Source organism: Virgibacillus kimchii (assembly GCF_055379185.1).
Genome location: NZ_AP043951.1, coordinates 1266806 through 1324476, shown reverse-complemented (window position 1 = coordinate 1324476; position 57671 = coordinate 1266806). Strand labels below are relative to the sequence as shown.

The 57671-nt window shown below is 40.4% G+C and carries 57 protein-coding genes, 2 tRNA genes, 2 pseudogenes and 1 other annotated feature (2 of these 62 running past the window's edge); of the genes and pseudogenes, 48 read left to right on the top strand and 13 right to left on the bottom strand.

Going from position 1 to position 57671, the window contains the following annotated elements; all coding sequences use genetic code 11:
- From polA to ACZ42C_RS06720, 18 genes and pseudogenes are all read left to right on the top strand, one after another.
- Positions 1 to 439, top strand: partial view of a DNA polymerase I gene (polA, locus tag ACZ42C_RS06805; RefSeq protein ID WP_461183543.1) — the 3' end only. It extends 2201 nt beyond the left edge of the window; only the last 439 of its 2640 coding nucleotides appear in the window; its start codon lies beyond the left edge, outside the window; the stop codon is at positions 437 to 439.
- Positions 440 to 453: 14 nt separating this feature from the next.
- Positions 454 to 906 (top strand): annotated as a pseudogene (locus ACZ42C_RS06800) (DNA-formamidopyrimidine glycosylase family protein); the annotation flags it as partial.
- Between the two features lie 157 nt (positions 907 to 1063).
- Positions 1064 to 2293: an IS4 family transposase gene (locus tag ACZ42C_RS06795; RefSeq protein WP_461183821.1), complete on the top strand. Its 1230-nt coding sequence runs from the start codon at positions 1064 to 1066 to the stop codon at positions 2291 to 2293.
- 166 nt (positions 2294 to 2459) lie between these two features.
- Positions 2460 to 2852 (top strand): annotated as a pseudogene (locus ACZ42C_RS06790) (zinc finger domain-containing protein); the annotation flags it as partial.
- Positions 2849 to 3448: a dephospho-CoA kinase gene (coaE, locus tag ACZ42C_RS06785; protein ID WP_461183073.1), complete on the top strand. Its 600-nt coding sequence runs from the start codon at positions 2849 to 2851 to the stop codon at positions 3446 to 3448. The pseudogene ACZ42C_RS06790 and the gene coaE, both read left to right, overlap by 4 nt.
- Positions 3449 to 3619: 171 nt before the next feature.
- Positions 3620 to 4651: a glyceraldehyde-3-phosphate dehydrogenase gene (locus tag ACZ42C_RS06780; RefSeq protein WP_461183072.1), complete on the top strand. Its 1032-nt coding sequence runs from the start codon at positions 3620 to 3622 to the stop codon at positions 4649 to 4651.
- Positions 4652 to 4963: 312 nt separating this feature from the next.
- Positions 4964 to 5344 (top strand): cytosolic protein, encoded by a 381-nt coding sequence (locus tag ACZ42C_RS06775; protein WP_461183071.1) that lies wholly within the window; start codon positions 4964 to 4966, stop codon positions 5342 to 5344.
- Positions 5345 to 5373: 29 nt separating this feature from the next.
- On the top strand, positions 5374 to 5844 hold the full coding sequence (gene nrdR, locus ACZ42C_RS06770; RefSeq protein WP_461183070.1) for a transcriptional regulator NrdR: 471 nt from the start codon (positions 5374 to 5376) through the stop codon (positions 5842 to 5844).
- Between the two features lie 27 nt (positions 5845 to 5871).
- Complete coding sequence (locus tag ACZ42C_RS06765) at positions 5872 to 7215, top strand: replication initiation and membrane attachment family protein (protein ID WP_461183069.1); 1344 nt, start codon at positions 5872 to 5874, stop codon at positions 7213 to 7215.
- Between the two features lie 21 nt (positions 7216 to 7236).
- The gene (dnaI, locus tag ACZ42C_RS06760) at positions 7237 to 8166 is read left to right on the top strand and encodes a primosomal protein DnaI (RefSeq protein ID WP_461183068.1); all 930 of its coding nucleotides are present in this window, start codon (positions 7237 to 7239) and stop codon (positions 8164 to 8166) included.
- A gap of 569 nt (positions 8167 to 8735) precedes the next feature.
- Positions 8736 to 9593 carry a sporulation protein YtxC gene (gene ytxC, locus ACZ42C_RS06755; protein WP_461183067.1) on the top strand — a complete coding sequence of 286 codons (858 nt, stop codon included), beginning with the start codon at positions 8736 to 8738 and terminating at the stop codon, positions 9591 to 9593.
- A 490-nt stretch (positions 9594 to 10083) separates the two neighbouring features.
- A complete protein-coding gene (gene thrS / locus ACZ42C_RS06750; protein WP_461183066.1) occupies positions 10084 to 12027 on the top strand; it encodes a threonine--tRNA ligase in 1944 nt (647 codons plus the stop codon).
- A 91-nt stretch (positions 12028 to 12118) separates the two neighbouring features.
- Positions 12119 to 12248 (top strand) — a sequence feature (ribosomal protein L20 leader region).
- A 62-nt stretch (positions 12249 to 12310) separates the two neighbouring features.
- Positions 12311 to 12820, top strand: coding sequence for a translation initiation factor IF-3 (infC, locus tag ACZ42C_RS06745; protein ID WP_461183074.1), 510 nt, complete (start codon positions 12311 to 12313; stop codon positions 12818 to 12820).
- A gap of 123 nt (positions 12821 to 12943) precedes the next feature.
- A complete protein-coding gene (rpmI, locus tag ACZ42C_RS06740; RefSeq protein WP_461183065.1) occupies positions 12944 to 13141 on the top strand; it encodes a 50S ribosomal protein L35 in 198 nt (65 codons plus the stop codon).
- A gap of 48 nt (positions 13142 to 13189) precedes the next feature.
- Complete coding sequence (gene rplT / locus ACZ42C_RS06735) at positions 13190 to 13546, top strand: 50S ribosomal protein L20 (protein WP_461183064.1); 357 nt, start codon at positions 13190 to 13192, stop codon at positions 13544 to 13546.
- Positions 13547 to 13779: 233 nt separating this feature from the next.
- Positions 13780 to 14400: a hypothetical protein gene (locus ACZ42C_RS06730; RefSeq protein WP_461183063.1), complete on the top strand. Its 621-nt coding sequence runs from the start codon at positions 13780 to 13782 to the stop codon at positions 14398 to 14400.
- Positions 14401 to 14437: 37 nt separating this feature from the next.
- Entirely contained in the window at positions 14438 to 14716 is a 279-nt protein-coding gene (locus ACZ42C_RS06725) for a DUF1294 domain-containing protein (RefSeq protein ID WP_461183062.1), read from the top strand.
- A gap of 64 nt (positions 14717 to 14780) precedes the next feature.
- Complete coding sequence (locus ACZ42C_RS06720; RefSeq protein ID WP_461183061.1) at positions 14781 to 15353, top strand: TVP38/TMEM64 family protein; 573 nt, start codon at positions 14781 to 14783, stop codon at positions 15351 to 15353.
- A 36-nt stretch (positions 15354 to 15389) separates the two neighbouring features.
- Here ACZ42C_RS06720 and ACZ42C_RS06715 read toward each other — a convergent pair whose 3' ends face one another.
- The gene (locus ACZ42C_RS06715; RefSeq protein WP_461183060.1) at positions 15390 to 15782 is read right to left on the bottom strand and encodes a sigma-w pathway protein ysdB; all 393 of its coding nucleotides are present in this window, start codon (positions 15780 to 15782) and stop codon (positions 15390 to 15392) included.
- A 224-nt stretch (positions 15783 to 16006) separates the two neighbouring features.
- Between ACZ42C_RS06715 and ACZ42C_RS06710 the strand changes: the two genes are divergently transcribed.
- The 5 genes from ACZ42C_RS06710 (at position 16007) to ACZ42C_RS06690 (ending at position 19940) form a co-directional block, all read left to right on the top strand.
- On the top strand, positions 16007 to 16492 hold the full coding sequence (locus tag ACZ42C_RS06710; RefSeq protein ID WP_461183059.1) for a dUTP diphosphatase: 486 nt from the start codon (positions 16007 to 16009) through the stop codon (positions 16490 to 16492).
- A gap of 73 nt (positions 16493 to 16565) precedes the next feature.
- Entirely contained in the window at positions 16566 to 17651 is a 1086-nt protein-coding gene (locus ACZ42C_RS06705; protein WP_461183058.1) for a M42 family metallopeptidase, read from the top strand.
- Positions 17652 to 17807: 156 nt separating this feature from the next.
- The gene (locus tag ACZ42C_RS06700; RefSeq protein WP_461183057.1) at positions 17808 to 18347 is read left to right on the top strand and encodes a GbsR/MarR family transcriptional regulator; all 540 of its coding nucleotides are present in this window, start codon (positions 17808 to 17810) and stop codon (positions 18345 to 18347) included.
- Between the two features lie 21 nt (positions 18348 to 18368).
- Entirely contained in the window at positions 18369 to 19049 is a 681-nt protein-coding gene (locus ACZ42C_RS06695; protein WP_461183056.1) for a cysteine hydrolase family protein, read from the top strand.
- Complete coding sequence (locus ACZ42C_RS06690; protein WP_461183055.1) at positions 19050 to 19940, top strand: glycine betaine ABC transporter substrate-binding protein; 891 nt, start codon at positions 19050 to 19052, stop codon at positions 19938 to 19940.
- A 39-nt stretch (positions 19941 to 19979) separates the two neighbouring features.
- Here the strand turns inward: ACZ42C_RS06690 and ACZ42C_RS06685 are convergent, their stop codons facing one another.
- From ACZ42C_RS06685 to sspI, 6 genes are all read right to left on the bottom strand, one after another.
- On the bottom strand, positions 19980 to 20609 hold the full coding sequence (locus ACZ42C_RS06685) for a lytic transglycosylase domain-containing protein (protein ID WP_461183054.1): 630 nt from the start codon (positions 20607 to 20609) through the stop codon (positions 19980 to 19982).
- Between the two features lie 481 nt (positions 20610 to 21090).
- Entirely contained in the window at positions 21091 to 21762 is a 672-nt protein-coding gene (locus tag ACZ42C_RS06680; RefSeq protein ID WP_461183053.1) for an ABC transporter ATP-binding protein, read from the bottom strand.
- Complete coding sequence (locus ACZ42C_RS06675; protein WP_461183052.1) at positions 21755 to 22888, bottom strand: ABC transporter permease; 1134 nt, start codon at positions 22886 to 22888, stop codon at positions 21755 to 21757. Before ACZ42C_RS06675 ends, ACZ42C_RS06680 begins: the two co-directional genes overlap by 8 nt.
- Entirely contained in the window at positions 22885 to 24108 is a 1224-nt protein-coding gene (locus ACZ42C_RS06670) for an ABC transporter permease (protein ID WP_461183051.1), read from the bottom strand. Before ACZ42C_RS06670 ends, ACZ42C_RS06675 begins: the two co-directional genes overlap by 4 nt.
- Before the next feature lie 35 nt (positions 24109 to 24143).
- Entirely contained in the window at positions 24144 to 25718 is a 1575-nt protein-coding gene (locus ACZ42C_RS06665; RefSeq protein ID WP_461183050.1) for a hypothetical protein, read from the bottom strand.
- A gap of 391 nt (positions 25719 to 26109) precedes the next feature.
- On the bottom strand, positions 26110 to 26331 hold the full coding sequence (gene sspI, locus ACZ42C_RS06660) for a small acid-soluble spore protein SspI (RefSeq protein WP_461183049.1): 222 nt from the start codon (positions 26329 to 26331) through the stop codon (positions 26110 to 26112).
- 198 nt (positions 26332 to 26529) lie between these two features.
- On the opposite strand from sspI, the gene ACZ42C_RS06655 reads away from it, so the two are divergent.
- From ACZ42C_RS06655 to uvrC, 15 genes are all read left to right on the top strand, one after another.
- Positions 26530 to 27267, top strand: a complete 738-nt coding sequence (locus ACZ42C_RS06655; RefSeq protein WP_461183048.1) for a TrmH family RNA methyltransferase — start codon at positions 26530 to 26532, stop codon at positions 27265 to 27267.
- A 359-nt stretch (positions 27268 to 27626) separates the two neighbouring features.
- Entirely contained in the window at positions 27627 to 28661 is a 1035-nt protein-coding gene (gene pheS, locus ACZ42C_RS06650) for a phenylalanine--tRNA ligase subunit alpha (RefSeq protein WP_461183047.1), read from the top strand.
- Between the two features lie 23 nt (positions 28662 to 28684).
- Positions 28685 to 31114: a phenylalanine--tRNA ligase subunit beta gene (pheT, locus tag ACZ42C_RS06645; protein ID WP_461183046.1), complete on the top strand. Its 2430-nt coding sequence runs from the start codon at positions 28685 to 28687 to the stop codon at positions 31112 to 31114.
- Between the two features lie 228 nt (positions 31115 to 31342).
- Positions 31343 to 31603 (top strand): cell division protein ZapA, encoded by a 261-nt coding sequence (gene zapA / locus ACZ42C_RS06640; RefSeq protein WP_461183045.1) that lies wholly within the window; start codon positions 31343 to 31345, stop codon positions 31601 to 31603.
- A 6-nt stretch (positions 31604 to 31609) separates the two neighbouring features.
- Complete coding sequence (locus tag ACZ42C_RS06635) at positions 31610 to 32164, top strand: CvpA family protein (protein ID WP_461183044.1); 555 nt, start codon at positions 31610 to 31612, stop codon at positions 32162 to 32164.
- Between the two features lie 84 nt (positions 32165 to 32248).
- Positions 32249 to 33967 carry a DNA polymerase/3'-5' exonuclease PolX gene (gene polX / locus ACZ42C_RS06630; RefSeq protein WP_461183043.1) on the top strand — a complete coding sequence of 573 codons (1719 nt, stop codon included), beginning with the start codon at positions 32249 to 32251 and terminating at the stop codon, positions 33965 to 33967.
- Between the two features lie 34 nt (positions 33968 to 34001).
- The gene (locus ACZ42C_RS06625; protein WP_461183042.1) at positions 34002 to 36344 is read left to right on the top strand and encodes an endonuclease MutS2; all 2343 of its coding nucleotides are present in this window, start codon (positions 34002 to 34004) and stop codon (positions 36342 to 36344) included.
- Between the two features lie 93 nt (positions 36345 to 36437).
- The gene (locus ACZ42C_RS06620; protein ID WP_461183041.1) at positions 36438 to 36842 is read left to right on the top strand and encodes a DUF350 domain-containing protein; all 405 of its coding nucleotides are present in this window, start codon (positions 36438 to 36440) and stop codon (positions 36840 to 36842) included.
- Positions 36843 to 37122: 280 nt separating this feature from the next.
- Positions 37123 to 38823: a long-chain-fatty-acid--CoA ligase gene (locus tag ACZ42C_RS06615; protein WP_461183040.1), complete on the top strand. Its 1701-nt coding sequence runs from the start codon at positions 37123 to 37125 to the stop codon at positions 38821 to 38823.
- Between the two features lie 130 nt (positions 38824 to 38953).
- Positions 38954 to 39535 (top strand): TetR/AcrR family transcriptional regulator, encoded by a 582-nt coding sequence (locus ACZ42C_RS06610; protein ID WP_461183039.1) that lies wholly within the window; start codon positions 38954 to 38956, stop codon positions 39533 to 39535.
- Positions 39536 to 39586: 51 nt separating this feature from the next.
- Positions 39587 to 40360 carry an enoyl-CoA hydratase gene (locus ACZ42C_RS06605; protein WP_461183038.1) on the top strand — a complete coding sequence of 258 codons (774 nt, stop codon included), beginning with the start codon at positions 39587 to 39589 and terminating at the stop codon, positions 40358 to 40360.
- A gap of 18 nt (positions 40361 to 40378) precedes the next feature.
- On the top strand, positions 40379 to 41152 hold the full coding sequence (locus tag ACZ42C_RS06600) for an electron transfer flavoprotein subunit beta/FixA family protein (protein WP_461183815.1): 774 nt from the start codon (positions 40379 to 40381) through the stop codon (positions 41150 to 41152).
- A 158-nt stretch (positions 41153 to 41310) separates the two neighbouring features.
- The gene (locus ACZ42C_RS06595) at positions 41311 to 42282 is read left to right on the top strand and encodes an electron transfer flavoprotein subunit alpha/FixB family protein (protein WP_464891339.1); all 972 of its coding nucleotides are present in this window, start codon (positions 41311 to 41313) and stop codon (positions 42280 to 42282) included.
- Positions 42283 to 42527: 245 nt separating this feature from the next.
- Positions 42528 to 42842, top strand: coding sequence for a thioredoxin (gene trxA, locus ACZ42C_RS06590; RefSeq protein ID WP_461181750.1), 315 nt, complete (start codon positions 42528 to 42530; stop codon positions 42840 to 42842).
- Positions 42843 to 42930: 88 nt separating this feature from the next.
- A complete protein-coding gene (gene uvrC / locus ACZ42C_RS06585) occupies positions 42931 to 44721 on the top strand; it encodes an excinuclease ABC subunit UvrC (protein WP_461181826.1) in 1791 nt (596 codons plus the stop codon).
- A 35-nt stretch (positions 44722 to 44756) separates the two neighbouring features.
- On the opposite strand, the gene ACZ42C_RS06580 is transcribed toward uvrC, so the two are convergent.
- Positions 44757 to 45194, bottom strand: a complete 438-nt coding sequence (locus ACZ42C_RS06580; protein ID WP_461181751.1) for a YslB family protein — start codon at positions 45192 to 45194, stop codon at positions 44757 to 44759.
- A gap of 539 nt (positions 45195 to 45733) precedes the next feature.
- On the opposite strand from ACZ42C_RS06580, the gene ACZ42C_RS06575 reads away from it, so the two are divergent.
- The 4 genes from ACZ42C_RS06575 (at position 45734) to ACZ42C_RS06560 (ending at position 49540) form a co-directional block, all read left to right on the top strand.
- Positions 45734 to 46354 (top strand): succinate dehydrogenase cytochrome b558 subunit, encoded by a 621-nt coding sequence (locus ACZ42C_RS06575; RefSeq protein ID WP_461181752.1) that lies wholly within the window; start codon positions 45734 to 45736, stop codon positions 46352 to 46354.
- A gap of 29 nt (positions 46355 to 46383) precedes the next feature.
- Positions 46384 to 48147, top strand: a complete 1764-nt coding sequence (sdhA, locus tag ACZ42C_RS06570; RefSeq protein WP_461181753.1) for a succinate dehydrogenase flavoprotein subunit — start codon at positions 46384 to 46386, stop codon at positions 48145 to 48147.
- 2 nt (positions 48148 to 48149) lie between these two features.
- A complete protein-coding gene (gene sdhB, locus ACZ42C_RS06565; protein ID WP_461181754.1) occupies positions 48150 to 48917 on the top strand; it encodes a succinate dehydrogenase iron-sulfur subunit in 768 nt (255 codons plus the stop codon).
- A gap of 167 nt (positions 48918 to 49084) precedes the next feature.
- Positions 49085 to 49540 carry an acyl-CoA thioesterase gene (locus tag ACZ42C_RS06560; RefSeq protein WP_461181755.1) on the top strand — a complete coding sequence of 152 codons (456 nt, stop codon included), beginning with the start codon at positions 49085 to 49087 and terminating at the stop codon, positions 49538 to 49540.
- 84 nt (positions 49541 to 49624) lie between these two features.
- Here ACZ42C_RS06560 and ACZ42C_RS06555 read toward each other — a convergent pair whose 3' ends face one another.
- On the bottom strand, positions 49625 to 49849 hold the full coding sequence (locus ACZ42C_RS06555) for a helix-turn-helix domain-containing protein (RefSeq protein ID WP_269412049.1): 225 nt from the start codon (positions 49847 to 49849) through the stop codon (positions 49625 to 49627).
- Positions 49850 to 50152: 303 nt separating this feature from the next.
- Here ACZ42C_RS06555 and ACZ42C_RS06550 point away from each other — a divergent pair, with 303 nt between their 5' ends.
- The 6 genes from ACZ42C_RS06550 to ACZ42C_RS06525 all read left to right on the top strand — a co-directional run bounded on the left by ACZ42C_RS06550 (position 50153) and on the right by ACZ42C_RS06525 (position 54807).
- The gene (locus tag ACZ42C_RS06550) at positions 50153 to 50602 is read left to right on the top strand and encodes a MarR family winged helix-turn-helix transcriptional regulator (protein ID WP_461181756.1); all 450 of its coding nucleotides are present in this window, start codon (positions 50153 to 50155) and stop codon (positions 50600 to 50602) included.
- Positions 50603 to 50625: 23 nt separating this feature from the next.
- Positions 50626 to 51465 (top strand): glutamate racemase, encoded by an 840-nt coding sequence (gene racE / locus ACZ42C_RS06545; RefSeq protein WP_461181757.1) that lies wholly within the window; start codon positions 50626 to 50628, stop codon positions 51463 to 51465.
- Between the two features lie 252 nt (positions 51466 to 51717).
- Positions 51718 to 52710 (top strand): GerMN domain-containing protein, encoded by a 993-nt coding sequence (locus tag ACZ42C_RS06540; RefSeq protein WP_461181758.1) that lies wholly within the window; start codon positions 51718 to 51720, stop codon positions 52708 to 52710.
- A gap of 206 nt (positions 52711 to 52916) precedes the next feature.
- Entirely contained in the window at positions 52917 to 53666 is a 750-nt protein-coding gene (gene rph, locus ACZ42C_RS06535) for a ribonuclease PH (RefSeq protein WP_461181759.1), read from the top strand.
- Between the two features lie 8 nt (positions 53667 to 53674).
- Positions 53675 to 54286: an XTP/dITP diphosphatase gene (locus tag ACZ42C_RS06530; protein ID WP_461181760.1), complete on the top strand. Its 612-nt coding sequence runs from the start codon at positions 53675 to 53677 to the stop codon at positions 54284 to 54286.
- Between the two features lie 8 nt (positions 54287 to 54294).
- A complete protein-coding gene (locus ACZ42C_RS06525; RefSeq protein WP_461181761.1) occupies positions 54295 to 54807 on the top strand; it encodes a metallophosphoesterase family protein in 513 nt (170 codons plus the stop codon).
- Positions 54808 to 54881: 74 nt separating this feature from the next.
- Here the strand turns inward: ACZ42C_RS06525 and ACZ42C_RS06520 are convergent.
- From ACZ42C_RS06520 to ACZ42C_RS06505, 4 genes are all read right to left on the bottom strand, one after another.
- Positions 54882 to 54955, bottom strand: a tRNA-Arg gene (locus ACZ42C_RS06520).
- Between the two features lie 8 nt (positions 54956 to 54963).
- A tRNA-Gly gene (locus ACZ42C_RS06515) sits at positions 54964 to 55037 on the bottom strand.
- A 517-nt stretch (positions 55038 to 55554) separates the two neighbouring features.
- Positions 55555 to 56922 carry an aspartate aminotransferase family protein gene (locus tag ACZ42C_RS06510; RefSeq protein ID WP_461181762.1) on the bottom strand — a complete coding sequence of 456 codons (1368 nt, stop codon included), beginning with the start codon at positions 56920 to 56922 and terminating at the stop codon, positions 55555 to 55557.
- 104 nt (positions 56923 to 57026) lie between these two features.
- Positions 57027 to 57671: the 3' portion of a MurR/RpiR family transcriptional regulator gene (locus tag ACZ42C_RS06505; RefSeq protein WP_464891338.1), read on the bottom strand. 222 nt of this gene lie beyond the right edge of the window; the window shows 645 of its 867 coding nt (coding positions 223-867); the start codon falls outside the window, past its right edge — the gene reads right to left on this strand; the stop codon is at positions 57027 to 57029.

The window sequence follows — 57671 nt, the reverse complement described above, 5'->3', positions numbered from 1 at the left end:
AGCCAAACAGTTTATTGAACGTTATTTTGAGAGCTATCCCGGTGTGAAAGCATATATGGATGATATAGTACAGGAGGCAAAACTAAACGGTTATGTGAGCACATTGATGAAAAGAAGAAGGTATCTTCCTGAAATTACAAGCCGCAACTTTAACGTGAGAAGTTTTGGTGAAAGAACCGCGATGAATACACCAATTCAGGGAAGTGCCGCCGATATCATTAAAAAGGCAATGATCGATCTATACGAAAAATTAAAAGATGATAAGCTTCAAGCCCGGCTTTTATTGCAGGTTCATGATGAACTGATCATTGAGGCGCCAAAGCAGGAATTGGATAATCTGATTAAAATAGTGCCGGAAATGATGGAGCAGACTGTTCAGCTGAATGTCCCTTTAAAGGTGGACTATGCTTACGGGGAAAGCTGGTTTGACGCTAAGTAAGGAGTTTGAGGGGAATGCCGGAATTACCGGAAGTAGAGACGATTAAAGAAACATTAAAGCAATTAACTTTAAATAAAACAATGAAAGAAGTCATCGTACATTGGCCAAAAATAATAAAACAGCCGGATGATATAGAACAATTTAAACTTTTGTTAACGAATCAGACAATACAGGATATCACCAGGAAAGGGAAATTTCTATTGTTCCAGCTTGATGATTATGTACTCATTTCCCATTTGCGGATGGAAGGAAAGTATAGTGTACATGACTCAAATGAACCGGTGAAAAAGCATACCCATGTTATTTTCAAATATACGGATGGAGAAGAACTCCGCTATAATGATGTCCGCAAATTTGGCACGATGCATGTTTATCCAAAAGGACAGGAGCTTTTAAATAAGCCGTTAAATACGCTCGGTCCGGATCCATTTGATGAAGCCTTTACACTTACCTACTTTACAAATAAATTCACTAGCGTTGCAGGAAAATAATATTAAAAAATCAAGTAAAATATTTTATTTGAAAGTTGGTAATATTAGATCTTTTCACTTTAAAATCCATTAAAAAAACCTTATAATTAGGGTATGGTAGTCCTGTCCAAATCCCTAACTATAAGGAGAAACCATGGACAATAATACCATAAAAACTGTATTCAAGGAATACATTCATCCATTAGATTCAAAGGTAATACAAAAAATGATTGATCATGCCGAAGTTGACAAATACGTCAAAAAGCTTGATGTACTTACGTTTACGAATGCTTTTATCTATGCCCAGTTAAAAAACTTAGATAGTCTGAAGCGGATAAGTGATACGATTAAACGAAAGAAAACGGTGCAAAGACTTGTTGGTATAGAGAGCATTAGTAAATCACAACTCTCTCGAAAAAATGGAGATATTCCACCCGAGATTTTTCAGGCGATCCTGCATCATTTAATTCAAAAGCTGCACCAAATACTTGGCCCAACAATGACAGACAAATCACTTGGAAAGCTTCATCTGATTGATTCATCGACCATTTCCATGTGTCTCAGCCAATATGAATGGGCAGATTTTCGGGAGACAAAAGCGGGAGTGAAGATGCATACTTCCATCGTCTTTTGTGATGATATCTCTTATCCAAATGATATGATACTTACCCCTGCAAGACCTGCTGATGAAACTCAGTTGGATTCATTAATTGTGCCGGATAAAGGGGTCCTTCATGTCTTCGATCGAGGTTATTTCAACTTTGCTAAGTTTGATTATTATTGTGAAAAAGGTATCCGGTTTGCCACAAGAATTAAATCGAATACTGTTGTAAATGTCATCGAGGAATTGCCGGTAGATGAGGATTCTTCAATCTCCAGGCATGCGATCGTGAAGATTGGAAACATGAAGAATCCGCTGCAGTTAATAGAAACTGTAGACAGCGAAGGGAACCAGATCCGAATTGTGTGTAACGATGCAACCGTCGGTGCACAGGAAATCAGTGATATTTACCGGCATCGCTGGCAAATTGAATTGTTTTTCAAATGGATAAAGCAACATCTGGTTATCAAAAAACTGTATGGAAAGAGTGAAAACGCTGTATACAATCAAATACTAATAGCTATGATTACTTTCTGCCTAACCCTGTTAATGAAAAACAAGTTGGGCTATGAAGGAACTTTAGTCGAAATGTTGCGTTGGACCCGTGATTTCTGGTCACAATCCATGACATTTTTTATTTCCGAATTATTCAGGAAACCAGAACGATCATCCAATGGACGACGAAGGCTGGACCACGAAAAGGTTTTTAATGAAACCTTGGCACAATACGAATCAGAGGAGGTTTTGCACTTAGATGATCTAAGCTACGATCCAGTTAACTAATAAATATATAAAATTCTAAAAATGGATGAAGGGCTACCTTTAAAGCCTATTAACTTTTTTTCTCGAATAAAACTAGGTATTTATCAGAAAATTGAACTAAATAACTGAAGCTACCAAATTTATTGATTGACATTGTTTTTACTTTTTAATGCAACGCTAGTGAAATAAATTAAAGAAAACGGATCGGGTTATAAAGTCAGTATTACTGGACCAGACAGTTGTTGCCGGACTTGGAAATATCTATGTAGATGAAACATTATTTAAAGCAGGTGTTCATCCATTAAAACAAGCAAAAAAACTGACACAAAAAGAAATTAAGAAAATCAGAAAGCATGCCATTGAGACTTTGGACGGTGCAGTAAAGCAAGGCGGAACGACAATACGCTCCTATGTTAACTCACAAGGAGATATGGGGATGTTCCAGCAGGAGCTTTTTGTCTATGGTCAGGAAAATAAAGGGTGTAAAGTCTGCGGCCAACATATCGTCAAAATGAAAGTGGGCGGAAGGGGCACCCATGTTTGCAATAAATGCCAGAAGCTGAAAGAGGTGAGAAAATGACCCTTGTAATTGGTTTAACCGGCAGTATAGCTACTGGAAAAAGCACTGTTTCCCTCATGTTTGATGATTTTAACATACCAGTTATTGATGCGGATAAACTTTCCAGAGAGGTAGTAAAACCCGGTGAAAAAGCGTATAAAGAAATTATTGATGCGTTCGGAGAAGAAATTTTGAGAGAAGATAAGACGTTGGACAGGGAAACGTTGGGGCAAATCGTGTTCGCGGATGAGTCAAAGCGAAATATATTAAATCAGATTGTACATCCGGCAGTCAGAGAAAGAATGCTGGAAAAACGGGATGATTATATTAAAAATGAAGAAAAGTGCATTGTTCTTGATATACCTCTGTTATTTGAAAGTAAATTGACCCAGTTTGTCGATAAAACGCTTGTTGTCTATGCAGATGAATCAGTCCAGCTGCAACGGCTGATGGAGAGGAATGGCTATTCGGAAGATGAAGCCATGCAACGGATCAAGACCCAGATTCCTGCGAAGGAGAAAGCGGAACTGGCGGATAAAGTAATTAATAATAATGGAAGCAAGTTTGATTCCTTCCGGCAGCTGGAGTCGATTTTAAAAGACTGGGAGATTATATAAAAAAGGAAATCCGTCTGTACAGGCGGATTTTTAATACCATCTTATGTCTTTTTATTCAAAAAATATAAACATATATAAACCTGGCAATAAAACGTACATTTTCCGCTAAATATGTTATACTAATTACAGGAAAAACAGAAAATGAGTGTAACATATATGGGAGGATTTGCGATGAATAAGACCCGGATTGCTATTAATGGATTTGGCCGCATCGGACGAATGGTGTTTCGCCAGGCTGTAGTGGATGAAAAATTTGAAGTGGTAGCGATAAATGCAAGTTATCCTGCAGAAACGCTGGCCCATTTAATCAAATATGACAGTGTCCATGGCCGCTTTCAGGGGGAAGTGAAAGCGCTTGAGGACGGACTGGAAATTAATCATAAAAAGATATCGATTGTAAATTCCAGACAACCGGAAAAACTGCCCTGGAAAGAACTTGATATCGATGTTGTTATTGAAGCGACCGGCAAGTTTAAGACGAAGGAAAGTGCCGGACTCCATATGGAAGCCGGGGCGAAAAAAGTTGTTATTACCGCACCTGGAAAACAGGTGGATAAAACCATCGTAATGGGAGTAAATGAGGAGACTTTCGACCCCGCTCAGGATGATGTTATTTCCAATGCATCCTGTACAACCAACTGTCTGGCACCAGTTGTAAAAGTACTGGATGACAATTTTTCTATTGAAAACGGTTTGATGACCACCGTCCATTCATTTACCAATGACCAGAAGAACTTGGATAATCCCCATAAGGATTTGCGCAGAGGAAGAGGGATGACGCAATCAATCATCCCTACATCGACCGGTGCAGCAAAGGCGCTTGGGGAGGTGCTGCCGCATTTAAACGGCAAACTTCATGGAATGGCGCTGCGTGTCCCGACACCTAATGTGTCATTGGTTGATCTGGTTGTTGATGTAAAAGAAACAGTAACACCTGAAAAAATTAACGAAGTCTTTAAGCAGGTATCCAAAAATGAATTAAATGGTATCATTGATTACAGTGATGAGCCACTCGTTTCTGTTGATTACACGACCAGCGAATACTCAGCTGTCATCGATGGATTGTCAACGATGGTAATGGAAGGTACGAAAGTAAAAGTATTGGCATGGTATGATAATGAGTGGGGATACTCCAGACGTGTACTGGATTTAACCAGGTATGTCGGCAGTTATATGCATCAGAAACACGCAAAAATTTCATAACTCTTTATCGTTTAAAAGATGAGGTACATCAATTACTGGTGTACCTTTTTTATACGTTAAAAATACAAAATCCCGGTAAGTGTTTATGGTGGGACGAGGAACTGTTGAACCGTAGCACTTAAAAGCTTTACAAGTGCGAGATTTTCCAAAGCATTAGAGAATAGAATGTAATGCTGTGTAACCAAGGTTTCAGCCAATAAATAATATAGTGGGTTATATGATGATAAAACAGACTTTATATTTTACGGATAGAGGATTCATTGGAATCGTGGTAAAATAGATAAAAGAGAATGGAAATAGGGTGCTGAAAATATGTCTTTTCGTCATTTTTTGCTTAAGTATCTCAGCAATAACCATGAAACCAAGGATCGACATTGGGATCCTATGCTGAGAACAAGGTATTATAAAATAACAAAGGAACAAGGTTTTGATCTCCTGGAAGATATGGTGGAGAATAGTACGGAATATAAATTAAATGCCATTTCAAAAGAACATGGAGAAATGAGTTTTTATATTACAGGAGGAAAAAAAACTTTTATTGTAGCTACCGTCATTATGGTACGGCCTTTCCGGACAGCCATTGATTTTTCAGCAACTGCCGAGGGTGTGATGCCTTTTGATTTCGGGCACAATAGAAGGGTGATCAGCCATTTATACGAACGATTGGACAAAGAATTACCCCCGGCTGATTAAAGGGGTAGAAAATAATAGGGGTGGAACAAGTGAGATGTTCAAATTGCCATAATAAAAGTACAAAAGTTCTCGATTCCCGGCCAATTGAAGAAGGACAGGCTATCCGCAGAAGGCGGGAATGCGAAGAGTGCGGGTTTCGTTTTACTACTTTTGAACGAGTGGAAGAAGTACCTTTAATTGTTGTAAAAAAAGACGGGGCGAGACAGGAGTTCAGCAGGGAAAAACTGGTCAGGGGCTTGATCAGAGCCTGTGAAAAAAGACCGGTTCCTTTGGATAAAATTGAAGAAATCGCGCTGGACACGGAAAAGGAATTGCGGAATAGAGGAAATGCGGAAGTGGACAGCAAAGAAGTGGGAGAAATTGTCATGGACCGTCTTTCGTCAGTAGATGAAGTGGCCTATGTCAGATTTGCTTCCGTTTATCGTCAGTTTAAGGATATCAGTGTCTTTCTTGATGAACTGAAGGATCTGATCAAAACCGATTCAAAAAATGATTCTTAAATCGCGACTAAAAGGGGTTAGAGAAAAATGAAAAGTATTGGAAAAATATTACCGGTTGATGGATATTACGCATCCATATATGCGGATTTACCTTTGGATTATACCCAGTCTTTAACCCATTTATATCAGCCGCTTATCGGAAGCAGAGCTGTTACATTATATCAGACACTGCTTCATGAAATAGATTTGCAAGTGGAACAACAGGCACAGACTCACCATACATTAATGAATTACTTAAACCTCCCCCTGGATGAAATATACCGCACCAGGGTAACCCTTGAGGGGATCGGTTTATTAAGAGTATTTGAGAAACAGACAGAAGGCAAACGTATATTTATATATGAATTACAACCGCCATTTGGAACAAAGGCCTTCTTCACGGATGCCATGCTGACACAGTTGTTGTATCATCATATCGGAGAGGCGAAATTCTCCAGATTAAAGAACTATTTCTCACCCGCGCCACTTCATAATCGCGGAAAAGAAATTACCGCCGGTTTTCATGAAATATTTGAAACGATTCAGCCAATGGTGCCGCCTGAAGTGATCACAGAAAACAATGTGCAGGGTATGGGAGATGAAACCGAGGTTGATTTTTCCTGGCTTGAGCAAATGTTAAAACAGCGGATGATTCCTGCCCATCGGGTACTTTCCAAAGATAACCGGAAAATAATTGCACAAATGATGCAACTGTATGAACTGGAAATGTTTGAAATTGAAAAATCGTTGCAATGGGCATTAACTGAAGAAAATGAGTTACATATAGAAGAGTTTAAAACTGCCTGCCATGATTTATTTAAAACAAAAAATAATGGAAAAACCATTAAATTAACTGAGAAGGAAACAACTGGCGATCAACAAATGTTGGAAAAGCCTGTTTCCAAGGAAGAGCAGCTGATTCATGAACTGGAAACCATTTCACCAAAGCAGCTGCTTGAGGACTTATCAAAAGGGAAACAGGCATCTGAACAGGATATGAAAGTCATTCGGGAGGTAATGGTTTCACAGGGGTTGCCTTCTCCGGTAATGAATGTGCTTATCCATTATGTGTTGCTGCAATCCAATATGCGGTTATCCAAGGGATATATGGAAAAGATAGCCAGTCATTGGTCAAGGGCTAACTTATCGACAGCCAAAGAAGCGATGCGCTTTGCCAAAAAGGAAAAAGAAAGATACCGGAACAAACAGAAGACAAGGACGAACAACTATTATAAAAAGCCGGTATCAACCGAAGTTGTCCCGGATTGGTTTAAGGAACGGAAACAAAAGCAGAAAGCACCGGAAATCAAGCGGGAGACAGCCGATGTGAAACAGGAACAAAAAGAGATTGAAGCGTTGCTGCGTCAGTATTCAAGCGGCAGCAAAAACTAATCGTTTTTAAGGATGGTTTTGATGAAGCCGGTACAATCAACGTTAAGAAAATGGATGGAAAAAAACGTGAACTTCCAGGAGAACTATACGAAGGTCAAGCAGGAAATTCTGCAGGACCCTGATATCAAAGAATTTTTATCTTTTCACCCTGAGTTAACGGATAGTGAAATTGAAAAAAACCTGATTAAGTTACATGAATTCAAAACGCAGTCCAAACAGTGCAGTGACTGTGCGTCTTATGGTTCCTGCATAAATATGATCCAGGGGTATTCTCCTATTCTTGAAGTAAATAACGGAGAAATACATTTATCCTATGAAAAGTGCCATAACAGGGTGGATGAAGAGAATAAACGAAAGCAACAAAAACTCGTCCAGAGCTTATATATGCCAAAGGAAATACTAAAAGCAAACCTTGCTGATATTGATAGTGGGGATCCGCAAAGGAATGAAGCGATAAAGCAATTAATTTATTTTGTGGAGCAGAGTAAGTCCGGCCTCCCGGAAAAGGGGATATATTTCTATGGCCCATTTGGTGTGGGGAAAACATATTTTCTCGGTGCATTGGCAAATAAATTAAAAGAATTAAATATTTCTTCGTCCCTCATATACATGCCGGAATTTGTTCGGGAAATGAAATCGTCATTAAAAGATGATTCCATCAATGAAAAAATAGACTTTTTTAAACGGGCGGATGTGCTGATGCTGGATGATATCGGAGCAGAAATGCAATCATCCTGGTTCCGGGATGAAATCCTCGGATCTATTTTACAATATCGAATGATGGAAGGCCTGCCGGTTTTCTTTACTTCCAATTATAGTCTGGCACAGTTGGAGGATCATCTTGCTTCCACTAGAAGCGGAATTGAAACAGTAAAGGCCGGACGTATAATAGAGCGGATCAGGCAGGTGAGCAGAGAAGTTAAACTGTTTGGGAGTAATAGGAGAGAATAATAAATATCTGCTGCACACATAAGCATATATCTGGAACAATATTTTAAGAGGCTGTGAATAATATTTAATTAACAAGAAGCAGAAATTTAGTATACTTATTTGTTCCGACAACCAACTTCGCTTTCCAGTACGAGAGGCTGGGACTTGGAAAGCGAAGTATATTCCCGGAGCGGCCGGTGATACTCTATCACCATGATTTGTTTGGATTTTCTGCTGGACGTTAAAGTTATGTCCCAGCCTCTGTGCTAAAATGTAACTCCCATTGGCGGTTTTCTCTGTTTCTCTTTGCCTTGAGAAAAAACTGTTCTCACCCTGAGGACCCGCAATAATTCTCGTCAGCATTTCATTTTCAAAGAGTCGCCGAGTATGTTCGGAACTCATGTGTAAATCATCGCTACGTGAGTAATTAAAACCACGTCAAACCCGCCTCCTTCTTTTGCCTATGATTTAGAAGAATCCTCTTTCCGACTCTAGCTGTAAAAGTTTTTACTAGTTTTTCGGTTTATTCATTTTTAGCCACTTTTGTCCATATAATGTAACAGTTTGGTGTTGGGCGAGGGTGATGATTTTTGCTGAAATTTTTTTTTGAATCAAACAAAGAAGTCATTCGTTTTTGCGAGGAGATTTTCCATTACCATAAAGAATTTGAATTAACCTGGAAAACGGATGACACATGGGGGAATCAAATACAGTTGGAGGAGAGGATGCCGAAAAAGGAATTTCTTAATGTGGTTACCCAGGCGATGGTAGATGTATTTCTGACATTCCGTTTAGGGAAAATGATCGATGGTATTATTGGAGACTATTATTATTATACAAATCCTATCGAGAGGGAGCGAATACAGGACCTTACCCGGTGGATTATTTCCGGAGAAGATAAAGACAGCCTGAAAATACGTAAAAACAAAGATCCAAGTGAATTAATACACTCTTTATTTATATCAAATATAAAACATACTGCGGTTGTACATTTTGATTCACTTGTAAAATTTTGCCTCAATCCTTTTAAAGATCAACTCATACATTATGTAGGACTGGCAATTGATGAGTATAAACGGGAAGAGGAACATCAGGAATTTGTTAATGTACTTCGGAATTATATCACCAAAAAACAGTCATCTGTCCCGCTCATATATATGCTCCAGGGTGATCCTTTTATATTCTTTAATGAACATGGGAAACCTTTTTCTAATAAGGAATTAAGGGAACGGATGCAAAACGAGGCATTGTATATATTTGGATTGGATGAAAATGAAATGAATCTGGCACCGCTCATTGCCATGGCGCCGGAAAAGATAAAAATTTATGGAAATGACCCTGCTGAACCGAAGACATTGACGATCATCAATATCTTCCAGGAAAAAGCAGCCTTTAAGGATATTCGTTATTTCCCTTTTCCATATAAAAAAATGAATGATCAGAAATAACACTTGATTTTCATTAAATGTAAAGCTATAATACGAATTATATTATATTGCTTGGCAAATTGGATAAAAGAAAAGTGATGACAAGGACAAAATTTTTTGGTAAATATACAGTCCAGAGAAGGAGGCCAAGGCTGGAAGCTTCCCTGTATAACCAATCAATTACCACCTTGGAACTCTGCTGGGGATTGTATTGAAACAGCAGCGTCTTATCTTGCGTTAAAGATCATGAAGCCGCAAATTTTGCGGGAAATTGGGTGGAACCACGACGTCTCAAGCGCTCGTCCCTTTGCAATGAAGCAAGGGGGTGGGCGTTTTTATTTTAGTCTATTTTCCAAGACTTTTGTTTCGATGCGGACATTTCTGCAGAACCACATATGTAGCATTTAAGGAAAATGTGACAAAAAGGCTGTCAGGGTTCCTGATTATTAAATAGCTTTTTTAGGACAGATCACTTTTTCAAACAGTATTATAAGAATGAGGAGTGAAGATGATGGCAGAAGAAATTAAAATTATTTTTCCTGATGGGGCGGAAAAGGACTTTCCCGCAGGAACGACTGGAGAAGAAATTGCGGCAAGCATTTCACCCGGACTGAAAAAGCAGGCACTTGCCATTAAGCTGGACGGGGAGGAAATTGATTTAAAACGAGGTCTGAATTATGGCGGTAAGCTTGAAATCATTACTTACAAAAATGAAGAAGGTATTGATATCATGCGGCACTCCACCGCACACCTGATGGCTCAGGCAATTAAGCGACTGTATAAAGATGTGCGGTTTGGCGTAGGTCCGGTAATTGAAGAAGGCTTCTATTATGATATGGATATGGATCATAAAATAACACCTGACGATCTGCCGGAAATTGAAAAGGAAATGAAAAAAATTGTAGATGAAGCACTGGAAATAAAACGCCTGGAAGTGAGCAGGGATAAAGCTAAAGAAATGTTTAAGGATGACCATTTAAAACAGGAATTGATTGACGCCATCCCCGAGGATGAACAGGTTACCTTGTATGAACAAGGAGAGTTCTATGACCTTTGCCGGGGGATTCACGTACCCTCAACCAATAAGATAAAAGCTTTCAAACTGTTAAGCATTTCCGGCGCTTATTGGAGAGGGGACAGTGATAACCAGCAGCTCCAGCGGATATATGGTACAGCCTTTGAAAAACAGGGGCAGCTCGAGGAGTATTTGCGTATTCTCGAGGAAAGAAAGGAACGAGATCACAGGAAGCTTGGAAAAGAGCTTGGTATTTTTACCGTTTCTCAGGATGTTGGACAAGGATTGCCGATGTGGCTGCCAAAAGGGGCAACGATTCGCCGTGAGATCGAACGATATATTGTCGATGTTGAAGAGCGCCTGGGCTACGATCATGTCTATACACCGGTACTTGCAAATGTGGATCTTTACAAAACAAGCGGTCATTGGGATCATTACCAGGATGATATGTTCCCTACGATGGAAATGGATAATGAAGAACTTGTGCTTCGTCCAATGAATTGTCCCCATCACATGATGGTTTTTAAAAACCAGTTGTGGAGCTATCGTAATCTGCCGGTCCGGATTGCCGAACTGGGAACCATGCACCGCTATGAAATGTCCGGTGCTCTGGCAGGACTGCAGCGTGTACGTGCCATGACATTGAATGATGCGCATATTTTTGCCCGTCCTGATCAGTTAAAAGAGGAATTTATCCGGGTAGTGGAGCTTGTTCAACGGGTTTACAAAGATTTTGGTATAGATGATTACTATTTCCGCTTGTCCTACCGGGATCCGGAAGATAAAGAAAAATATATTGACAACGATGAGATGTGGGAAAAAGCGGAAGGTATGTTGAAGGAAACGATGGAAGAAATGGATCTGGAATATGTGGAAGCATTAGGTGAGGCTGCTTTTTATGGACCTAAATTAGATGTCCAGGTTAAAACGGCCTTAGGCAAAGATGAGACTCTTTCAACGGTGCAGCTTGATTACCAGCTGCCTGAACGTTTTGATTTAACTTATATCGGGGAAGATGGAAAAGAACACCGTCCGGTTGTCATTCACCGTGGAGTAGTATCAACTATGGAACGTTTTGTCGCATTTTTGATTGAAGAATATAAAGGGGCTTTCCCGACATGGCTCGCACCGGTACAAGTAAAAGTCATTCCTGTTTCACCGAAAGCACATTTGGATTATGCGAAAAAAGTGGAAGAGCAGCTTCGCTTTGCTGGTGTAAGGGTGTCAGTGGATGAACGGGATGAAAAAATTGGTTATAAAATCCGCGAGGCACAAACGCAGAAGATACCTTATGCTCTCGTTCTTGGAGATAAAGAAATGGAAGAAGAAGCCGTCAATGTTCGCCGTTATGGAAAGAAAGAAACGGAGACTTTGGGATATAATGACTTTGAAGCAATGATTAAAAAGGAAATTACAGAAAAGGCACTGTTAAAATCATAGACGTTTGGTCAGTAAGTGGTGCTGTTAAAAGTTGTTTGACACAAGTTGGAATCCATGATAAGCTATATTAGTTAATAAAACTGAATGATCTTACGACAAGTAGAAGCACCCGCTTCTCACCTGATCAACGCTAAAGAAGCAGTTGGCTGGTCAAAACATCTTTTGATTTTTAACTATGGAGATAGGTGGGTGCATTCGTGTGCCCGCTTTTTTAATGGATAACTTTCACTTGTCAGGATCAGATTCAACAATATTTGGAGGTGGCTTGGCTATTAGCAAAGATATGAATGTTAACGAAAAGATTCGTGCGAGAGAGGTACGTCTCATTGACTCTACAGGGGATCAACTCGGGGTGAAATCAAAACAGGAAGCCCTGGAAATTGCCCGGAAGCGTGATTTGGATTTGGTGCTCGTGGCACCCAATGCAAAACCGCCGGTATGCCGGATTATGGACTACGGGAAGTATCGTTTTGAACAGCAGAAAAAAGAAAAAGAAGCCCGTAAAAAGCAAAAAGTAATTAACGTTAAAGAAGTTCGTTTTACGCCCGGTATCGGAGATCATGACTTCGAAACAAAGCTGAAAAATGCAAGGAAATTCCTTTCCAAAGGGGATAAAGTAAAAGCAGCAGTAAGATTCCGTGGCCGTGCAATTACCCACAAGGATCTCGGCAGAGAAGTGCTGGATCGATTTGCTGAGGAAGTAAAAGATATTGCAACAGTGGAATCCAAGCCGAAAATGGAAGGCCGCAATATGTTTATGATGATTGCACCTGTCAAAGATAAAGACAAGTAATCTACCGGCAAATATAAAGGTTTATTCTATTATCTGTATAATTGCAGCCAGGGCTTTCGCCGCTTATGAGTGGTAAGCTTGGTATTTGAGGAAACAATTTAAGTTAACAAGGAGGAAATCAATATGCCTAAAATGAAGACCCACAAAGGTTCTCAAAAACGCTTTAAAAAAACAGGAACCGGAAAACTGAAACGTTCACATGCGTACACAAGCCACATGTTTGCAAATAAATCACAAAAACAAAAACGCAAACTGCGCAAAAGTGCAATTGTGTCTTCCGGAGACTTCAAACGTATTAAAACAATGATGCCTTATAAATAAAATAAAACGAATGAAATAGATTTTGATTTGTATTAGGAGGGAATTATTATGGCACGTGTAAAAGGTGGAACAGTAACGCGCAAACGTCGTAAACGCGTCCTTAAACTGGCAAAAGGTTATTATGGTTCGAAGAGAGCGCTGTTTAAAACAGCGAAACAGCAAGTAATGAAATCAGGTCAATATGCATACCGTGACCGCAGACAGAAAAAACGTGATTTCCGTAAATTATGGATTACACGTATTAATGCTGCAGCACGTATGAATGATCTTTCATACAGCCGTTTAATGCATGGATTGAAAGTGGCGGGCATCGAAGTAAACCGCAAAATGCTTTCTGACCTTGCAATTAATGACGAAAAAGCCTTTGCTCAGCTGGCAGATAAAGCAAAAGAAGCTTTAAAATAAGATATAGTGTATTAATTAGGCCAAATCCTGTATAGTGCTTGGAAGGATTTGGCCTTTTTATTAGGTAGAGGGTTGGAAAAAATGTGTGAATTGGAGCAATTTACGCCAGCAAGCAATAAAACAGTTATAAATTCCGGTAAATATTCACCGGCAGGAGTTTAATCCAGATCTCTAACTTAAGAATGCACATGGAAATATTCTCAAGGACAAAATTGTCAGAAGCAGTGCTTCAAATGTCCACGAGAAGTGTTCTCAAGGACAGAAATGTCAGAAGCAGTGCTTCAAATGTCCGTGAGAAGTGTTCTCAAGGACAGAAATGTCAGAAACAGTGCTTCAAATGTCCGCGAGAAGTGTTCTCAAGGCTAGAAACGGGAGAAGAAGAGGTTCAAATGTCCGCGAGAAATATTCTCAAGGACAAAATTGTCAGAAGCAGTGCTTCAAATGTCCGTGAGAAGTGTTCTCAAGGCCAGAAACGGGAGAAGAAGAGGTTCAAATGTCCACGAGAAGTGTTCTCAAGGCCAGAAACGGGAGAAGAAGAGGTTCAAATGTCCACGAGAAGTGTTCTCAAGGACAGTGTTGTCAGAAGCAGTGCTTCAAATGTCCGTGAGAAGTGTTCTCAAGGACAGAAATGTCAGAAACAGTGCTTCAAATGTCCGCGAGAAGTGTTCTCAAGGCTAGAAACGGGAGAAGAAGAGGTTCAAATGTCCGCGAGAAATATTCTCAAGGACAAAATTGTCAGAAGCAGTGCTTCAAATGTCCGTGAGAAGTGTTCTCAAGGCCAGAAATGGCAAAAGCAGTGGTTCAAATGTCCGCGAGAAGCATTCTCAAGGACAGAAACGAGAGCTGGAAAATAGGCTTTCCAATATAAATGTGATACGGAGGGATTAAGTAATGAATAATCTATCCATGCTTCTTTTCTACATAATTGCAGTTAACGTATTGGTCTTTATTATCATGGGTGTCGACAAGAGAAAAGCAGTAAAAAGAAAATACCGTGTCCCTGAACGTACTTTTTGGATGCTTGCGGCATTAGGAGGTTCACTCGGTGTGATGTTCGGTATGAATTTTCATCGTCACAAAACACGACATACTTCATTTAAGATTGGCATGCCGATCATGCTCGTGCTAAATATCGTACTTGCAGGTTACTTGTTTAATTCCATGTCATAATAGCTCGTCTATTGTCATATACATGTACTGCAGTGCAAAATGAATGGTGTAAAGGAGGCAGGAAATGGAGTATGTAGGGGATTACCTGGTTGCGGTAATTGGTACAGGCGGTTTGTTGGCGCCCTTATTGTTTATTATTTTTCACTTGGTAAGACCGTTGGTGTTTGTTCCAGTTGTGTTTATCTGCATATCCGGGGGTATCTTGTTTGGACCTGTAGCCGGAACATTTTATTCGTTGATCGGCATCACGTTATCAAGCATTATTTTCTATTTTATAATCAGGTGGATGCCAAAGTCATATGAAAAGTTCATGTATCTGAAGCAGAAAATTATCGGTAAAAATACAGCCTTCACAACTTCGCAAATCGCTGTTCTCCGGCTTATTCCATTTATCCACTTTCATCTTCTGTCCATATGTCTGATAGAAGTCACTTCAGGATTCAAAGATTATACGAGAATGTCATTGTTATCCAATGCTCCACTGGCATTTGTTTATACGTCTGTAGGGGGATGGATATCCAACCTCACACCATTTTATATCTTTTTATTTCTGCTTATCCTGCTGCCGATTATTTTTATGCTAAGAAGAAAAGAAATGTATATTAAATGGAATGACTTTTTCCAGCTGAGTACGTAGTAGTCCTGCTCACCTGTGCATTAGCAGGTGAGCGTTTCACTCTATACTTGTAATCAGAAGTTGATTAATTGGATGTTTCCATTCAATTTTTGCATGTGGGTAGCGTTTTAGAATTTCGCTTTCCATGAAGTATAAATCATCCCGAGTAAACCCCTTTAATTCAAGGTGATCCCTTACTGTGACATGTATATCCACCACTTCAAAGGCGTTTTCCGTCGTCCCGAGATATTTCTCCCCGTCAAATAGACAACCTTTATAGACAAATTGCACATTTTTCTTGCTGTTTCCCGGCTCATCCAAAAAGAAAAATTCATTTGTTTCCTTGGCCAGTTTCAGCCGTCTTTCCGGATTGCGCAAATATTGTATCCACGTATAGATCAGGAATATGATAGCAATAAGTATAAGTAGCCGAAATAATATAACAATCATAGCAAACATGTCTCCCTTATACGCTTAAAATGAACAGCATTTTACTTGCATATGCGTATATTAACAAAAAGTAAAAAAGAACTCTGTATTTTAATTCCCCAATTCAGACTCTTTAACAACATAAATTTGTTATCTCTTACATACGTAGACATGGAGATAAAGGTTTCACAAAAAAATTGCAGTTTGTGTTACAATCGTTTAAAAGAAAAAGGGGGGAAGATGTCTTGGACTGGTCAGCATTATATAATATGCAGCGGGAATTGGACAACTTTATCGAATCCAATAATGATTTACATAATAAAGACGTATTTCAGGAAAAGTATTTGGCATTACTTGTGGAGCTGGGAGAACTGGCAAATGAAACAAGGTGTTTTAAATTCTGGAGCTCGAAACCGCCAAGTGAAAGAAATATTATTTTGGAGGAATATGTGGACGGGATTCATTTTCTTCTGTCCCTGGGAAATGAGATCGGCCATCAATATAAAAGCAAGCCGCATCCGGCAGGTGAAATTACTGTAACAAAACAGTTTAATCATGTGTTTGAAAGATGTGTCCAATTTTACAAACAACCCGGTGAAACAGCCTATGAAGATTTGATGGAGAGCTATTTGCAGCTGGGTGAATTATTGGGATTTTCTGCAACAGATATAAAAAAAGCATATCATGAAAAGAATGAAGTGAACTATAACCGGCAAAACGAAGGATATTAAGAAAGAAATATTTTGTAGTCCTGTAAAAATTCGTTATACTAAGAGGGGATAAAATAGAGGAGGGTTTTCGTAAATGGCAAAAACGGACGAAACATTGACGATGCTGAAAGATTTAACAGATGCAAAAGGAATTTCAGGACATGAAAAGGAAGCAAGAGATGTGATGGAAAAATACCTTGCCCCCTATGCAGATGAGGTATATACAGATAATCTCGGCAGCTTAATCGGAAAAAAAGCAGGTAATCCTGACGGCCCGAAAATTATGGTGGCAGGACACTTGGATGAAATCGGCTTTATGGTTACAAGAATTGATGACAAAGGGTTTGTTTATTTTCAGACAATCGGCGGATGGTGGTCTCAGGTCATGCTTGCCCAGCGTGTTACCATTATGGGAAGCAATGGGGATGTCACTGGCGTGATCGGTTCCAAACCACCACATATTTTAACAGCGGAAGCTCGCAAAAAGCCGGTGGAAATCAAGGATATGTTTATTGATATTGGTGCTTCGAGCAAAGAAGAAGCACTTGATTTTGGTGTGAAACCGGGAGATTCCATTGTGCCATACTTTGAGTTTACCAAACTGAAAAATGAAAAGATGCTGCTTGCGAAAGCATGGGATAATCGGATTGGCTGCGCCATTGCTATAGAAGTTTTAAAACAGCTGAAAGATGAAGACCATCCAAATGTGGTCTACGGAGTCGGTACCATTCAGGAGGAAGTCGGCCTCCGCGGTGCCCGTACTTCGGCAAATAAAATCCAGCCGGACATCGGTTTTGGCGTGGACGTGGGCATTGCCGGAGACACACCTGGTATTTCCGACAGTGATGCAGACAGTAAACTTGGAAAGGGTCCACAGCTTGTGTTGTATGATGCATCCATGATCTCGCATAAAGGAGTACGTGACTTTATTGTCAAAACGGCGGATGAACATGACATCCCTTACCAGTATACATCCATGGCCGGGGGCGGCACCGATTCAGGAGCAATTCACTTGACTGCCAACGGTGTTCCTTCTCTATCTATTACCATTGCAACAAGATATATCCATTCTCATGCAGCGATTTTGCATCGTGATGATTTTGAAAATGCCGTTAAACTAATCGTAGAGGCAATTAAAAAGATGGATAACGAGACAGTGAAAGAAATTAAATTGGCTTAATGCTGAAATAATAATAGCATAATATGAAAAAATACTTGGTAATTACCAGGTATTTTTTTATGGAAAGAATAATTATTAGTAAACTTGACATTTTATATAATTAGTTTAAAATGTATTATATAAATTAAATTAACTGAACGGAAAGGGGGCGAAATATTGGCCGGAGAGCTGGATAAATTAGAAGAAACGCAGGATATTCTTATTTCTGCGATTGCTCAATCAATGGTTGCATACGGTGTCTCTCCTTCTGTAGGAAGAATTTACGGTGTTCTTTATTTTTCGGATGAACCATTAACGTTGGATGAGATAAAGGAACAGGTTTCCATGAGTAAAGCAAGTGTAAGTAATGGCGTCCGGGAGTTAATGGATACCGAAATGGTTACGAAGGTATGGAAGAAAGGCCAAAGGAAAGACCACTTCATAGCTGAAAAAGATTTCCTTAACAATTTTCTTAACTATTTTGTTAAGCAGATCCGTTTGGAACGAAGTTTAATTGCTAAAGCAATAGAACAGACAGAGGACTCCATTAAGGAAATTGCTGTCAATGCCAAAGATGCTGAAGCCGGAGAGCTTGCCAAAAGGGATCTTGAATTAATTTCAAATACGAAAAGTTATTTGGATTGGTTAATGCGGCTGGCAAATTATTTCGAATCCAAAGAAGTGTTGGAACAAATCCCTAAAAAGAATAATGATTAATGCAGAGAAGGAGAATTCACCATGAATAACAGCAACACGGCACTGCTGCTCATCGATTTGCAAAAAGAGTCCAACTTTGGATTGAAAAACATGGATCAGGTTATTGCGAATACAAAAGAAATCCTCCAAACAGTCAGGGAAGCAGCCTTGCCGATTATATATACAAGACAGGTTAACCGTGAAGATGGAATGGGTCTGTCTTTAGGAGAACCGTTAAATGCAGACGGCACACCTTTTTTCTATAATACCGGGAGTGAACAATTTGACATTCTCGATGAAATAACACCAAACGAAAAAGATATAATTATTGATAAGTACAGGTGGAGCGCTTTCCATGAAACTAATTTGGATCTTTTATTAAGAAATATGGGGATCCGTCACCTTATCGTAGGTGGAGTGGTTACAGATGGGTGTGTATTAACAACAGTGTATGATGCTTATTTCAGGGATTATCATGTTCATCTGGTAGAGGATATGATAACTGCCACAAATGAAGGGGCGCATATGTCTGCTATTCTTACGATGGTTAACTGGATCTATAATTTAAAGGTCTATAATACACCAAATATGATAAATAAATTAAAAGGAGAAAAGTATAGCTGCTGGCAGACAGATGCAGCGGATACTATGCAATTCACTCCGGAAACAATGAGAGAACAAATGAAAAAAATTTACGAAGATATAAAGGGAGAGTCAAAATAAATGAGAAAACTACTCATCATGATGTTAACAGCATTGTTTGTTTTAGGAGCCTGCGGAACAGATACTGACGAAACAGAAGAATCTTCAAATGGAGCGGAAAATGAAGAGGATAGAGGAGAAATCGTATTTGGGCAAACATCCTGGACAAGTACGGAAGCACCAACGGAAATCGCAAAGCAAATCCTTGAAGAAGCAGGATACGAGGTAGAAGTTGTTCTATTGGACCAGCCGGTAATCTGGGAAGGACTTGCCACTGAGGAAATCGACTTCTTCATGGACGCATGGCTGCCATATACGGAAGAAGCTTTGTGGGAAGAGTATCAGGATGTCCTGCAGCAAGTAGCTGTTTCCTATGAAGATGTTCCACTCGGGTTTGTAGTCCCGGAATATGTGGAAGAGGAAACAATTGATGATTTGGCCGGTAAGGCTGAAAAATTTGACGGTGAAGTAGTGACTATTGATGATGGGGCAGGCATTGTAGAAATAGCCAAGCAAGTATTTGCGGATGAATATTATGATCTGGAGGAGTATGAACTAGTCCCGACCAGTGAAGCAGCTATGCTGGCAGTAATGGAGGATAAAATATCTTCAGAAGAACCGTTTATTATTACCGGATGGCGTCCGCATTCCATGTTTTCCCGTCATGACTTGAAATTCCTTGAGGATACACAGGAGCACTACCAATATGATAATGTTTATGTGCTTTCCTATAATGGAATAGAAGAGAAATATCCTGAAGCATATGAAATTCTTTCTCAATGGAGTATAGAAGTGGATGAACTGGAAGATATGATGTTCGAATATGAAAATAATGGCGTGGCATTTGAAGAAAGTGCTGAAGTGTGGATCGAAGAAAACAGGGAAATCGTTGATGAATGGTTAAATAATTAATAATAAGCCTCATTCCTGATCATTGGAATGAGGCTGTTTTTATGCCGAATAAGAATCCATTACTTTTTTTACGTAATTTTGTGTTTCTGAGAATGGAGGGATGCCCTGATATTTATCAACATTTCCGGGACCTGCATTATAGGCAGCAAGGGCCAGTTCCAGGTTTCCGTTATATCGATGAAGCATCGTTTTTAAATACTTTGTCCCGCCATGTATGTTCTGCTGGGGATCAAAGGAGTTGGTAACCCCTAATCCCCGGGCAGTGGCGGGCATTAATTGCATCAGTCCTTCAGCACCGGCATGGCTTCTGGCCTGTACATTATAATTGGATTCCGTTTCAATGACAGCATGAATCAGCTTTTCATCAATGCCAAATTGATTGGCTGCCTCATGAATATATGTATTAAAAGCCCCGGGTACGGCAGATGTATTGTTCTTTGTTTGATTTATAGGATTGTAGCCTGCATTTGTAATCTCAGACGTGGGCAATGGTGATCCTTGAGCGAATGGTGATTGTAATGTTTTCGCCTGATTTATTTTTTCCTGTAATAGCTGCTGGAAAGTGAAATCACCCATCGATGATTGCCCGGTGTTCAGGTTATTGCCTTTCCCTGAAAGTACAGACATCGCCTGATACTGAATGAATTGCTGTAAGTCTCTTATGTCCATATCGTCCTCTCCTCTATAATTCTATTTTACAATAGAATCTGATGGAAGCAATAGTATTCTTTAGAATATTTAGTTGTCACCACGTCTTTAGGTAACAATCTTAGCACCGCAAGGGTATGACCTAAAGGCCTTTGCAATTATGCAGTAAGAAGGTTTTTATACTTTATTAAGGAAATTGCATAATTAATTATTTTTACTAAGTATCCGAACGTTAATTAATAAAAAAATGTTATCATTTGTTAATACAGCATGTTAGCCTGTTGATTGGAGCGGAAGACGGCGACTCCAGCGGGAACAGCGATAGCCGAAGACCCCGCAGCGTAGCGAGGAGGCTGAGGCAGAGCCGGCGGCAAAGAAAACACGACGCAAACGAGTTTGAGTCGATGTTGCACTTGTGCCAGTGGTGAAAGCGTCCGTCTGGAGCGGAAATCAACTTTGTTCGGATTTCTATACTAACTTCTCTATTATGAAATTGATTCAGCTAAAAAGAAATAACATTTTTCCCGGCCTGTTTCAGGATTTCTTCATAAAAAGGATCTCCCCCAATACAAAGGACACGATCACAAAGTGTAATGATTTCATCCATATCATGGGAGGTGTAAACAATGATTTTATCATGTTCTACAGCCTGATTTTTTAAATAGTTCCCTATTTCCTTTCGTGACTTCAGGTCGATTCCGACAGTTGGCTCATCAAGCAATAAAACTTCAGGATCATGAATGAGGCTGATGGCGAGATTCAATTTTCGTTTCATTCCACCCGATAACGTTTTTACCTGTTCGTTCCATTTATCCAACTTCATCTCTGTACAAAGCTGTCTTAGCTCTCCGTTGGTTTTTCTTTTCCACGATAAGCTTTCGAAAAAAAGCATATTTTCTTCTACCGTAAATTCTTCCCAGACTGCAATATCCTGCGGGACGTAGCCGATTTTCTTCCGTAATAATTTATAATGGCTTTTATAACCCAAATCATGTAATGAGAGGTTTCCTTCCGTTGGCTGTTGTAATGTTGCCAGTATATTTAAAAGTGTTGACTTCCCTGCGCCATTTTCGCCTACCAGCCCAACAATTTCACCTTGTTCAGCTCGAAAATTAATCGTGTTTAGAATGGTTTTCCTGCCGTATTTTTTTGTTAGTTCATTTACTTTAAGCATATTGTTTCTCCTTTCTAAAAAACCAAATCCCAATAGGAACAAGGAAGATGACAAACCATCCAAAGCTCATTTCTCCATTTAGGAAGGGGTTGAATGGATTAAGAACTTCCAGCCAGGGTAATCCAATCGTTAATCCTTCCGTGGGTAATACAGATCCGCTAATAATGGCGATCAGTAATGTCATGGCAAAAGCAACCGTATAAAACAGGGATATATATTTAAACAGCAGTGTGAATGCAAATACCCCCGTATTCAGCATAAATCGATAGGTAATTAATATAAAAAGAAAATGCCAACTGAAATCTACTCCTAAGTACATATGAAATATAAAAAGTGTAATGAAATCAAATAAGAGAAATAATAAAGTATAAATGAGACCATTGAGAATTAAATAGAGCTTAAAAGACATACGAAAGAAAACAAATCTTGGATACAGGTTGTTATTGCGTTCTTTTATCAACCAGTCAAACAGGAGTAATGCTGTGAGTAGACTGAATACACTCCATAAGCCCCATGTATCCAAAAGGCTGATATTGTCTTCAGTGGAGGCCGGAACATGGCCCTGAAAGGAAAATGCCGTTTGCAGCAGATCCTCTTCTGCTTCGACTTGTTTGCTTCTGTCTACTACTTCCTCCCATGTCCATCGGGTTCCCTGCTGATGTGCCTCACTTAATTCCATTACAGTATAGGCTGCTTTAGATCTTCCGGTATCCTGCTGGACGTGGGAAATAACCATTTCCGACACAGGGGTATAGGCAAAGGACAAGTCAGAACGGTAGCTCATTAATAAACGATTTCTGCTCCCGTTTTCAATTTGTTCTTCATACCCTTCCCTGATGATAAATACACTGTCCAATTCATGGGCTTCCAGGGCAAGCAGTGCTTCATTCTCCGACATAACCTCTGTTCGTATAAAAGGAGTCTGATCAATTGCCACCAGTAATTCATTGGCCAGGGGGGTATCCTCCTCCATTACAATCCCTACCGGTATTTCACTGTCTTCCTGAACTATGCTTGTGATGTAGACGAGGCTGATGGTAGCAATTATTGGAAACAAGAGCCAAAATAATAAAGTGAATACTTGTTTTTTCCAATGCAGAAGCCGCATTTTTAGTATAGAGATCATTTCTGCATTCGCTCCTTTCCGATGGACAGTCCGAGTAAAAGGAACAAGCCGATTCCACTCATCATCAGGAGAGGAATATAATCGGCATAAAAACGCTGATGAATAATAATTTCTGCGAGCCAGTTAAATGCTTCCGCAGAAAAAATGTAATCAAGCAAATGTTGAATTGCAGGCGGAAAATAAATAACCGGCAATACAGCTCCGCTAAACAACAGCACGCCAAAAGTAAATATAGCCTGAAAGAGCAATTGCAGTTTTGGAGAAGCAACGAGCACCTCAATTACAGATATACATATAAGAAATAATAGGCTGTACAGGATGGAAATGAGCGCGATTCTGCCGTAATTGGCTGCTGTTAAATCCCAGTCCAATAGAGTTTGCAGCAATAAAAGCAAGCCAACTGCAAAAAGAAACGTCACCGTCAGTGTGACAATAATCTTTGCAAAAATTTGATGTATTTCCATCACGCCATAAAGCTTCATCCGTTTTTTCATTTTCGTTGGGTCTTCACTGCTTAAAAAGCTGTATATAGCGATGAGCCAAATTGTTAAAATAATGAACCAGCTTGACATGCTGAAGTAATGCACTGGGTTGGAAGTAGCCACGTTTATAATTTCCCTCTCTGTAAGAATTCTATCTTTTCCAATTGTATAAAAGACAAACTCCTGGAACTGTTCAAATAAAAGCTCACTTCTCGCATCACTGTCCATCCCCATTTCTCCCGCATAGTGGTGGATGGTTAGGATATTTGCCTGAGAGGCGCGAATATGCCTTGCCACACTCTCAATTAACTCATTTAGAATATAACTTTGGATCGGCTGATTGGGATTTCCAATAATCGGCATTTCCACCGAATTTCCCTGATATAAATTATTCGTAAATTGTTCAGGCAGCAAAATATAGGAGCTGATTATATCATCTGTAATGGCTGATTCTGCAGTTTGTTCTGACATACTATGTATTTGCATATATTCTCCGAGCTGGGACGCTTCCTCTAATAACTGTACAACCAATTGTGTTTCGGTCGTATTGTCAAGATCAACAAGTCCGACATGCAAAGTCTCCTGTTCCTCCTGTATAAAGAAAGTCAGAATTATGACAACGACCAAGCCGATAATAACGATGGGAAAAAGCAAAAGAAGAGGAAGTGATAGCCACTTCCTCTGGAGCTGCTTAATATTATTTGTAATAAATAATCGGAGTTTCCGGACGAAATGCATTCGACCACTTCCTATCTATCTACTATCTATCTAATTTAAAAACCGAAGTCTCCGCCTCCTGCCATGATTCCGAAAAACCATTGCTGAAATTGTGGTGTTACTTCCATTTCAAGGTAGTTCATCAGTTCAACTGTATCCATGCTTCCTAAATCTCTTACATTATCAGTTTCAGGGATTTCAACACTATCAATGGTTTGCGCTTCTACGGTTAGAAACAGGGCAAACATATCCTGATCGATGCCGGAACCTTCAAGGGACATACTGTGTTCGGAATTCATACGGTCATTATCATAGGTTGCGGAACCACTCCAGATAATGCTGCCGCCATTAAATTCATCATCCATGGAAAAAATTCGTTCAAATTGACGGGTCCCATCTTCCAGTGTTTCTGATCCATCATAGCTTAATTGAACGTCATCAGCTATATTAATTTGGATGGCATCTTCAATTTGGTCATCTTCAGAGGATAGATCTCCTGAAACATTTATACTGCCCTCATCCATTGGATCAGAAAAACTTAGCTCGTAATCAAATGATTGACCGGAATCCGCCAACAACTGCTCCCCATCCACATGGAAGCCAACGAGGTCATCCTCGGAAGTACCTATGGAGAAATCGAAATCACGTTTTGCAACCATATCATCATAAACCCACAACGTAGAAGTTAGACCGTCCGGGAAATATAATGTTTCAATACCTTCTTGTGCTTCTTCCATTCCTGACTCAAACTCTTCAATCATCATATCCAGCTGCTGCTCCATCATTGGATCAGTGGCAAACAATTGAGAATTAAACTGGTCACGTAATATTTCTTTTAATCTCTCATCATCCTGCATTTTCTCTACAACTTGGTGAAGCAGGTTTTTAATTTCTTCCTCTGTAAGATGTAAAGAAATTTTCTCCGTATCCAAAGATTCTCCCATGATTTGTGCCGTTTCATCTTCGCTTGTAAAAGCACTATCAGGAATTTCTTCATAAATCATTTCCAGGTATTCTTCCTGGAAATGCTCCAGATCCTCTTCGGAAAGGAATCCGCCGGTACCATCAAAAATAGTGTCAAGACCCAATGTTTCTTCCCCTGTAAAGGTAACTGGGTCCATTTCATGCATTAAAGGGCCAAAATCTTCATCCATCAATTGTATTACTTCATCAAGAAAAGGCAGGCCAAATAAAATGCGTTCGGATGTTAAATAAAATTCAATGCCGTCAATATCCATACCGCCAATGTTGGCTAGAATCTCAGCAGATACTTCCTCATTTTCCATATCCGCTGCCCCTGTTATCGTAAGGCTGGAATTGTTAATAAGCTGTGATGGATCCATCCCCATTGTCCCCGGCTGGCTATATGGGTCGTTGTATTCTGCAGCTATCTCAATCGCTGATTCTGTAACATTCTCTTCTGTGTGCTCTCTCCAATTCATTTCCGGTTCATATCGTTCTTCCAATGTATCCACAAAGAAATCAATGGTGTTTTTTTCAGCCAGAAAGTATCTTTCCTTGTCTCCGATATTTACCATCATTAGCACTGCTGCAACACCTACAATGACTACTGCTGCTGCCACAATAATGGCAATTAGTCCTTTAGGTGCACTTTTTTTTGATTCTTCCATAGTACTTTCCCCTCTCTTTGTATTCCCCACTTTACAATTATATGTATTTGCCAAGCAAAATTCCATAACAATAAAGTATCTTCATATTTTATATCACTTTATAAAAATGTAGTCAAATTGAGTTTTGCCTGCTTGTCAATTCAGTTAATAAGCAGTTAAAGAAAATAGATAAAAACCACATCTTTTGACCTGTATTAGTAGTTTATAATAATTGCTATTTACATATTTCGCAATTTAGCAGGCCATAAGTACTATTTTGTTTCAGTAAAGGGTATTATGATATTTATCTGTATCTTGGGAGAATAATATAAAGAAAGGAATAGTGAAGAAAAGACAATTCAAACAAATTTTGAACAGTCTTCTCTTCATACGATGGATGAACTATGGTTTATTACTCACTTGTTGCCTGATTAACACCCTGTTCCAACGCCTGAATCATTTCCTGCTTATCCTGCTCACTCGACTGATTCCATATTAATTCAAAAAGAACTCCAAGTCCGGGAAGCATTTTTTCTTCCCCTGATTGTACTGCATCCACAATTGTTGCTTCCAATTGATCCTGGTCATTGGCAGCAATGTTGGATAAAATAGCTTTTCGTAAATTTAAATCCATCCTTTTCACTCCTTTATTTCTTTTGCAGAAATGGTGAACCCCGGGAGGAAAGGAGGTTTTCCGATTAAAAGACGTAGTGCAACACCACTATAGACGAACCGGGCAGCCATAACCATTTCTGACAAGTTACCAATAGTTTGACCTGCATAGCTGGAAATATGTATGATAATATAACAATCGTAATGAAGGATGAAGAAAATGATTACTTCGGTAAAAAATGACAAAGTAAAAAACTGGAAGAAACTACACAAGCGCAAGGTGCGCAAAGAAACGGAAAGCTTTCTCATTGAAGGTTTTCACTTACTGGAGGAAGCCAGGAACAGCCACTGGGTCATAAAGGAAGTAATTGTTCAACAAAAAGTAATCGTTCCTGACTGGTGTCATTCTTTACCGATCTTGGAAGTGAGTGAACAGGTTTTCCGCCAAATATCCCGAACAGAATCACCACAGGGGATAGCTGCTGTAGTGGAAATGAAAGAAGCACAAATAATAGATGGAGATCATATTTTAATCATTGATGCGGTACAGGATCCCGGCAATTTGGGCACCATGATTCGCACAGCGGATGCCTGTGGATTTTCCGGTATTGTTGTTAGCTTGGATACGGTTGATATTTATAACGAAAAAGTTATTCGTGCTACACAGGGATCTCTTTTTCACATACCTGTTCAACAACGTGAACTTAAAACTGAAATAAGCAGCCTGAAGGACAACGGATATCAAATCTGGGCAACTGCATTACAAGGAGCAGTACCATTCAATAATCTTGACGTTCCGGAAAAGACAGCCCTGATTGTAGGAAATGAAGGGGCAGGAGTGAAGGAAACGTTGCTTGCAGCTGCTGATAAGACGGTGAAAATTCCGATTTACGGAAAAGCGGAATCCCTTAACGTCAGTGTGGCAGCAGGGATTCTTATGTACTATATTAAGGGATAAACGGTTGCAAGCTGAATTGAAATTATCTATAATATATGTCATATATCGATCGCTATGAAAGAGCGGATAATGTTTATATAAACGGAAAAAGGGAGGAGATGCCCCGGACTGCAAGCATTTCTTTCCGTTGAAGCGTTGTCCTTTCACTCTGGAGCTGGCACTTGGACCTTGTTTCAACAAGTAAAGGTGACCCGGAATAATGTTTCCGTTATCGAAAAGAAAGCAGGGCACAGGATACGTATGTCTGTGTCAATTAGGGTGGTACCGCGAAATAAAGCCTCGTCCCTTATTTTGGGATTGGGGCTTTTTTATATTTGTGGAGACCATATCAGCGAAAAAAATCAAGGAGGTATGAAAGCATGAAGGAACAGCTGCAAACGATACAAGAAGATGCATTGGAAGAAATAAATCATGCACAGGATATGAAAGAACTGCAAGCCATTAAAGTCGCTTTTCTCGGCAAGAAAGGTTCTCTTACCCAGGTGTTGCGGGGAATGGGGAAACTTTCCAAGGAAGAGAGACCGGTTATAGGCGAACTGGCAAACCAGGTTAGAGGCATAATAACAGAATCACTGGAGAAAAAAACAGCCAGCCTGGAAAGAAAGGAAATGGAAAAACAGCTTGAAAATGAAGCGGTCGATATTACACTCCCGGGAAGACCAATTAAGATGGGTGGACCTCATTTACTTACCCAAATTATAGAAGAGATAGAGGATCTTTTTATCGGGATGGGCTATGAAGTTAGAGAAGGTCCCGAGGTGGAAACGGACTACTATAATTTCGAAGCGTTAAACCTGCCGAAAGACCACCCTGCCCGGGATATGCAGGACACCTTTTATATAACGGAAGAACTGCTGCTGCGAACACACACATCTCCTGTTCAGGCAAGGACCATGCAGGAATATAAAGGAAATAAACCGGTAAGAATGATTTGTCCCGGAAAAGTTTACAGAAGGGATACGGATGATGCAACACATTCCCATCAATTCACCCAAATTGAAGGGTTATACGTCGATAAAAATGTACGTATGAGTGATCTGAAAGGAACACTGAATACATTCGCCAAAAAAATGTTTGGTGAGGACCGCGAAATTCGTTTGCGCCCCAGTTATTTTCCGTTTACGGAGCCATCTGTGGAAATGGATATTTCATGCAAGGTCTGTCAGGGAGAAGGGTGCTCTGTCTGTAAAAACACCGGTTGGATTGAAATTTTAGGCGGTGGTATGGTTCATCCGAACGTATTGTCCATGGCAGGGTACGACCCTGATGTTTATACCGGTTTTGCTTTTGGAATGGGGCCGGATCGGATCGCTATGCTGAAGTACGGTGTGGATGATATTCGCCATTTCTATACAAATGACATACGGTTTTTAAAACAGTTTCATCAAGCATAAAAGCGTAAGGAGGTAAAAAGAGCATGTTAGTATCACTGAACTGGTTAAAAAATTATGTGGATATCAGCGATGTTAGCCCGCAAGAGCTGGCTGAGAAAATTACAAAATCCGGAATTGAAGTGGACGGCATTGAATATATTGCCGAGGAAAGCAGGGGTGTGGTGACAGGCTATGTGGAATCCTGTGAAAAACATCCAAATGCAGATAAATTAAGCCTTTGCCAGGTAGATACTGGAGAGGAGAAGCTGCAGATTATTTGTGGAGCTCCGAATATAGCCCAAGGGCAAAAAGTTGCGGTGGCGAAGCCTGGTGCGGTGCTGCCCGGTAATTTTAAAATCAAAAAAGTAAAACTGCGTGGAGTGGAGTCCAATGGAATGATTTGTTCCATGCAGGAGCTGGGAATAGACGAAAAATACGTACCCAAGGAACTGGAAGAAGGGATTTATGTGTTTCCCGATGATGTGAAAATCGGGGAAAGTGTAGAGCCGCTCTTAAATTTAAATGATGCCGTATTGGAATTTGACTTAACGCCGAATCGTGCGGATGCTTTGTCGATGATTGGTGTTGCCTATGAAGTAGCGGCCATCCTTGACAAGTCAATTCAACTGCCTGATGAAGAAGTGGAGACACTGGAAGAGGACGCAAATGACCATGTAACCGTGGAGGTGGAAGCACCGGATTTAAACCCATATTATGCTGCATTTCTCATTAAAGATCTGGAAATAAAGCCATCTCCCCTCTGGATGAGCAATTATTTAATGGCTGCAGGCATTCGTCCGATCAATAATGTTGTGGATATTACCAACTATGTACTTCTTGAATATGGCCAGCCGCTTCATGCATTTGATTATGACCGGCTGGATTCTGACAAAATTGTGGTACGCCGTGCGCATGATGGTGAAAAAATTGTTACATTGGATGAGCAGGAAAGAGTGCTGTCGAATGAGAACCTCGTCATTACAAATGGCAAAAAGCCTGTCGCTTTAGCCGGAGTTATGGGCGGTTTTGATACAGAGGTACATGAAGAAACAACTGCTGTACTCCTGGAAGCCGCAGCTTTCTCTCCTGTTGCAGTGAGAAAAGCGGTAAAGCAAACAGGGCTTAGAAGTGAGTCCAGTACAAGGTTTGAAAAAGGAATTGATCCGGACCGTGTCAGAAAAGCAGGACTCCGAGCCTGCCAACTTCTGCAAAAATATGCAAGCGGCAAAGTGTATGCCGGCGCAGCGGAATTTGATGAACTGGATCGGTCCGAAAAAGTAGTGAAAATGAATACGGAAGAAGTTAACAGGCGTCTCGGCACTGAAATTGACGCAGAGGATATTGTTCGTATCCTGAATAAGCTGCGATTCCGTTTTGAACAAAAAGAAAACCATTTTACTGTTTTCGTGCCTACAAGGAGACAGGACATTTCCATTTTTGAGGATATGCTTGAAGAAGTGGCACGTATATACGGTTATGACCAATTACCATTTACATTGCCGGCAGAATCTTCCCAGGCAGGTGGTTTAACCGGAGCACAATTACTGAAGCGGAAAGTGAAAAATTATCTGCAGGGCGCAGGGCTGATGGAAACGATCACGTATGCACTGACAGATGGGGAAAAAATAAACCGTTTAATCAGTCCGGAAGTAAATGAGGAAAATGTTACTCCCGTGCAGCTCGCCAAGCCAATGAGTGAGGATCATAGATATTTACGGCTTAGTCTTTTGCCGGAGCTTTTAACAGCTGTTTCCCATAATCAGGCAAGAAATCAAAATGATGCAGCATTTTTTGAGCTTGGCAGTATTTTTGTTTCTGATGAAGAGACATTAACAAAACAACCGGAAGAGCGGTTGCGGCTTTCAGGCGCACTAAGCGGACAGTGGCTGGAACATCCTTGGCAGCAGGAGAAGAAAGAAGTTGATTTTTATGTTGTAAAAGGGTTGATGGAAGGTTTATTCAATTACCTGGGCATCCAGGTTGATTTCAAACAGGTGAAGCTGAATGATATGCATCCCGGTAGATGTGCTGCACTGGAAGTCAATAGTCGTACAGTAGGTTTTATCGGACAGCTGCACCCATTGTTACAAAGAGAGATGGATTTGCAGGCAACTTATGTTTTTGACGTGAATGCAGAGGAAGTCATAAAGGTATTTGACCATATTCCGGGCTATACACAAATACCTAAATATCCATCGATCAGAAGAGATGTTGCCTTTATTTTAAATCAGGATGTGCTAGCGGGTGATGTAAAATCAACTATTGAAGAGATAGGGGCTCCCCTTGTAAAGGAAGTTCAGATTTTTGATGTTTACGAAGGAGATCATATTGCGGACGGTAAAAAATCTATTGCCTACAGTCTGCTGTATCAACATTCCGAAAAAACATTAAAAGATGAAGAGGTAGAAGCATCATTCAATAAAATCATCGATACGGTGAATGAAAAGTATCAGGCTCAAGTACGGTCATCATAGGTTAATTTCCAAACAAATCCCGCATCCAGATTAAACTGATGCGGGATTTTTTATCTGGAAACCCGGCAAAAAGAGAAACAAATTACAGCAACAAAAAATACCCTTCAAATGAAAATGATGTATAAATGGCATTAACACCGAATAAAACCAGTTCTCCACAGTTTCCCAAACCGTTCACTTCGTGTTAATATAAGATGAACCATTTTCTCGCATGGGGAGGACAAGTTCGTGGCCAATGAAGAGAAATCACGCATAACGGTGGAAATTCATAATAAATTATATACCATTGTCGGAGATGAGTCTGAGGAACATGTTCGCCTGGTAGCAGACCTGGTTGACCAGAAAATGAATGAAATACGCCAATCAAACAGACATCTCGATACTACCAGATTGGCAGTGCTGACTGCTGTAAATACGATGAATGATTATTTAAAATTAAAAAAGGACTATGCAACATTGCTCGGTTCGGTAAAAAAGAAAGAGGAATAGTAGCAGATGTTTAACTTTATATTAATTATATTATTATTATTTGGGTTTTTAATGGGATTGAAAAGAGGTTTTATTCTACAACTGTTTCATTTAATAGGTTTTATTGCAGCTTTTATTGTTGCGGTAATGTATTATGAGGACCTGGGCGAAAGAATATCTATATGGATTCCATATACCAATTTGCCGGATGACAGTGCATGGGCAGAATTCCTGCAGGCACTGCCGTTGGAAGCTGCTTTTTATAATGCGATTGCTTTTGCAATTATATTTTTTGCGGTGAAAATTATTTTACAGATCATTGCTTCCATGCTGGATTTTGTGGCCTCCCTGCCATTGATTAACTCGGTGAATAAAATTCTTGGTTCAGTCCTCGGATTTATAGAGGTCTATTTAATTTTGTTCATTATATTATACATCATGGCGTTAACGCCTATCGGAATGATTCAAATGTGGATTAATGATTCGGGTGTGGCGCTTTTCATGCTGGAAAACACACCGTATTTTTCAGAAAAAATACAGGAATTATGGTTTACGCATATTGCGGAAATGATGAAAGGCTAATTTTTTTTTCGTCGCCGGTGGCATATATAAAAAGAGTATATGTTATTTTTTGAAATAGAGAGCACATAGAAGAAGGTGATATGGATGGCGGTCAACAAAAAAGACGTGATAAAACTGCTGGAGGAAATTGCAGTATACTTGGAAATTAAAGGAGAAAATCCGTTTAAAATATCGGCATACAGAAAGGCTGCTCAGGCACTGGAGCAGGATGACCGGTCTTTATCCGATATGGAGGATTTTACAAAAATAAAAGGAATCGGCAAGGGAACGGGTACCGTCATCAGGGAATATGTGGAAAACGGTACATCTGAAACATTAAAAGAATTACAGGAAGAAGTTCCGCCGGGGTTAATTCCCCTGCTGGAACTGCCGGGGTTGGGCGGAAAAAAGATAGCCAAGCTGTATCGTGAACTCGGAGTTACAGATCAGGCAACCTTAAAAGCAGCCTGTGAAAATGGACAAGTGGAAAAATTGGATGGATTTGGAGTGAAAACAGCCAAAAATATTATTAAGGCGATTGAATCAGCCGGTCAACGCCCGGAACGACTTCCAATTGCCATCATGCTTCCTATTGCAGAGAAGATCGAAAACTATATAAAAGAAATACCTGAAGTAAATAAATTTTCCCTGGCCGGAAGCTTAAGAAGAATGCGGGAGACGATCAGGGATATTGATTTTATCCTTGCAACAAACCAACCGGGAGCGGTAAGGGATGCCTTGCTGGAAATGACAAATATTAAAGAAGTGATAGCGAGCGGAGAAACAAAGGTTTCTGTAACATTGGAGGAAATATATGATATTAATGTAGATTTCCGGCTTGTGAATCAGGAGGAATTTGCGACCACGCTCCACCATTTTACCGGATCTAAGGAGCATAATGTTGCATTAAGAGAGTTGGCCAAGTCCCGCGGTGAAAAAATAAATGAATATGGTGTTGAAAAAGAAGAAACTGGAGAATTGATTACTTTCCCTGATGAGGCAGCATTTTTTAATCATTTCAATTTGGATTATATTCCTCCTGAAGTGAGGGAAGATACTGGTGAGCTGGATGCCTTTAAGGATCGGGTACCTCTTATCGAGCTATCGGATCTGAAAGGCGACCTGCATATGCATACCACTTGGAGTGACGGCGCACAGTCGTTAAAGGAAATGGTAAGTGCAGCCCGGGAAAAAGGGTATGAATATATAGCCATTACGGATCATTCAAAATTTTTGCGTGTAGCCCACGGGCTGAATGAAGATCGGCTGAGAAAACAGCGGGAAGAGATTGCAAAGTTAAATGATATGTATGATGATATACATATTTTTGCCGGCGTTGAAATGGATATTTTACCTGATGGAAGTCTTGATTTTTCTGATGATTTCTTGAAGGAAATGGACTTTGTCATTGGAGCAATTCATTCAAGCTTCAGTCAGCCGCAATACAAAATTATGGACAGGTTGAACCGGGCACTGGAAAATCCTTACGTTTCCCTAATTGCCCACCCGACAGGAAGGTTAATTGGCAAAAGGGACGGTTATAACGTGGATGTGGAAGTACTCCTTGAGAAGGCAAAGGAAACTAACACAGCACTGGAAATCAATGCAAACCCAAACAGGCTGGACTTAGCTGCGGATTGGGCGCGAAAGGCACAGAAAAAAGGTATTACACTGGCGATTAATACCGATGCACATAATTATCAAATGCTGGATCACATGAAATATGGTGTCGGCTCTGCCAGAAAAGGCTGGGTTGAAAAAGATACCGTAATGAATACCTGGTCAAAAGAAAGACTGATAAATTATTTTCAGCGTAATAAATAATTATTGATCCGTAATCAAAAGGAGTTATATATCTATGAATGATCGGATCCTGACTACACTCGAATTTCATAAAATTGTAGAACAACTGAATAACCACGCAGAAACTTCCCTCGGCAAGGATTTAGTCAGACAGATAAGACCATCCGCATCTTTGGAGATGGTTAATCACCTGCAAAAAGAAACTGATGAAGCGGTTCAACTTATTCGGCTGAACCAGGTTGCTCCCCTCGGGGGAATTAGTGATATCCGGGCAAGTTTGAAGCGAAGTTTGATTGGCGGCGTACTGACAACGAAAGAATGTCTGGACGTGGCAAACACGATTTATGGCGGACGCCAGGTTAAAAATTTTATTGAAAAACTTGAGGAGTCTTTCCCTATTTTGGAAGAACTTGTTGAACGTATTACACCATTACGTGATTTGGAGAGGCATATTAAAAGTTGTATCGATGATCATGGACAAGTGATGGATAGTGCTTCGGGAAAACTGAGGGGAATCCGTTCTTCTATCCGAACGTTTGAAAGCCGGGTAAGAGAGAAGCTGGATCATGTAACCAAATCAAAGAGCAATATGCTTTCCGATGCAATTATAACGATACGAAATGATCGGTACGTGCTTCCCGTGAAGCAGGAATATAGAGGCTCCATTGGCGGGATTGTCCATGACCAGTCTGCTTCCGGGCAAACATTATTTATGGAACCGAGAGCAGTGGTTGATATAAACAATCAGCTGCAGGAAGCGATGTTGAAAGAAAAACAGGAAATTGAACGCATCCTCCGGGAGTTGAGTGAACTTATTGCCGGTGAGGAAGCTTTTTTGATGGAGAATATAGTGGCACTTGCACAAATTGATTTTATTTTTGCCAGGGCGAAACTTGCCAGAGAAATGAAAGCAGCTATGCCGAAAATGAATGATAAAGGGTTTATTTTGATGAAACAGGCCAGACACCCTTTAATCCCGGAAGATGAAGTTGTACCCAATGATATTGAAATAGGGAAGGATTTCACTTCCATTGTTATTACCGGGCCGAACACAGGCGGAAAGACAGTTACTCTGAAAATGGTGGGGTTGTGTACACTTATGGCGCAATCCGGATTACAAATTCCAGCCCAGGATGGATGTGAACTTGCTGTATTTGATCATGTTTTTGCTGATATTGGAGATGAACAGTCGATTGAACAAAACTTAAGTACTTTTTCTTCCCATATGACAAACATTGTCTCTATACTTAAGGAAGTGGATCATCGTACACTTGTATTATTTGATGAGCTCGGCGCCGGAACTGATCCACAGGAAGGTGCAGCGCTCGCCATGTCCATTTTGGATGAAGTCATGGAAAGAGATGCCCGTGTAATTGCAACGACCCATTATCCGGAACTGAAGGCTTACGGCTATAATCGGGACAAAGTGGTAAATGCCTCGGTGGAATTTAATGTGGAAACTTTACAACCTACTTATCGTTTATTAATTGGAGTTCCAGGACGAAGTAATGCCTTTGAGATCTCAAAGCGGTTGGGTCTTGAAGAAACAGTGATCAACAGGGCAAAAAGCCATATAGGCGTGGATTCAACAAGCGTGGAAAATATGATATCCGCCCTGGAAAAAGCACAAATCGATGCAGAAAAAGACTACGAAGAAGCACACCGGACATTGGAAGAAAGTGAAAAACTCCATAATGAGATAGATAAGGCATGGAAGGACCTGCAATCCAGAAAAGAAGCTATCTATAAAAAAACAGAAGAAAAAGCGGAGAAAGCGTTAAGGAAAGCAAGGGAAGAAGCGGAAGAGATTGTAGCTGAAATCCGCCAAATGAAGTCAGATTCAGCATTAAAAGAGCATGAATGGATTGAAGCGAAAAAAATGCTGGAGGAAGCACAGCCTAATCTGACGAAGAAGCAAAAAGATACAGAAGACAGGAGTTCCTCGGAAAAGAAAGATCTTCATCCAGGTGATGATATTAAATTGTTAACGATCAATCAAAAAGGAACAGTGCTCGAAAAAGTTTCCGAAGAAGAATATTTAATACAGGTAGGTATCATGAAAGTTAAAGTGAAACGAAATGAACTTCAATTACTTGGAAGACAAAAACAAGTGAAGGAAAAACCGCTTGCTACGGTGAAAGGATCAAATTATCATGTTCGACCGGAATTGGATTTACGCGGGGAAAGATATGAGGATGCATTAATCAGGCTGGAAAAGTATTTGGACGATGCCTTATTGGCTGGTTATGCAAAAGTTTCCATTATACACGGAAAAGGTACCGGAGCTTTGAAAAAAGGGGTTCAGCAATTTGTTAAAAATAATCCCCGTATAGCCTCAAGCAGGGCAGGCTCCGTGGGAGAAGGCGGAAGCGGAGTAACCATACTGGAGCTCCGTTAATATAGGGGGTCAGACCCCCGCTGCAATAAAGCATTAACGCGTTAACGCTTTAACGTAATGGGGGTCTGACCCCTTTAAGAAAGGAATTTTAGGATGGATGGTTTTTGGGAGAATGTTTTGGTGAAAACTGCAGCAGGTTATAGTGTGGTTGTTTTGTGTACACTTGTTTTTCTTGCTGTTTTTGAGCTTGTGACATCCTATAAAAATTGGGAAGAAATAAAAAAAGGGAATTTTGCGGTAGCTATGGCGACGGGAGGTAAGATCTTTGGAATAGCAAATATATTCCGTTTTTCCATCGAACAAAACGATACACTTATCCAGAATATCGGATGGGGGGCCTACGGATTCCTGCTATTGTTGATCGGTTACTTTATCTTTGAATTTTTAACTCCCAAGCTAAATGTGGATAAAGAGATCGGTAAAGGAAATAACGCTGTAGGGTTTATGTCCATGATCATATCAATCGGACTGTCGTTTGTCATAGGGGCAAATATATAAGAAAATTGCTGGCCCGTCTTCTTTTCCCAGCGTTTGAATAGGGGAAGGAAATTTTAGCTTTTGATCTTAAAAAGGAGAATCTTATATGGTACTGGAACGTCTCGCAAAAATTTTGTTCGCAGTTGCGGCTGTTTTTCTAGTTGTAGGGATTATTTATTTCCTGTAAGCATAATTTTAGTGGTAAACGATAAACAAATATCAGGAAATAGAAACTTAAAATTTCAAAAAATAGCAATTAATCGTTATAATGGGTATAACCTACTATTAAGGAGGAGAAATTATGGGAGAAGAAAAGGTATGGCTAAAGCATTATCCGGAAGAAATTCCGAAAAGTATAACTTATGATGAAAAACCATTGGATGCTTTCTTGAAGCAGAGTGCAGAATTGTACAAAGAAAAGAAAGCGCTTCACTTTATGGGGAAGGATATGACTTTTGCGGAACTGTATGCCCAGGCTAAAAAGGCGGCAAATTTTATGCAGGCACACGGTTTGAAAAAGGGAGACAGAGTGGCAATCATGCTGCCAAATTGTCCGCAGGCTGTCATCAGCTACTATGGAACTTTAATGGCAGGTGGAATCGTTGTCCAGACAAATCCATTATACACTGAACGTGAACTGGAATATCAGCTGAAAGATTCAGGAGCTTCATTTATTGTTTGTCTTGATATTTTATTGCCTCGTGTGTCCAAGGTAAGAGATCAAACGGATATTGAGCATACAATTGTAACCGGTATCAAAGATTATTTACCTTTCCCGAAAAACCTGATCTACCCATTTATACAAAAAAAGCAGTATAATATGGTTGTTAAGGTTGAACAATCGGAGGATACCCACGTTTGGCAAAAAATGATCGAGAATACACCTGAAGATTATACACCTGTAGATGTGGATCCGCAGGAAGATCTAGCGTTGCTTCAGTATACAGGCGGAACGACAGGTAATCCTAAAGGGGTTATGCTTACTCATTACAATCTGGTAGCAAATGTTCAGATGGCTGATGCCTGGTTATTTGAGAAAAGTGACACTCAGGATGTAGTTTTGGGTGTACTGCCGTTTTTCCATGTATATGGTATGACGACGGTAATGAACTTATCGATTATGAATGGGGCAAAGATGGTGCTTGTGCCTAAATTTGATGTACAGGAAGTGCTGAAAACGATTCATAAACAAAAACCAACCCTGTTTCCTGGGGCACCGACCATTTATATTGGCATTATTAATCACCCGGATGTGGAAAAGTTTGATTTATCTTCCATTAGAGCGTGCATAAGTGGCTCTGCCCCATTACCTATAGAGGTGCAGCAGCAGTTTGAAAGCATGACAGGCGGAAAGCTTGTGGAAGGGTATGGTTTAACGGAAACATCTCCCGTCACTCATGCCAATTTTGTATGGGGCGGGGAAAAGGTAAATGGAAGTATCGGCGTACCGTGGCCTGATACAGAAGCAAAAATTTACAACATGGAGAATGATGAAGAAGCCGCTGTTGGGGAAGTTGGCGAAATTGTTGTTAAAGGTCCACAGATTATGAAAGGGTATTGGAATAATGAAGAGGAAACTGTTAATGTATTAAAGGACGGCTGGTTCTTCACCGGAGATATCGGATATATGGATGAAGAAGGTTATTTCTACGTTGTTGACCGGAAAAAAGATATGATTATTGCCGGCGGATATAATATTTATCCTAGAGAAGTGGAAGAAGTGCTATATGAACATGAAGGCATTGCGGAAGCTGTTGTGGCAGGGATACCTGATCCATACCGCGGCGAAACTGTGAAGGCCTATGTTGTAGTGAAAGAAGGGTACCAATTAACGGAAGATGAATTAAATGAATACTGCAGAAAAAACCTGGCAGCATTTAAAGTCCCTCGATTGTATGATTTCCGCGATGAATTGCCTAAAACGGCAGTCGGGAAAATTTTAAGAAGACAACTGGTTGATGAAGAAAAAGAGAAAGAAAAAGAAGTAACGGAACCGGTATAAAAGTGTCCCTTTTCTTTTTTGCAAAAAATGGTACAGGCTTTTCATTGACAGGAGCAGCAAGGCAAAGTAGAATGAATAATGAATGACGCTTCATTCAGTTTGTGGATAATGTAAGGAGATATTAGGAAGTATGAAGAAGTACAAACCGAAGTATAAGCAAATTATTGATGCAGCAGTTGTGGTAATCGCCCAAAACGGTTACCACAACTCGCAAATATCCAAAATAGCAAAGCAGGCGGGCGTTGCTGATGGCACGATCTATCTTTATTTTAAAAATAAAGAAGATATTCTCGTGTCCGTTTTTGAAGAAAAGATGGGCCAATTCGTCCAGGAAATTTCCCAAAGCATTAAAGAGAAAAAAGATGCAAATGAAAAACTGCTTACATTAATCCATATGCATTTTAAGCAGCTGACCGATGATCATAATTTGGCAATTTTGACCCAACTGGAACTCAGGCAGTCAAATCCGGAATTGAGGACAAAAATAAATGCTGTCCTGAAACCGTATCTAACCGTCATCGATTCTATTATTGAGGAAGGAATTGAGCAAAAGTTATATCAGAAAGATATTAAAATGCCACTTGTCAGGCAAATGATATTCGGTACATTGGATGAGATTGTAACAAACTGGGTAATGCAGGGGCACAAATATGATATTGTCAAACAAACATCAGAGGTTCACGCTTTATTAACAAAAGGATTTTCTGTATGATAGAAATTGTATGTAAGTGTTTTCTACAATTTTTGCGAGGGGGAAGGAAATTTGGGTGCAATAGCGTACGATACGGATAAGAACGTTGCCTATTTAACGATAACAAGCCCGCCTGCCAACGCACTCTCTACCACGTTGCTAAATGACCTGGCAGAACAGTTGGACAAAATAGAGCAGGATAGCCAAATAAAAGCAGTCGTTATAAAAGGTAATGGGAATTTTTTCTCTGCAGGAGCGGATATTAAAGAATTTACCTCACTAAAAAACGCTTCTGACTACCAGGCTTTGGCAGAAAAGGGTCAGCAGTTATTTGATCGTATGGAACATTTTCCGATTCCAATTATAGCGGCAATTCACGGTGCTGCTTTAGGTGGAGGCCTGGAGCTTGCAATGTCCTGCCATATTCGGGTTGTAACTGAAAATGCAAAACTTGGCCTGCCGGAATTAAACCTGGGAATTATTCCTGGGTTTGCAGGAACACAAAGACTGCCAAACTATGTTGGCAGACAAAAAGCGTATGAAATGATACTTACCGGTGAACCAATCAGTGGCAGGGAAGCCTATGATATTGGTCTTGCAAATCATGTTACTTCAGAAAATGATGTTTTTGAGAAAGCTATGAAACTGGCAGAAAAAATTGCAGAAAAAAGCAAGCTTACGATTAACAGTGTTATGCGCTTAATTCCGTATGCAAAAACAGAACAGTTTTCCAAAGGTGTACAGACGGAAGCACAGGAATTTGCAGAAATCTTTGGTTCCTCAGATGCGAAAGAAGGCGTACAGGCTTTTATCGAAAAACGTAAACCCAACTTCAGAGATCAGTAGTTTAAAGGAGGATATGTCATGAATATTTATGTATTATTGAAAAAAACCTTCGATACGGAGGAGAAAATTAATGTTTCAGGTGGCGAAATAGAAGATGATGGTGCGGAGTTCATCATTAATCCTTATGACGAATACGCCGTGGAAGAAGCGATCAACCAGCGTGACGCCCATGGTGGCGAAGTAACAGTCGTAACCGTCGGAGATGAGGATTCCGAAAAACAACTGCGTACGGCACTTGCCATGGGAGCGGATAAAGCGGTGCTCATCAATACCGAAGATGATCTGGAAGAGGGAGATGCTTTTACAACGGCAAAAATTCTTGAAACTTATTTTGAGGATAAAGAGGCGGACCTCATTCTGGGCGGAAACGTGGCCATTGACGAAGCAAGCGGGCAGGTTGGCCCAAGACTTGCAGAGTACCTCGGCATCCCGTATGTGACGACGATTACGGACTTGAAAATTGAAGGGAAAAACGTAACGATTGAAAAAGACGTGGAAGGCGATGTCGAAATCGTCGAGACAAGCCTGCCGGTACTCGTTACTTGTCAGCAGGGCTTAAATGAGCCTCGTTATCCATCCCTGCCGGGCATTATGAAAGCGAAGAAGAAGCCGCTGGAAGAGCTGGAAATTGATGACCTGGATCTGGAAGAAGACGATGTGGAAGCAAAAACAAAAACGATCGATATTTTCCTGCCGCCTGAAAAAGAAGCGGGCAGAGTGCTTGAAGGCGAAGCCGCTGAGCAGGTACAGGAACTTATCTCCATACTTAAAAACGACGAAAAAGTACTTTAAAGAACAGCCGTTCAGCGACATGCAGGCTGCTTAAAGCACCCGCCATTGCAGGGAAGCATGACGTATAAAAACTATCAAACTATGAGATAAATCTATTCGTTTTAGCTGAATCGACAAATAATTTGGATTCATTTTGCTGACAGAAAGGAGCAAGAGACGTGAGTAATAAAGTATTGGTTATAGGCGAATCAAGAGATGGCGAATTACGGAATGTATCATTTGAAGCCATCGCAGCAGCAAAAAAGATAAATGCAGATGAAATTGTAGGTGTCGTACTGGGTGCAGGCGACCTGGGCGCACAGGGCGAGGAAATGATTAAATATGGTGCCGACAGGGTAGTTACCGTTGCCCATGATAACTTGAAAACGTATACTTCCGAAGGGTACGGCCAGGCGGCACTCGCTGTCATTAACGAGGAATCTCCGGACGGCATTGTAATGGGACATACTTCCATCGGAAAAGATCTGACTCCGAAACTGGCAAGCAAACTGGGAAGCGGACTTATTTCCGATGCGGTTGCGATTGAGGTGGATGATGATAAGGCAGTTTTCACGAGACCAATATACTCCGGGAAAGCATTTGAGAAGAAAATTGTAACAGACGGCATCGCGTTTTTCACGATTCGTCCGAATAACATCGCTGCACTGGAAAAAGATGACTCCCGTTCCGGAGAGGTCACTTCCAAGGATGTGGATGTAACAGACATTCGCACTGTCATTAAAGATGTGATCCGCAAAGCATCAGAAGGCGTGGATTTGTCCGAGGCCAATATCATTGTTGCAGGCGGCCGCGGCGTGAAAAGCAAGGAAGGCTTTGACTCGCTGTACGAACTGGCCGATGTATTGGGCGCTGCAGTAGGTGCATCACGTGGAGCGTGTGACGCTGAATACTGCGATTACTCCCTGCAGATCGGGCAGACAGGGAAGGTAGTTACCCCTGATCTGTATATTGCAGTCGGTATTTCCGGTGCGATCCAGCATCTGGCCGGGATGTCCAACTCAAAAGTAATTGTGGCGATCAACAAAGATGCGGAGTCCAACATCTTTAATGTAGCGGATTATGGCCTTGTCGGCGATCTGTTTGAGATTGTGCCAATGCTGACGGAAGAGATTAAGAAATTGAAGGCATAAATAAATGGAAAAAGCTGTCTGATTTACTTGATGCCGAAGACGTTTGATTGTAATGGCTGAAAGTGTAACAGACAGCTTTAACGTTTTGGAGTATAAACGGGAGCATTTGAAATTAAGCTGGATTTGCTCATTCAAGTTTCCTGCAAGTTTATTAACCATATTTACGCATAAGCAGATTATTAGTAAGGGAAAATAATCAATGTTATACTTCTTTTAAGTTTTGCAAGATCAAGGAGGAAAAATAAATGGCTATAGTTAATGTTACTGATCAGAATTTCTCAAAAGAAACTTCCGAAGGCCTCGTTTTGGCTGACTTTTGGGCACCGTGGTGCGGCCCCTGCAAAATGATCGCGCCGGTACTGGAAGAAATCGATGGAGAAATGGAAGATAAAGTACAAATTGTAAAATTGGATGTCGATGAAAACCAGGAAACAGCAGGTAAGTATGGTGTTATGAGCATTCCTACACTTCTTCTGTTTAAAGATGGGGAAGTTGTGGATCAGGTCATCGGGTTTCAGCCAAAAGAAGCGCTTGTTGATCTCATTAACAAACACGCCTAAAACATGGTATAATAGAATATGAAAAAATCGAAATCCCTTGTTGCGAGATGTGACAGGGGATTTCTAAATGTATGAAGGATTGAAAAAAATGAACCCGACAATTAAAGAGAAGTTAGCAGTGCTTCCTGCTCAGCCGGGCTGCTATTTGATGAAGGATAAGCATAATACAGTCATCTACGCAGGAAAATCCAAACTGCTGAGAAATCGTGTGCGTTCTTACTTCACCGGCGCTCATGACAAAAAAACACAGCGGCTCGTTCAGGAAATAGAAGACTTTGAATATATTGTTACTACATCCGAAATGGAAGCCCTGATTCTTGAAATGAATTTAATTAAAAAGTATGATCCGAAATATAACGTCATGTTAAAGGATGACAAATCCTACCCATATTTGAAAATTACATCAGAAAGACACCCTCGTTTATTAATAACAAGACAGGTGAAAAAAGACAAGGGGAAGTACTTTGGTCCTTATCCGAATGTCATAGCAGCCAGGGAAACGAAAAAGCTCCTGGATCGGCTTTTTCCGCTAAGAAAGTGCAATAATCCTCCGGGAAGGGTCTGTTTGTATTATCATATGGGACAATGCCGGGCATGCAGTGAACATCCCCCTTCAACTAAAGAGTATGCTCAAATAGTACAAAACATCAGTTCTTTTTTACATGGTGGTTTTAAAGAAATAAAACAGGATTTAAAAAAGAAAATGTATGAAGCAAGTGAACTGCTCAATTTTGAAAGGGCACAGGAACTCCGTGATCAGATTCAGCATATTGAAGTGGTGATGGAACAGCAAAAGATGACGCTGAATGATCAAAAAGACAGGGATATTTTCGGTTACAGCTATGATAAAGGCTGGATGTGCATTCAAGTATTTTTTATTAGACAAGGGAAATTGATTGAAAGGGATGTGGCAGTTTTTCCTTTCTTTGACTCGCCGGAAGAAACCTTTTTGAGTTTTATAGGGCGGTTTTACCTCCACCAGCACCACTTAAAGCCGAAAGAAATCCTGCTTCCCATCGGTACGGATAAAGAGTTAGTGAAAAATCTGCTTGAAGTGGATGTTCATGTACCATTAAGAGGCAGGAAGAAAGAACTTGTGGAGCTTGCAGCAAAAAATGCGGAAATTGCACTTAATGAGAAGTTTACGTTAATTGAGCGAGATGAAGAAAGAACGATTGTAGCTGTGGAAAAACTTGGCAAAGCATTGAATATAGAAGTGCCTCATCGTATTGAAGCATTTGATAATTCAAATATTCAAGGGACAGATCCCGTTTCTGCCATGGTCGTGTTTATCGACGGCAAACCGAATAAGAAAGAGTATCGAAAATATAAAATACGGGATGTGGAAGGGCCGGATGATTATGAAACGATGCGTGAGGTCGTACGGCGCAGATATAAGAGGGTGGTTAAAGAAGGGCTTCCATTACCCGATTTAATCATTGTTGATGGTGGAAAAGGACAGATGAGTGCTGCCGTTGATGTTTTGGAAAATGAGCTCGGGCTGGATATACCGTTATGTGGCTTGGCCAAGGACGACCAGCATAAAACCAGTGAGCTTCTATACGGGAGCCCACCAGCAGTTATACCGTTATCCAGACAGTCACAGGAATTTTATCTTGTACAGCGGATACAGGATGAGGTTCACCGGTTTGCCATTACATTTCACAGGCAATTGCGCGGCAAAAGTTTATTTCACTCAGAACTGGATAAAATTCCGGGTATCGGGGAAAAAAGAAGGAAGTTGCTGCTTTCACATTTTAAATCGGTTGGAGAAATCAAAAAGGCCTCTGTTTCAGAAATTACGAGACTTGGCATCCCGTCAAATACTGCCAGGGATATAGTCAATCATTTAAATTCGGAGGAATCAAAAAAGCTGTAGAACAATTGATACTGCAGCTTTTTTATTCATACATTTTATTTTGAATATATTACACTGAATTGAACCTGATAGATACGAGTATTTATTTCTTCCACGCACTCACATTCGATATCGTGTATACTTTGGATGGCCTCAGCTAAAAAACCTGCTTCCAGACGGAAGTCGGTTTCCAATGCAGATTTAAGACGGTAAGCGACTGCATCGGACATCATGTGAAAGATCATTCGATTCTTCTTTTGTTTTACTAATTCAAGTGTACCCCAGCCAAGCTTGTCGAAGCAGTAGGGTATATCGTCCACTCTTTGAATATCCAGGTTTCTTGCTATATTGCGTCCCATAAAGTAAAGAAGTGTATCCGCTTCATTGCCCAGCAGTTCTGGTAAACCTACATACCGGAGGATGTCGTATCCGGCACCGTCCGTGTGCAGTTCATCCAGTTGGGAAATGGAGATTTTTCCTTTTTCTTTCGACATGCGTATCATCCTTTCTTAATGCAGACCGGAAAGATCTTCGGTATACGGTGTATCTTTATACTATTGAAGCAAATACTTATGGCTTTCCAAGCCGGAGGAATTTGTAATAACTCCGATTATATTATCATTATAATTCGTGAATTCTGCAAGCATTAGTTAATTTTTTAATCTTTCTGCAGGAAATTAATAAAGTTCGACAAATTATGAGTGGTGTTAAATCTTTTTGATGGGACGAGGATTAAGCGCAGTCCCGGGTACTTTCGCCCCCAAAAATAATAAAGGGTTTTCTTGACGCTTTTCGTAGTTAGAAGTACAATTGAAATGTCATAAATTTGTACAAGATTGCAAGTAACGTGATATGAATTCAATAAGTGAAGCTTAACACAGATTTGTGTACAGGCAAATTATTTCATTACATACCATAATGGTACGGGGCGAACCATTCGCTCCTTTCCTAAACTTAGATGAATTGATATTTCCATTGCTTCATTCTTGTGCAAAAATTCAGACACAATTTGTGGATTAAAGGGGGGTAACAGATGGCGGAGCATCGTGAATTTTTCAGCAGAAGATTACACTCGCTTCTGGGGGTTGTACCGATTGGGTTATTTCTGACCCAGCATTTGCTGGTGAATCATTTTGCTGTATACGGAGAAGAAAGCTTTAATCAGGCAGCAGGATTTATGGCGGGTCTTCCTTTTGTTCTGTTATTGGAGATTTTTGTAATTTATCTGCCGATTTTGTTTCATGCAATCTTAGGGGTGTATATAGTTTTTGTAGCACGCAACAACACCAGAAGGTACGGTTATTTCAGAAATTGGATGTTTTATCTACAACGTATAACCGGACTGATTACACTGGTCTTTATCGCATGGCATGTGTTTGAGACACGTGTACAGATTGCACTTGGCAATGCAGACTTAAATTATAGTCTTATGGAAGGGATTTTATCAAATCCAATTATGTTCTGGTTTTATGTGATTGGTGTATTGTCAGCTGTATTTCATTTTGCAAACGGTCTATGGAGCTTTTTTGTCACTTGGGGCATTACGCAGACACCAAAATCACAAAAAATCGTTACGTATGCTACAATATTGGTGTTCTTGGGATTAAGTTTCATTGGAATCAGAACACTGATTACATTTGCTTTTGGAGCTTAACATAAAGAAAAAAGGAGTGAGCAATAATCATGAGTAATCGTAAAATTGCTGTGGTAGGCGGTGGGCTTGCCGGATTAATGGCAACCATTAAAGCAGCTGAAGCAGGAGTGAACGTGGATTTATTTTCCATTGTTCCCGTAAAGCGATCTCACTCTGTATGTGCCCAGGGCGGTATTAACGGTGCCGTGAATACAAAAGGGGAAGGCGATTCTCCAGCTATTCACTTTGATGATACAGTGTACGGCGGTGACTTTTTAGCAAATCAGCCGCCGGTAAAAGCAATGTGTGAAGCAGCACCTAGTATTATACATATGCTGGACAGAATGGGGGTTATGTTTAACCGTACACCGGAAGGGTTGCTTGATTTCCGCCGATTTGGGGGAACACAGCACCACCGTACAGCATATGCAGGGGCAACTACAGGTCAGCAGTTATTATATGCACTTGACGAACAGGTTCGTCGCTATGAAGTACAAGGTCTGGTAACAAAATATGAAAGCTGGGAGTTTCTCGGTGCTACACTTGATGAAGAAGGCGTCAGCAGGGGCATCGTTGCCCAGAGCATTACAGACCATGAAATAAAAGCATTTCCATCCGATGCAGTCATTATGGCTACAGGCGGACCCGGAATTATTTTTGGAAAATCAACTAATTCCATGATTAACACAGGTTCTGCTGCAAGCGCGCTGTATCAGCAGGGAGCAAAATATGCAAATGGTGAATTTATTCAAATTCACCCTACTGCCATACCAGGCGATGATAAATTGCGCCTGATGAGTGAATCGGCCCGCGGTGAAGGTGGCAGGGTCTGGACTTATAAAGACGGGGAACCGTGGTATTTCCTGGAGGAGAAATATCCCGCATACGGTAATCTCGTTCCGCGTGATATTGCAACAAGGGAAATCTTTGATGTCTGTGTGAACCAGAAGCTTGGCATCAATGGGGAGAACATGGTATACCTTGATCTTTCCCATAAAGATCCAAAAGAACTGGATGTTAAACTCGGTGGTATTATAGAAATTTATGAGAAATTCGTTGGAGAAGATCCACGGAAAGTACCAATGAAGATATTCCCTGCCGTTCACTATTCCATGGGCGGACTTTGGGTTGATTATGATCAAATGACCAGCATCCCGGGTGTATTTGCAGCTGGTGAATGTGATTACTCCCAGCATGGTGGGAACCGCCTTGGAGCAAATTCCCTGCTGTCTGCCATTTATGGTGGAATGGTGGCAGGTCCAAGCGCCATTAAATACACGGATGGCCTGGATAAACATGCAGAGGATTTGCCTGCTGAGTTCTTCGAAGAGAAAGAGAAGGAAGAACAGGAGAAATTCGAAAAAATGATGAACATGGAAGGCACCGAAAATGCATATGCCATCCATAAAGAGCTCGGTGAATGGATGACGGACAATGTAACGGTGGTTCGTGATAATGAAAAACTCCTGAAGACAGATGAAAAAATCAAAGAGCTGATGGAGCGCTGGGAAAATATTAATATTAATGATACATCACGCTGGAGTAACCAGGGCGTCATGTTTACACGGCAGTTACAAAATATGCTCCATCTTGCACGAGTTATTACCATTGGCGCATATAACAGAAATGAAAGCCGTGGTGCACACTATAAGCCTGAGTTTCCGGAGCGTAATGACGAGGAATGGCTGAAAACAACCATTGCCAGTTACAATCCTGAGACAAATTCACCAGAGTTTACGTACGAGGATGTTGATACGTCTCTAATCAAACCACGTAAACGGGATTATACCAAAAAAAGTGAAGGGAGTAAGTAATAATGGCTGAAGAACAAAAAACGGTTACTTTTATTATAACCAGACAGGACAGCCCCGATTCTGCTCCTTATGAGGAAACTTTTAACGTTCCTTATCGTAAAAATATGAACGTTATTTCCGGGTTAATGGAGATTAGACAAAACCCGGTAAACGCAAATGGGGAGAAAACAACACCGGTATACTGGGATATGAGTTGTTTGGAGGAAGTCTGCGGAGCCTGTTCCATGGTCATTAACGGAACTGCAAGACAATCCTGCGCAGCTCTTGTTGATAAACTCGAACAGCCTATCCGGCTGGAACCAATGTCCACTTTTCCGGTCGTCCGGGATTTAATAGTGGATCGTGAACGTATGTTTGACGCATTGAAACAGGTGAAAGCATGGATTCCGATCGATGGTACACATGATTTGGGACCTGGTCCGCGTATGCCCGAGAAAAAACGTCAATGGGCATATGAACTTTCTAAATGTATGACCTGTGGTGTTTGTCTGGAAGCTTGTCCAAACGTGAATGATAAATCCAATTTCATAGGACCTGCTGCATTATCCCAGGCCCGGTTGTTTAATGCACATCCTACAGGAGAAATGAATGCAAGTGAAAGATTAAACGGTTTAATGGAAGATGGCGGTATTGATGGATGCGGAAACGCACAAAACTGTGTTCAGGTTTGTCCAAAAGGCATCCCGTTAACTACATCCATTGCTGCCATGAACCGTGCTACAAATATACAGGCGTTTAAAAACTTCTTTGGCAGTGATAACGCACATTAATGTACAGAATTTATACATGTTAATAACCCGGGCCAATGGTCCGGGTTTTTTCATAGAATAGCAGAAAGAATATTCCAACAGAGTAAAAGATACGGGTGCTTTTTCATGGGAGTTTTCAGAGAAGCGCCCGTTCAATAAATTTTATACACTTTCTAAGGAGAAAAACTATGGCAAAAATTGATTACATCGAGGATTTTGACCAATGGAGGTCGGAATTTCAATTTTCCATTCCGGTATATATTCGTTTTTCGGAAACGGATATGATTGGACATATGAATAATGTATCTCCGTTTATTTACTTTGAAGAGGCCAGAATTAAATATCTGCAGTCACTGGGCGTGTTCACCGGGAATGTATATGAAGAGGGAGTGCCTGTGGTAGCAGATTTACAGTGCAATTATTTAAAGCAGATGTATTTTAATGAATCCTTTAATATGTATGTAAAAGCGAATTATGTGGGCACAACTTCCATTGATTTTCATTACATGGCAGTTAATGAGCAGGAGGAAATTACATTAACCGGAAGAGGAAGGTTGGTGTTTGTTGATCAGGAGACAGGCAAACCTCTCCCATTAAATGAGGAAATGAAACGTAAAATGAAAACCGGTCAGCCGATCAAGTGAAGCAGAGGAGCCCTGTATGATGAGCAGGGTTCTTCTCATGAAAGAGTGCAAACCGACTTTCCAAAAATAGAAAGTCGGTTTTTTCTAGAGCTTTAATTCCCCCATGCGAAGGAGCTCCACTACTGCTTGAGAACGCCCCTTAACGCCTAACTTTTGCATAGCATTAGAAATATGGTTTCGGACAGTTTTTTCTGATATAAATAATTCTTGGGCAATTTCTTTTGTTGTTTTATCCTGTACTAGCAATTCGAATACTTCTTTTTCCCGTTTAGTTAGTAGCTGCTTCGGTTTATAGTCGTTGTCCTTCAAATTTCAACCCCTCCTTGCTGTCATAGAGCTTGCAGTCTGAAGGGATATTATTTAGTCAATATAGCTTATGAATGATTTAAAAAAAGGGTTCGCCTATAATCCTGATTGAGGTGCTTTCTATGCAACAATCAGAGCGAAAATAGTCGAAGTTTGTTATAATTAGCTTAAATTTTATAATAATGGCTGAGTTGAACAGATAGCTTCATTTTTACATATATTACTTTAATAATGAATGTTACTGCAATTTCAGAACCCATTTTGGGAATAAATATATTAACAAAAATCATCGCAGGGGGTCTTTGAGTGGATACAGATACTAGGATAACGATTAATAAAATTGAGAAGAGCATTCGCTACATATCCGGTATAGTTAAGCAAAAGGGAAGGAAAATCCTGACGAACTACCCAATTACCTCTCCTCAATTTGTGGCACTTCAATGGCTGCTGGAAGAAGGAGATCTGACAATTGGAGAGTTGTCAAATAAAATAAGTCTGGCATTCAGCACTACAACGGATCTTGTGGACCGGATGGAAAAGAACGAGTTGGTGGAAAGGGTACGTGATACCAAAGACCGGCGTGTGGTGCGCATTCATGTTCTGGATAAGGGTAAGGATATTATACGTGAAGTGATCGATAAACGACAAAAGTATTTAGGTGAAGTATTGGAAAATTTTACAGAAGAACAAACAGATGATTTACATGAATTGCTTGAGCTTTTACATCATGAAATGAAGAAATTCGATGATAAATAACAAACACAGATGGGGAGATGAAATTGGAGAGAGCTATTGGAGTTATCGACTCCGGTGTAGGAGGCTTAACTGTTACCAGCGAATTAATGAGACAGCTGCCAAATGAATCACTAATCTATGTTGGTGACACAGCAAGATGCCCATATGGTCCAAGATCAAAAGAAGAAGTGTTGCAGTTTACTTGTGAATTAGTGGGGTTATTATTGAAACACCATATAAAAATGTTGGTAGTTGCCTGCAATACGGCTACCGCTTTCACTTTACAGTTTTTGCAGGAAAAATTGCCGATACCTGTAGTTGGGGTAATACATCCTGGTGCACGGGCAGCCATTAAGTACACGGACAACAATTATATTAGTGTAATAGCAACAGAGGGCACGGTAAAGAGTGGAGCTTATGTAAAGGCGATAAAAAGCATTAATCCCGATACCCATGTAACAACATTAGCCTGCCCGTTATTTGTTGATGTAATTGAGCAAGGTTTCTTAACAGGCAGTAAAGTAAAAAAAATGGTGGAAAACACATTAACACCAATAATACAGCATGATAGGATGGATACCTTAATTCTTGGATGTACACATTATCCCTTAATTAAAGAGGTCATTCAATCTGTGGTGGGGGACGATGTTAAAGTAATCTCCTCCAGTGAAGAGACAGCCCGGGAAACAAGTACTGTCCTGGATGTTCATCAGTTACTGAATAGCAATAGTACATTGCCGGTACACCAGTTTTATACAACCGGAGAGCTGGGCATGTTTAAAGAGTTGTCCTATCGTATTTTCCAAGAGAATATTTTAAAATCAGTCCGTATGGATACAATCACCCTTGGTGATAGTTCAGGAAAAACCGGACTGGCATTGTAATTATTAAATAAATGGAAACTGCTAAATTCCGCTGCTTTCATCGGGAGAGTCACTTTTGCAGTAATGCATATGATTTCCTTCTTAAATGTGATAAATAATTCTTCCTGATTGGTCTATTTTTATGAAGTGCTCGTATATATAATAGTACAAACCATCATAGGAGGGAATCACATGCTTAAGCGCGGAATATGGATAACGGGATTCATAATCTTGACAATTACCTTGGCAGGCTGCTTTCAGGGGGAACAATCAATGGAGGAAATGGACCCGCCCCAGGATGCAGAAGCCGTAGATCATTTAGACGGTGTTGTAACAGAAGAAAATGAAGAAACAGATGATAATATGACAGAAAACGGTGTGGACGCAGAAAAGACACCAAGAGAGCTTTATTTAATTGATGCAAATGGACTGGTTGCTGCTCAAACAGTGGAATTACCAACACCGGAATCAAATGAAGTTGCTTCACAGGTTTTGGAACATCTCGTCAAAGGTGGCCCCATTACACCTATGCTGCCAAATGGATTTCAGGCAGTATTGCCGGAGGGAACAGAGGTACTTGGTGTGAACCTGCAGGAGGACGGGACCATGGTCGTTGATCTTTCTGATGAATTTGCAGGGTATGAAGCAGAAGATGAAGTAAAGATTTTGGAATCCGTAACCCATACATTAACGCAGTTCGAAAATGTTCATCAGGTTCAATTGCGGATGAATGGTCATCCTTTACGGGAAATGCCTGTTAACGGAACTCCGATAGGCCAAGGCTATTCAAGGGGGAAAGGTATTAATGTCATGGATACTGATTTAAACATCATGAACAGCCAGGCTGTAACGATGTATTATCCTGCAGAGCATAATGAAAATAGATATTATGTCCCCGTAACACAATATGTAAAAGATGAATATGAAAATAAATATTCTTCTATTGTACAGGGGCTATTGAAAGGACCTGGCCTGCAATCAAATGTTATTCATGTTTTTAATGCGGAAACTACGTTGACCAGTGAACCTGTATTGGAGGATGGAGTGCTGGAATTAACTTTCAGTGAGGAAATTTTGCAGGACCAGGAACAATCCATCATATCTGATGAAGTAGTGGAAACCATTGTTCGCACGCTGACTGAGCATCAGGAAATCGAAGCAATTAATGTGAACGTAGAAAATGTGGAACAATTGGTCAATGAAAATGGCGAAGTTTATAATGAACCGGTAACGAATCAAAATTTCATGCCTGCAGAGAAATTGTAAAGGAAAAGAGGCTGTAACGAAAAGCCTCTTTTCTTGCTTTACCTGACCACCAAAAAAGCTTTTAGTGAAAGGTTATCAGGCAAGTTCTTAAGTTTGAGCAAGCAAGCTAATGAAAAAAGCGGAGTAATATAAAAGTTTTGCAGATATATGTGTTGAACAAGATAAAATGTGTTAAGCTAATGGTGGAAAATGAGGAGGCGCAGAATATGAGAAATGATCAGAGAAGTACAGACAATTTACGACCAATCACTATAACAACAAATTATATTAGTCATCCGGAAGGCTCTGTTTTAATAGAGGTAGGGAATACGAAAGTTATTTGCAATGCCAGTATTGAAGACAGGGTTCCTCCGTTCCTGCGCGGCCAGGGAAAAGGCTGGATTACAGCGGAATATGCCATGCTTCCGCGCGCCACCGAACAAAGAAACATACGGGAGTCATCCAAAGGCAAAATCTCAGGAAGAACAATGGAAATACAGCGTTTGATAGGCAGAGCACTTAGATCTGTCGTCGATCTGGATAAAATCGGTGAGAAGACGGTTTGGGTTGATTGCGATGTTATTCAGGCTGATGGCGGAACAAGAACAGCTTCGATTACAGGTGCATTTGTTGCTGTAGTATTGGCTTTTGGTAAACTAATTGATGCCAAGACATTGAATAAAATGCCGGTAACTGATTTTTTAGCTGCCACTTCTGTAGGCGTATTACCGGACGGGTTGGAAATTTTGGATTTAAATTATGAAGAGGATGCAAAAGCACTGGTGGATATGAATGTGGTGATGACAGGTGCCGGAGAATTTGTGGAATTACAGGGTACGGGAGAAGAAGCTACATTTACGGTCGATCAGCTGAAAATGATGCTTAAACTTGCCAGTGATGGGCTGGAGGAAATATTTACTATCCAGAAAGATACATTGGGAGAACTGGCAGGGCGCATTGGAGAAACAAAGGAATAGGTGAACCGATGAAACAAATACTTATTGCCACAAAAAATACTGGAAAAGCAAAAGAATTTAAAGCATTCTTTTCCGGGTACGCTATAAAAGCACATTCTTTGCTTGATTTGGAAAAACAACTTCCAGACATAAAGGAAACCGGAAATACGTTTAAAGAAAATGCAAAGTTAAAAGCCGAGCAAATAGCTGATGTTTTGTCCATTCCGGTATTGGCGGATGATTCCGGCCTTATGATAGACCATCTGGACGGAAGACCGGGTATATATTCAGCGAGATATGCAGGAGAGAATAAAGATGATGAAGCGAATATGGATAAAGTATTGGATGAACTGAGAAGTGTATCGGAAAAGAATAGAACTGCCAAGTTTATTTGTGTGCTGGCAGTTGCTATTCCAGGAGGGAAAACCATTTTCAGAACAGGCTATTGTGAGGGAAACATTGCATTATCCAAAAAAGGTACCAATGGATTTGGCTATGATCCAATCTTTATTCCTGAAGGTTACCATGTAACCATGGCTGAGCTTTCTTCAGAAGAGAAAAATCAAATAAGTCACAGAAAAGATGCTATCAGGCAATTAGAAGATTGGATTCAAAATGAAATCATCAAAGAAAAAGGATAGGTTGTTTTATGCCAAAAGTTTTAATTTTGAGTGACAGTCATGGATTAACGGAGGAAATAACCAGAATAAAGGAGCGGCACCAGTTAAAACATATGATCCATTGCGGTGACTCGGAATTGGATATGGATGCAGAAGTATTAGATCACTTTCAAATAGTAGGCGGGAACTGCGATATGGATCCGGAATACCCGGATGAACAGGTGATTGTTATTGAGGGGATTCGTTTTTTGATCGTACACGGACATCTGCACCATGTCAAATCGGGTCTGCTGCCGCTTTCCTACCGGGCAAAAGAAGTTAATGCAGAAGTAGTGTGCTTCGGTCATACTCATATAGCGGGTGCAGAAATGATGGATGACCTATTGTTTATCAACCCGGGGAGTATTCGCATGCCAAGAAGAATAAGAGAAAAGACATATGCAGTGCTGGAATGGGACGTAACGAAGAAAATTTCTGTGACATTTTATACGCCGGATGGGGAGCAGGTCAGGGAGCTTTCCTATCATGCGCAATTATCATAGTCGTCTCTTTAAATGGTTAATATAAAAAATCAGTAAAAAAATCACAAACAAAATGTTTGTGATTTTTTTATGAGCGTCCCGAGCAGGATTCGAACCTGCGACCTACAGATTAGAAGTCTGTTGCTCTATCCAGCTGAGCTACCGGGACATATGATATGGAGCGGGTGAAGGGAATCGAACCCTCGTCATCAGCTTGGAAGGCTGAGGTTTTACCACTAAACTACACCCGCATGGTATATGATATATTCAATTATATTTACTGCCGCCCGTCATGCCCCTGTATCTTCTAGCATATTCAAGGATGTATCGTGCTTCGGGGCAACTTGCAGCTTATTCGGTGGGTGCATTGCTCGTGGCTGAGGTTTTACCACTAAACTACACCCGCATGGTGTAAGGATATATTCAATTAGATTTACTGCCGCCCGTCATGCCCCTGCATCTTCTAGCATATTCAAGGATGTATCGTGCTTCGGGGCAACTCGAAGCTTACTCGGTGGGTGCGTTGCTCGTGGCTGAGGTTTTACCACTAAACTACACCCGCATTGAACAAATGATTAAGTATGTAATTTTTACCGACAAAATTTATTATATGCATTACTAACTTATTTGTCAACATTAAATGTTAAATTTAACTTCAAACATCCTATGAAGTCGTACGGAAATTCCGCAATTACGGTATCGATTATACCATACGGTAAGGTGAAAAGCCCGGTACTATAAACCCCGGGCTTTAAGCACAGAGAATTTTTAATGAAGTACTCTTCTAATTGCCTCTTCATGTGCCTTTATCGTAAAATCAATGTCTATCCCACGATGAACAGTCGACATGGAATACCGGTTACCTGGTTTACAATAGATGCCGAGGTCGAGCAGTTCCAGATCAATCGCTTTTCGTAGTGGCGCATCTGCAAGTAACATATCCCGGTAATTCCGTATTGGTTGATCGGTCAACACGATATTAAATATGCTTCCCATCCCTATCGTTTGCATGGGGATTTGATAGGAGGCATATAGTTTTTCAAGCCTGGTCCGTAAAAGGTTTGTATGATTAATTAGGCTTTCCATTACTCCTTTTCCTTCAAGCAGTTCAATGGTTGCAAGCCCGGCAGCCAGCACGACTGGATGTCCATTATATGTGCCACTGTGGAACAGTACATCTGTCCTATCGCCCTGTTCACCTGCGGAAAAAATGTCACTCGACCCATTGGGTGCACTTGTCATCATTATTTCTTTCCTGCCGCCAACTGCGCCCACAGGATATCCGCCACCAAGCACTTTTCCAAGCGCCGTTAAATCGGGACACACATGATAAATCTGTTGAGCACCGCCAAGACTCGTTCTGAACCCTGTCTTCACTTCATCAAAAATTAATAATATACCAAGCTCCTTCGTTATTTCCCGCAGTCCTTTAATAAACTCGAACTCTGCCGGGATAAATCCGCTTTGCACCGGTTCAATAATAATGGCAGCAAGTTCATGGGCATGCTTCCGTAAAAGTGCCTTGCTTCCTTCTAAGTCGTTAAAAGGTAAAACCACAGTTTGCTCCAGCTCTTTTTTCATAATTCCTTTTGATTCCGGGACTGTATTTGGCGCCTGTTCCTCCCCGGCTTCTTCCAGATCCGGATTAATACTGACAAGTACTTGGTTATAACCACCGTGGTAATGGCCTTCAAACTTACCTATCTTTTCTTTGCCTGTGTAGGCGGATGCCATGCGAATAGCCAATAATGTTGCTTCCAATCCGGAATTGGTATAGCGGATCATGTCGATACCGGAATATAAGTTAACCAACTTTTCGGCGAGCGTAATTTCCAATTCATGTGGTGCTCCAAACACAGCTGTTCCTATCTGCTGTAAATGTTTATTTGCCGCTTGCATTACACTTTCATGGCCGTGACCGGTAATCAGGGCTCCGTAGCATAGTAAATAATCAATATAGTCATTTCCGTCCACATCAGTAATCTTACTGCCATTTGCATGTTTCATTACGATCGGATAAGGCTCATAATATTTGATGTTGGCAGAAACACCACCGGGAATTACATCAGATGCTCGTTTGAACATAGCAGCAGATTTGGACTTAGGACCATTTACCATCGATACTTCTGCGTTCATATTTATTGGCTCCTTACATATGATTTGGTATTAGTATATGCAAGAAATCAAATAAATGCAATATATATTTCATTATTTAACATAAATGAAATTTTTGTTTCTTTTTATTGTTCCTTCTTGTGTATAAAAACATCGTATCGATCCCAGATTTGCTCCAGTTTTTCCAGTCTTTCGTCTATTTCATCAACCATTTGTTTTCCAATATAGTTGATCAGTGTATTAATGAGACTTAACGGTGCTACAAATGAGTCGAGAATGGATGGAACTTTACTTTGGGTGAAGAGGGAAATAGTTGCAGTTCTGGTGACCGGAGATAAAAGCCCATCCGTAATCGCAATCACATTTGCTCCTTTTTCCTTTGCATGAGTAACAATTTCCACCGTGCTTTTTGTATAACGGGCGAAACTGATGCCGATAACGACATCCTTTTCGTTCAGGTTATACATTCGTTCAAAGGCCGATTCACTGGATTGCACCAGTTCGGCATTTCCAAAAATAATTTCCAAATAATAATGAAGAAAAACACCAAGGGAAACAGCACTGCGATTGGCTACGATGTAAATAGTTTCGGCATCCATCAAGTAATTGGCAGCCTTCTTAAAGTCTTCCGTATTCAAGTTTTCCATGGTGGACCGGATATTGGCTATATCGTTCTCGAATATTTCATCAATTCCGGATGATGTATCATGTACCGAGCGGGCCATTTTAAGGCGCTCCACCGTATTTAGCTGCTTTTCAATAGAGTCATA

Bases quoted from the DNA above. Each gene is read 5' to 3' on its own strand.
- ACZ42C_RS06795 (WP_461183821.1), top strand. From the start codon at position 1,064: ATGGACAATAATACCATAAAAACTGTATTCAAGGAATACATTCATCCA.
- coaE (WP_461183073.1), top strand. From the start codon at position 2,849: ATGACCCTTGTAATTGGTTTAACCGGCAGTATAGCTACTGGAAAAAGC.
- ACZ42C_RS06780 (WP_461183072.1), top strand. From the start codon at position 3,620: ATGAATAAGACCCGGATTGCTATTAATGGATTTGGCCGCATCGGACGA.
- ACZ42C_RS06775 (WP_461183071.1), top strand. From the start codon at position 4,964: ATGTCTTTTCGTCATTTTTTGCTTAAGTATCTCAGCAATAACCATGAA.
- ACZ42C_RS06765 (WP_461183069.1), top strand. From the start codon at position 5,872: ATGAAAAGTATTGGAAAAATATTACCGGTTGATGGATATTACGCATCC.
- dnaI (WP_461183068.1), top strand. From the start codon at position 7,237: ATGAAGCCGGTACAATCAACGTTAAGAAAATGGATGGAAAAAAACGTG.
- thrS (WP_461183066.1), top strand. From the start codon at position 10,084: ATGGCAGAAGAAATTAAAATTATTTTTCCTGATGGGGCGGAAAAGGAC.
- infC (WP_461183074.1), top strand. From the start codon at position 12,311: ATGAATGTTAACGAAAAGATTCGTGCGAGAGAGGTACGTCTCATTGAC.
- rpmI (WP_461183065.1), top strand. From the start codon at position 12,944: ATGCCTAAAATGAAGACCCACAAAGGTTCTCAAAAACGCTTTAAAAAA.
- rplT (WP_461183064.1), top strand. From the start codon at position 13,190: ATGGCACGTGTAAAAGGTGGAACAGTAACGCGCAAACGTCGTAAACGC.
- ACZ42C_RS06730 (WP_461183063.1), top strand. From the start codon at position 13,780: ATGTCCACGAGAAGTGTTCTCAAGGACAGAAATGTCAGAAGCAGTGCT.
- ACZ42C_RS06725 (WP_461183062.1), top strand. From the start codon at position 14,438: ATGAATAATCTATCCATGCTTCTTTTCTACATAATTGCAGTTAACGTA.
- ACZ42C_RS06720 (WP_461183061.1), top strand. From the start codon at position 14,781: ATGGAGTATGTAGGGGATTACCTGGTTGCGGTAATTGGTACAGGCGGT.
- ACZ42C_RS06715 (WP_461183060.1), bottom strand. From the start codon at position 15,782: ATGATTGTTATATTATTTCGGCTACTTATACTTATTGCTATCATATTC.
- ACZ42C_RS06705 (WP_461183058.1), top strand. From the start codon at position 16,566: ATGGCAAAAACGGACGAAACATTGACGATGCTGAAAGATTTAACAGAT.
- ACZ42C_RS06695 (WP_461183056.1), top strand. From the start codon at position 18,369: ATGAATAACAGCAACACGGCACTGCTGCTCATCGATTTGCAAAAAGAG.
- ACZ42C_RS06690 (WP_461183055.1), top strand. From the start codon at position 19,050: ATGAGAAAACTACTCATCATGATGTTAACAGCATTGTTTGTTTTAGGA.
- ACZ42C_RS06685 (WP_461183054.1), bottom strand. From the start codon at position 20,609: ATGGACATAAGAGACTTACAGCAATTCATTCAGTATCAGGCGATGTCT.
- ACZ42C_RS06680 (WP_461183053.1), bottom strand. From the start codon at position 21,762: ATGCTTAAAGTAAATGAACTAACAAAAAAATACGGCAGGAAAACCATT.
- ACZ42C_RS06675 (WP_461183052.1), bottom strand. From the start codon at position 22,888: ATGATCTCTATACTAAAAATGCGGCTTCTGCATTGGAAAAAACAAGTA.
- ACZ42C_RS06670 (WP_461183051.1), bottom strand. From the start codon at position 24,108: ATGCATTTCGTCCGGAAACTCCGATTATTTATTACAAATAATATTAAG.
- ACZ42C_RS06665 (WP_461183050.1), bottom strand. From the start codon at position 25,718: ATGGAAGAATCAAAAAAAAGTGCACCTAAAGGACTAATTGCCATTATT.
- sspI (WP_461183049.1), bottom strand. From the start codon at position 26,331: ATGGATTTAAATTTACGAAAAGCTATTTTATCCAACATTGCTGCCAAT.
- ACZ42C_RS06655 (WP_461183048.1), top strand. From the start codon at position 26,530: ATGATTACTTCGGTAAAAAATGACAAAGTAAAAAACTGGAAGAAACTA.
- pheS (WP_461183047.1), top strand. From the start codon at position 27,627: ATGAAGGAACAGCTGCAAACGATACAAGAAGATGCATTGGAAGAAATA.
- pheT (WP_461183046.1), top strand. From the start codon at position 28,685: ATGTTAGTATCACTGAACTGGTTAAAAAATTATGTGGATATCAGCGAT.
- ACZ42C_RS06635 (WP_461183044.1), top strand. From the start codon at position 31,610: ATGTTTAACTTTATATTAATTATATTATTATTATTTGGGTTTTTAATG.
- polX (WP_461183043.1), top strand. From the start codon at position 32,249: ATGGCGGTCAACAAAAAAGACGTGATAAAACTGCTGGAGGAAATTGCA.
- ACZ42C_RS06625 (WP_461183042.1), top strand. From the start codon at position 34,002: ATGAATGATCGGATCCTGACTACACTCGAATTTCATAAAATTGTAGAA.
- ACZ42C_RS06620 (WP_461183041.1), top strand. From the start codon at position 36,438: ATGGATGGTTTTTGGGAGAATGTTTTGGTGAAAACTGCAGCAGGTTAT.
- ACZ42C_RS06615 (WP_461183040.1), top strand. From the start codon at position 37,123: ATGGGAGAAGAAAAGGTATGGCTAAAGCATTATCCGGAAGAAATTCCG.
- ACZ42C_RS06610 (WP_461183039.1), top strand. From the start codon at position 38,954: ATGAAGAAGTACAAACCGAAGTATAAGCAAATTATTGATGCAGCAGTT.
- ACZ42C_RS06600 (WP_461183815.1), top strand. From the start codon at position 40,379: ATGAATATTTATGTATTATTGAAAAAAACCTTCGATACGGAGGAGAAA.
- trxA (WP_461181750.1), top strand. From the start codon at position 42,528: ATGGCTATAGTTAATGTTACTGATCAGAATTTCTCAAAAGAAACTTCC.
- uvrC (WP_461181826.1), top strand. From the start codon at position 42,931: ATGAACCCGACAATTAAAGAGAAGTTAGCAGTGCTTCCTGCTCAGCCG.
- ACZ42C_RS06580 (WP_461181751.1), bottom strand. From the start codon at position 45,194: ATGTCGAAAGAAAAAGGAAAAATCTCCATTTCCCAACTGGATGAACTG.
- ACZ42C_RS06575 (WP_461181752.1), top strand. From the start codon at position 45,734: ATGGCGGAGCATCGTGAATTTTTCAGCAGAAGATTACACTCGCTTCTG.
- sdhA (WP_461181753.1), top strand. From the start codon at position 46,384: ATGAGTAATCGTAAAATTGCTGTGGTAGGCGGTGGGCTTGCCGGATTA.
- sdhB (WP_461181754.1), top strand. From the start codon at position 48,150: ATGGCTGAAGAACAAAAAACGGTTACTTTTATTATAACCAGACAGGAC.
- ACZ42C_RS06560 (WP_461181755.1), top strand. From the start codon at position 49,085: ATGGCAAAAATTGATTACATCGAGGATTTTGACCAATGGAGGTCGGAA.
- ACZ42C_RS06540 (WP_461181758.1), top strand. From the start codon at position 51,718: ATGGAGGAAATGGACCCGCCCCAGGATGCAGAAGCCGTAGATCATTTA.
- rph (WP_461181759.1), top strand. From the start codon at position 52,917: ATGAGAAATGATCAGAGAAGTACAGACAATTTACGACCAATCACTATA.
- ACZ42C_RS06530 (WP_461181760.1), top strand. From the start codon at position 53,675: ATGAAACAAATACTTATTGCCACAAAAAATACTGGAAAAGCAAAAGAA.
- ACZ42C_RS06525 (WP_461181761.1), top strand. From the start codon at position 54,295: ATGCCAAAAGTTTTAATTTTGAGTGACAGTCATGGATTAACGGAGGAA.
- ACZ42C_RS06510 (WP_461181762.1), bottom strand. From the start codon at position 56,922: ATGAACGCAGAAGTATCGATGGTAAATGGTCCTAAGTCCAAATCTGCT.